At 63.0% G+C, this 57049-nt stretch carries 51 protein-coding genes, 1 tRNA gene and 2 pseudogenes (1 of these 54 cut by a window edge); 26 read left to right on the top strand and 28 right to left on the bottom strand.

What is annotated here, in order from left to right; genetic code table 11:
* Nucleotides 1-264: the 5' end (the start) of a type I methionyl aminopeptidase gene (gene map / locus ACTJGZ_RS04310; protein ID WP_441661715.1), read on the bottom strand. It extends 552 nt beyond the left edge of the window; the window shows 264 of its 816 coding nt (coding positions 1-264); it begins with the start codon at nucleotides 262-264; its stop codon lies beyond the left edge, outside the window.
* A gap of 420 nt (nucleotides 265-684) precedes the next feature.
* On the opposite strand from map, the gene bioB reads away from it, so the two are divergent.
* Together bioB and ACTJGZ_RS04300 are read left to right on the top strand one after the other, a co-directional pair.
* A complete protein-coding gene (bioB, locus tag ACTJGZ_RS04305) occupies nucleotides 685-1812 on the top strand; it encodes a biotin synthase BioB (protein WP_441661714.1) in 1128 nt (375 codons plus the stop codon).
* Nucleotides 1800-2657 carry an EamA family transporter gene (locus ACTJGZ_RS04300; RefSeq protein WP_441661713.1) on the top strand — a complete coding sequence of 286 codons (858 nt, stop codon included), beginning with the start codon at nucleotides 1800-1802 and terminating at the stop codon, nucleotides 2655-2657. Before bioB ends, ACTJGZ_RS04300 begins: the two co-directional genes overlap by 13 nt.
* On the opposite strand, the gene ACTJGZ_RS04295 is transcribed toward ACTJGZ_RS04300, so the two are convergent.
* From ACTJGZ_RS04295 to ACTJGZ_RS04280, 4 genes are all read right to left on the bottom strand, one after another.
* The gene (locus ACTJGZ_RS04295) at nucleotides 2595-4103 is read right to left on the bottom strand and encodes an MFS transporter (RefSeq protein WP_441661712.1); all 1509 of its coding nucleotides are present in this window, start codon (nucleotides 4101-4103) and stop codon (nucleotides 2595-2597) included. The two genes, ACTJGZ_RS04300 and ACTJGZ_RS04295, sit on opposite strands and share 63 nt — an antisense overlap.
* Before the next feature lie 363 nt (nucleotides 4104-4466).
* Entirely contained in the window at nucleotides 4467-4928 is a 462-nt protein-coding gene (locus ACTJGZ_RS04290) for a universal stress protein (protein WP_441661711.1), read from the bottom strand.
* A 163-nt stretch (nucleotides 4929-5091) separates the two neighbouring features.
* Entirely contained in the window at nucleotides 5092-5433 is a 342-nt protein-coding gene (locus tag ACTJGZ_RS04285) for a TIGR01244 family sulfur transferase (protein ID WP_441661710.1), read from the bottom strand.
* Between the two features lie 113 nt (nucleotides 5434-5546).
* On the bottom strand, nucleotides 5547-6995 hold the full coding sequence (locus tag ACTJGZ_RS04280; RefSeq protein ID WP_441661709.1) for an aminotransferase-like domain-containing protein: 1449 nt from the start codon (nucleotides 6993-6995) through the stop codon (nucleotides 5547-5549).
* Between the two features lie 180 nt (nucleotides 6996-7175).
* On the opposite strand from ACTJGZ_RS04280, the gene ACTJGZ_RS04275 reads away from it, so the two are divergent.
* Nucleotides 7176-7808: a LysE family translocator gene (locus ACTJGZ_RS04275; RefSeq protein WP_441661708.1), complete on the top strand. Its 633-nt coding sequence runs from the start codon at nucleotides 7176-7178 to the stop codon at nucleotides 7806-7808.
* Nucleotides 7809-7871: 63 nt separating this feature from the next.
* Here ACTJGZ_RS04275 and pdxY read toward each other — a convergent pair whose 3' ends face one another.
* Entirely contained in the window at nucleotides 7872-8711 is an 840-nt protein-coding gene (pdxY, locus tag ACTJGZ_RS04270) for a pyridoxal kinase (protein WP_441661707.1), read from the bottom strand.
* Between the two features lie 233 nt (nucleotides 8712-8944).
* Entirely contained in the window at nucleotides 8945-9535 is a 591-nt protein-coding gene (locus ACTJGZ_RS04265; RefSeq protein WP_441661706.1) for a YqaA family protein, read from the bottom strand.
* Nucleotides 9536-9642: 107 nt separating this feature from the next.
* Between ACTJGZ_RS04265 and ilvA the strand changes: the two genes are divergently transcribed.
* A complete protein-coding gene (gene ilvA / locus ACTJGZ_RS04260; protein WP_441661705.1) occupies nucleotides 9643-11151 on the top strand; it encodes a threonine ammonia-lyase, biosynthetic in 1509 nt (502 codons plus the stop codon).
* Between the two features lie 58 nt (nucleotides 11152-11209).
* Entirely contained in the window at nucleotides 11210-12451 is a 1242-nt protein-coding gene (locus tag ACTJGZ_RS04255) for a glycerate kinase type-2 family protein (RefSeq protein ID WP_441661704.1), read from the top strand.
* 26 nt (nucleotides 12452-12477) lie between these two features.
* Here ACTJGZ_RS04255 and ACTJGZ_RS04250 read toward each other — a convergent pair whose 3' ends face one another.
* The 3 genes from ACTJGZ_RS04250 to ACTJGZ_RS04240 all read right to left on the bottom strand — a co-directional run bounded on the left by ACTJGZ_RS04250 (nucleotide 12478) and on the right by ACTJGZ_RS04240 (nucleotide 17427).
* Nucleotides 12478-13848 (bottom strand): sigma-54-dependent transcriptional regulator, encoded by a 1371-nt coding sequence (locus ACTJGZ_RS04250; protein ID WP_441661703.1) that lies wholly within the window; start codon nucleotides 13846-13848, stop codon nucleotides 12478-12480.
* Nucleotides 13845-15971: a sensor histidine kinase gene (locus ACTJGZ_RS04245; RefSeq protein ID WP_441661702.1), complete on the bottom strand. Its 2127-nt coding sequence runs from the start codon at nucleotides 15969-15971 to the stop codon at nucleotides 13845-13847. Before ACTJGZ_RS04245 ends, ACTJGZ_RS04250 begins: the two co-directional genes overlap by 4 nt.
* A gap of 130 nt (nucleotides 15972-16101) precedes the next feature.
* Nucleotides 16102-17427, bottom strand: coding sequence for a dicarboxylate/amino acid:cation symporter (locus ACTJGZ_RS04240; protein WP_441661724.1), 1326 nt, complete (start codon nucleotides 17425-17427; stop codon nucleotides 16102-16104).
* A 509-nt stretch (nucleotides 17428-17936) separates the two neighbouring features.
* Here ACTJGZ_RS04240 and thiC point away from each other — a divergent pair.
* From thiC to ACTJGZ_RS04215, 5 genes are all read left to right on the top strand, one after another.
* The gene (thiC, locus tag ACTJGZ_RS04235; RefSeq protein ID WP_441661701.1) at nucleotides 17937-19853 is read left to right on the top strand and encodes a phosphomethylpyrimidine synthase ThiC; all 1917 of its coding nucleotides are present in this window, start codon (nucleotides 17937-17939) and stop codon (nucleotides 19851-19853) included.
* Between the two features lie 175 nt (nucleotides 19854-20028).
* Nucleotides 20029-20568 (top strand): YaeQ family protein, encoded by a 540-nt coding sequence (locus tag ACTJGZ_RS04230; protein WP_441661700.1) that lies wholly within the window; start codon nucleotides 20029-20031, stop codon nucleotides 20566-20568.
* A gap of 49 nt (nucleotides 20569-20617) precedes the next feature.
* Entirely contained in the window at nucleotides 20618-21421 is an 804-nt protein-coding gene (locus ACTJGZ_RS04225; RefSeq protein ID WP_441661699.1) for a thiazole synthase, read from the top strand.
* An 8-nt stretch (nucleotides 21422-21429) separates the two neighbouring features.
* The gene (gene thiD / locus ACTJGZ_RS04220; protein ID WP_441661698.1) at nucleotides 21430-22275 is read left to right on the top strand and encodes a bifunctional hydroxymethylpyrimidine kinase/phosphomethylpyrimidine kinase; all 846 of its coding nucleotides are present in this window, start codon (nucleotides 21430-21432) and stop codon (nucleotides 22273-22275) included.
* 123 nt (nucleotides 22276-22398) lie between these two features.
* Nucleotides 22399-23079 carry a protein-L-isoaspartate O-methyltransferase family protein gene (locus ACTJGZ_RS04215; RefSeq protein ID WP_441661697.1) on the top strand — a complete coding sequence of 227 codons (681 nt, stop codon included), beginning with the start codon at nucleotides 22399-22401 and terminating at the stop codon, nucleotides 23077-23079.
* 127 nt (nucleotides 23080-23206) lie between these two features.
* Here ACTJGZ_RS04215 and rfaE2 read toward each other — a convergent pair whose 3' ends face one another.
* The 5 genes from rfaE2 to ubiE form a co-directional block, all read right to left on the bottom strand.
* Entirely contained in the window at nucleotides 23207-23704 is a 498-nt protein-coding gene (rfaE2, locus tag ACTJGZ_RS04210) for a D-glycero-beta-D-manno-heptose 1-phosphate adenylyltransferase (protein ID WP_441661696.1), read from the bottom strand.
* A gap of 94 nt (nucleotides 23705-23798) precedes the next feature.
* A complete protein-coding gene (ubiB, locus tag ACTJGZ_RS04205) occupies nucleotides 23799-25352 on the bottom strand; it encodes a ubiquinone biosynthesis regulatory protein kinase UbiB (protein ID WP_441661695.1) in 1554 nt (517 codons plus the stop codon).
* Nucleotides 25349-25996, bottom strand: a complete 648-nt coding sequence (locus ACTJGZ_RS04200) for a ubiquinone biosynthesis accessory factor UbiJ (protein WP_441661694.1) — start codon at nucleotides 25994-25996, stop codon at nucleotides 25349-25351. Before ACTJGZ_RS04200 ends, ubiB begins: the two co-directional genes overlap by 4 nt.
* A 282-nt stretch (nucleotides 25997-26278) precedes the next feature.
* Nucleotides 26279-27265, bottom strand: coding sequence for a Tim44 domain-containing protein (locus ACTJGZ_RS04195; RefSeq protein ID WP_441661693.1), 987 nt, complete (start codon nucleotides 27263-27265; stop codon nucleotides 26279-26281).
* Nucleotides 27266-27686: 421 nt separating this feature from the next.
* The gene (ubiE, locus tag ACTJGZ_RS04190; protein WP_441661692.1) at nucleotides 27687-28484 is read right to left on the bottom strand and encodes a bifunctional demethylmenaquinone methyltransferase/2-methoxy-6-polyprenyl-1,4-benzoquinol methylase UbiE; all 798 of its coding nucleotides are present in this window, start codon (nucleotides 28482-28484) and stop codon (nucleotides 27687-27689) included.
* Nucleotides 28485-28798: 314 nt separating this feature from the next.
* Here ubiE and phoB point away from each other — a divergent pair, with 314 nt between their 5' ends.
* From phoB to serA, 3 genes are all read left to right on the top strand, one after another.
* Complete coding sequence (phoB, locus tag ACTJGZ_RS04185) at nucleotides 28799-29497, top strand: phosphate regulon transcriptional regulator PhoB (protein ID WP_441661691.1); 699 nt, start codon at nucleotides 28799-28801, stop codon at nucleotides 29495-29497.
* A gap of 73 nt (nucleotides 29498-29570) precedes the next feature.
* Nucleotides 29571-30872 (top strand): phosphate regulon sensor histidine kinase PhoR, encoded by a 1302-nt coding sequence (gene phoR, locus ACTJGZ_RS04180; RefSeq protein WP_441661723.1) that lies wholly within the window; start codon nucleotides 29571-29573, stop codon nucleotides 30870-30872.
* Nucleotides 30873-31078: 206 nt separating this feature from the next.
* Nucleotides 31079-32287, top strand: a complete 1209-nt coding sequence (gene serA / locus ACTJGZ_RS04175) for a phosphoglycerate dehydrogenase (RefSeq protein WP_441661690.1) — start codon at nucleotides 31079-31081, stop codon at nucleotides 32285-32287.
* Between the two features lie 112 nt (nucleotides 32288-32399).
* Here the strand turns inward: serA and ACTJGZ_RS04170 are convergent, their stop codons facing one another.
* Together ACTJGZ_RS04170 and ACTJGZ_RS04165 are read right to left on the bottom strand one after the other, a co-directional pair.
* The gene (locus ACTJGZ_RS04170; protein WP_441661689.1) at nucleotides 32400-33311 is read right to left on the bottom strand and encodes an HpcH/HpaI aldolase/citrate lyase family protein; all 912 of its coding nucleotides are present in this window, start codon (nucleotides 33309-33311) and stop codon (nucleotides 32400-32402) included.
* A gap of 41 nt (nucleotides 33312-33352) precedes the next feature.
* Entirely contained in the window at nucleotides 33353-34150 is a 798-nt protein-coding gene (locus ACTJGZ_RS04165) for a sulfite exporter TauE/SafE family protein (protein WP_441661688.1), read from the bottom strand.
* Between the two features lie 110 nt (nucleotides 34151-34260).
* Between ACTJGZ_RS04165 and ACTJGZ_RS04160 the strand changes: the two genes are divergently transcribed.
* Nucleotides 34261-36777 (top strand): ExeM/NucH family extracellular endonuclease, encoded by a 2517-nt coding sequence (locus ACTJGZ_RS04160; RefSeq protein WP_441661687.1) that lies wholly within the window; start codon nucleotides 34261-34263, stop codon nucleotides 36775-36777.
* A gap of 169 nt (nucleotides 36778-36946) precedes the next feature.
* On the opposite strand, the gene ACTJGZ_RS04155 is transcribed toward ACTJGZ_RS04160, so the two are convergent.
* Nucleotides 36947-37555, bottom strand: a complete 609-nt coding sequence (locus ACTJGZ_RS04155) for an arylesterase (RefSeq protein WP_441661686.1) — start codon at nucleotides 37553-37555, stop codon at nucleotides 36947-36949.
* Between ACTJGZ_RS04155 and ACTJGZ_RS04150 the strand changes: the two genes are divergently transcribed.
* Both ACTJGZ_RS04150 and ACTJGZ_RS04145 read left to right on the top strand, forming a co-directional pair.
* The gene (locus tag ACTJGZ_RS04150; RefSeq protein ID WP_441661685.1) at nucleotides 37554-38240 is read left to right on the top strand and encodes an ABC transporter ATP-binding protein; all 687 of its coding nucleotides are present in this window, start codon (nucleotides 37554-37556) and stop codon (nucleotides 38238-38240) included. The genes ACTJGZ_RS04155 and ACTJGZ_RS04150 overlap by 2 nt on opposite strands.
* A gap of 43 nt (nucleotides 38241-38283) precedes the next feature.
* On the top strand, nucleotides 38284-40767 hold the full coding sequence (locus tag ACTJGZ_RS04145) for an ABC transporter permease (RefSeq protein ID WP_441661684.1): 2484 nt from the start codon (nucleotides 38284-38286) through the stop codon (nucleotides 40765-40767).
* A gap of 150 nt (nucleotides 40768-40917) precedes the next feature.
* Here ACTJGZ_RS04145 and ACTJGZ_RS04140 read toward each other — a convergent pair whose 3' ends face one another.
* On the bottom strand, nucleotides 40918-42315 hold the full coding sequence (locus ACTJGZ_RS04140) for an aminotransferase-like domain-containing protein (protein WP_441661683.1): 1398 nt from the start codon (nucleotides 42313-42315) through the stop codon (nucleotides 40918-40920).
* 229 nt (nucleotides 42316-42544) lie between these two features.
* Here ACTJGZ_RS04140 and cyoA point away from each other — a divergent pair, with 229 nt between their 5' ends.
* From cyoA to ACTJGZ_RS04110, 6 genes are all read left to right on the top strand, one after another.
* Entirely contained in the window at nucleotides 42545-43513 is a 969-nt protein-coding gene (gene cyoA / locus ACTJGZ_RS04135) for a ubiquinol oxidase subunit II (RefSeq protein ID WP_441661682.1), read from the top strand.
* Nucleotides 43514-43525: 12 nt separating this feature from the next.
* Nucleotides 43526-45514, top strand: coding sequence for a cytochrome o ubiquinol oxidase subunit I (cyoB, locus tag ACTJGZ_RS04130; protein ID WP_441661681.1), 1989 nt, complete (start codon nucleotides 43526-43528; stop codon nucleotides 45512-45514).
* A gap of 2 nt (nucleotides 45515-45516) precedes the next feature.
* Nucleotides 45517-46164 carry a cytochrome o ubiquinol oxidase subunit III gene (cyoC, locus tag ACTJGZ_RS04125; protein ID WP_441661680.1) on the top strand — a complete coding sequence of 216 codons (648 nt, stop codon included), beginning with the start codon at nucleotides 45517-45519 and terminating at the stop codon, nucleotides 46162-46164.
* A gap of 2 nt (nucleotides 46165-46166) precedes the next feature.
* Entirely contained in the window at nucleotides 46167-46508 is a 342-nt protein-coding gene (gene cyoD / locus ACTJGZ_RS04120; protein WP_441661679.1) for a cytochrome o ubiquinol oxidase subunit IV, read from the top strand.
* A 13-nt stretch (nucleotides 46509-46521) separates the two neighbouring features.
* On the top strand, nucleotides 46522-47397 hold the full coding sequence (gene cyoE, locus ACTJGZ_RS04115; protein WP_441661678.1) for a heme o synthase: 876 nt from the start codon (nucleotides 46522-46524) through the stop codon (nucleotides 47395-47397).
* A gap of 179 nt (nucleotides 47398-47576) precedes the next feature.
* On the top strand, nucleotides 47577-48335 hold the full coding sequence (locus ACTJGZ_RS04110; protein ID WP_441661677.1) for a glucose 1-dehydrogenase: 759 nt from the start codon (nucleotides 47577-47579) through the stop codon (nucleotides 48333-48335).
* Between the two features lie 48 nt (nucleotides 48336-48383).
* Here ACTJGZ_RS04110 and ACTJGZ_RS04105 read toward each other — a convergent pair whose 3' ends face one another.
* A complete protein-coding gene (locus tag ACTJGZ_RS04105; RefSeq protein ID WP_441661676.1) occupies nucleotides 48384-49274 on the bottom strand; it encodes a hypothetical protein in 891 nt (296 codons plus the stop codon).
* A 1283-nt stretch (nucleotides 49275-50557) separates the two neighbouring features.
* Here ACTJGZ_RS04105 and ACTJGZ_RS04100 point away from each other — a divergent pair.
* The 4 genes from ACTJGZ_RS04100 to ACTJGZ_RS04085 all read left to right on the top strand — a co-directional run bounded on the left by ACTJGZ_RS04100 (nucleotide 50558) and on the right by ACTJGZ_RS04085 (nucleotide 53328).
* Nucleotides 50558-51016, top strand: a complete 459-nt coding sequence (locus ACTJGZ_RS04100) for a hypothetical protein (protein ID WP_441661675.1) — start codon at nucleotides 50558-50560, stop codon at nucleotides 51014-51016.
* Nucleotides 51017-51361: 345 nt separating this feature from the next.
* Nucleotides 51362-52534: a helix-turn-helix domain-containing protein gene (locus ACTJGZ_RS04095; protein ID WP_441661674.1), complete on the top strand. Its 1173-nt coding sequence runs from the start codon at nucleotides 51362-51364 to the stop codon at nucleotides 52532-52534.
* Between the two features lie 15 nt (nucleotides 52535-52549).
* On the top strand, nucleotides 52550-53029 hold the full coding sequence (locus tag ACTJGZ_RS04090) for a hypothetical protein (RefSeq protein WP_441661673.1): 480 nt from the start codon (nucleotides 52550-52552) through the stop codon (nucleotides 53027-53029).
* Nucleotides 53030-53109: 80 nt separating this feature from the next.
* Nucleotides 53110-53328: a hypothetical protein gene (locus ACTJGZ_RS04085; protein ID WP_441661672.1), complete on the top strand. Its 219-nt coding sequence runs from the start codon at nucleotides 53110-53112 to the stop codon at nucleotides 53326-53328.
* A gap of 117 nt (nucleotides 53329-53445) precedes the next feature.
* On the opposite strand, the gene ACTJGZ_RS04080 is transcribed toward ACTJGZ_RS04085, so the two are convergent.
* From ACTJGZ_RS04080 to ACTJGZ_RS04045, 8 genes and pseudogenes are all read right to left on the bottom strand, one after another.
* Complete coding sequence (locus ACTJGZ_RS04080) at nucleotides 53446-53670, bottom strand: hypothetical protein (protein WP_441661671.1); 225 nt, start codon at nucleotides 53668-53670, stop codon at nucleotides 53446-53448.
* 245 nt (nucleotides 53671-53915) lie between these two features.
* Nucleotides 53916-54188: a hypothetical protein gene (locus ACTJGZ_RS04075; RefSeq protein WP_441661670.1), complete on the bottom strand. Its 273-nt coding sequence runs from the start codon at nucleotides 54186-54188 to the stop codon at nucleotides 53916-53918.
* Complete coding sequence (locus ACTJGZ_RS04070) at nucleotides 54185-54802, bottom strand: DUF927 domain-containing protein (protein ID WP_441661669.1); 618 nt, start codon at nucleotides 54800-54802, stop codon at nucleotides 54185-54187. Before ACTJGZ_RS04070 ends, ACTJGZ_RS04075 begins: the two co-directional genes overlap by 4 nt.
* A gap of 2 nt (nucleotides 54803-54804) precedes the next feature.
* A pseudogene (locus ACTJGZ_RS04065) lies at nucleotides 54805-54906 on the bottom strand (Arm DNA-binding domain-containing protein); the annotation flags it as partial.
* Between the two features lie 152 nt (nucleotides 54907-55058).
* Nucleotides 55059-55133, bottom strand: a tRNA-Val gene (locus tag ACTJGZ_RS04060).
* A 130-nt stretch (nucleotides 55134-55263) separates the two neighbouring features.
* Complete coding sequence (gene dnaQ, locus ACTJGZ_RS04055) at nucleotides 55264-56007, bottom strand: DNA polymerase III subunit epsilon (protein ID WP_441661668.1); 744 nt, start codon at nucleotides 56005-56007, stop codon at nucleotides 55264-55266.
* Nucleotides 56008-56086: 79 nt separating this feature from the next.
* Nucleotides 56087-56602: a ribonuclease HI gene (gene rnhA / locus ACTJGZ_RS04050; RefSeq protein ID WP_441661667.1), complete on the bottom strand. Its 516-nt coding sequence runs from the start codon at nucleotides 56600-56602 to the stop codon at nucleotides 56087-56089.
* 5 nt (nucleotides 56603-56607) lie between these two features.
* Nucleotides 56608-57049: pseudogene (locus ACTJGZ_RS04045) on the bottom strand (hypothetical protein); the annotation flags it as partial.

Raw genomic sequence — 57049 nt, 5'->3', positions numbered from 1 at the left:
CTTCGTCGGCGTGGGAATACCGTGGCAGACCACATGATTGACCGAGGTGCAGGACGTCTTGGTATAGCCGTGATAGCCAATATTGGCCGGCGTCGCCTGCAGCTCATTGATGATGTATTCGCGGCAGATATCGTCCAGCTCTTCCGTGGACACACCCGGTTTGACATACGGCGTGATCATTTCCAGCACAGAAGCGGCCAGACGTCCGGAGATACGGAGCTTTTCAAGATCCGCTGCGGTATTAATGGTGATTTTCCTGCTCACAAGCCTGCTCCCTGAACCATGGCGCCCTGAATGGGTGTTGTTTCCTGCGCATGTGTGGCCCGGCGGAGCGTGGCGCCTGCGGCACGCAGACTGGCGTGCATAAGTTCATAAATGTTGACAATGCCCATGGCGGGATTATACGCCTCGCCCCCAGGACAATCCGCCGCGCCCGCCCGCGCCATCCTGCAATCGGGCATTCACCGGACGCATCAAACACCCCCAAACCAGCAAAAAGAAATAATTTGATACAAAATTAGCGCCCACGCAACCAGGAGAATATCGCAGAAGATAAAGGAAGATAATCCAAAAATCACCATAACACATAAAAACAACACGAAAATAACACTAAAAGCCGTCAAAATCCTTGCTTGAGATTTGCTTTCCCGTCCTCCTACGATCAGCCGATTACAGGAGTTCATCATGTCCCTTTCCCCGCATGCGCCTGCCTCGACCACGGCAATCCCCCTTCCTCTGACCCCGCGCCAGGCCGATGCGCTTGCGCCAGCGCGCGACTGGAGCCGGGAAGCCATCCTGGCCCTGTATGACCTGCCCTTCCCGGAACTGCTGTTCCGGGCCCAGGAAGCGCATCGCGAACACTTCGACCCGGCACGCATCGAGCTGGCCACGCTGCTATCCATCAAAACCGGCGGCTGCGCCGAAGACTGTGCCTACTGTCCCCAGTCGTCGCACTACGACACACCGGTGCAGGCGGACAAACTCATGGATGTCGATTCCATCCTGGATGCCGCGCAACGCGCCAAAGCATCCGGCGCCACGCGTTTTTGCATGGGCGCGGCCTGGAGCCGCCCTAAGCCGCGCCATATGGAGGCCTTGACCGGCATCGTGCGCGCCGTGCGCGGCCTGGGCCTGGAAACCTGCATGACGCTGGGCATGCTGGAAGCCGAACAGGCGCAGGAACTGAGTGAAGCCGGGCTGGATTACTACAACCACAACCTGGATACCGCGCCGGAATTCTATGGCCGCATCATTACCACCCGCACCTACCAGGACAGGCTGGACACCCTGCAGCATGTCCGCGAAGCGGGCATCAAGATTTGCTGCGGCGGCATCGTCGGCCTGGGCGAATCGCGCCGCGAACGCGCCGGGCTGATCGCCCAGCTGGCCAATATGTCGCCCTACCCGGAGTCAGTGCCCATCAATAACCTGGTTCAGGTTGCCGGTACCCCGCTGGCCGGCCTGGATACGCTGGACCCGTTCGAGTTCGTGCGCACCATCGCTGTCGCGCGCATTACCATGCCGCGCGCCCGCGTGCGGCTCTCGGCAGGCCGCGAGGAAATGCCCGAGGGCATCCAGGCGCTATGTTTCCTGGCGGGCGCCAATTCCATTTTCTATGGCGATATGCTGCTGACCACGCCCAACCCTCAGGCTGATGCCGACCGCAAGCTGCTGGAACGCCTGGGCATGCATACCGCCGCCCAGTTGCCCGGCGCCGTGCATGCCCAGGATGCCGACATGGCGGCTGCCGCAGCTGCGGCGTCAGCCAGCGCGCCCGCCGCCCGGGAATCCTGCCACGCATGTTCCCGCTGATACTGGCAATAGGCAGCAGCGTCGCCGTCACGCTGCTGCTCAAACAGTCGGCGCGGCGCGGCTGCGATCACGCCACCATGATTGCCGTGAACTACCTGCTGGCCACGCTGTTGTGCCTGATCTGGCTACCGCCCAGCCTGTCAGGCTGGCAGAACATGCACACGCCATGGTGGGTGCTGCTGGCGTTGGGGCTGGTGCTGCCTGCCGGTTTTCTGGTCATGGGCAGCGCCGTCAAACATGCGGGCGTTGTCCGCAGCGATGCGGCGCAGCGGCTGTCAGTCTGCCTGCCGCTGCTGGCGGCTTTCCTGTTTTTTGGCCAGACGCTTACGCCCGCCATCCTGGCAGGCATCGGGCTGGCCATGGCAGCCCTGCTCCTGCTGATGCAAGGCCCGCCGCAGGCGGCCTCAGCCGCCGCCCTGCCCGCCTCCAGGCGCAGCCGGGCCTTGCTGCTGGCCGTATGGTTTGCGTATGGCAGCGTGGACACCCTGTTCAAGCAGGTGGCGCGCCACCAGGATCACTTTGCCACTGTCCTGCTGATCTGTTTCGTGCTGGCTGCCATCGTGATGGCCCTGTTTCTGTGGCAACGCGGGCAACGCCTGGCGCCGCGCGACCTGGCCTGGGGCGTCGCCCTCGGGCTGCTGAATTTCAGCAATATCGTTTTTTATCTGCGCGCCCACCGCGCCTACCCGGATAACCCGGCCCTGGTATTCACCGCCATGAATATCGGTGTGATTGCCGCAGGCGCCCTGGCTGGCGCCTGCCTGTTCAAGGAACGCCCGGGCTTACGCGGCTGGGCCGGTGTCGGGCTTGCGATGGGCGCCATCGTCGCGCTCTGGCCCCGCTGAGCCTTCGGCTGGCGGCATCATCGCCGCGCCCCCGGCAATGGCCGTGACAGCGCCCGCGATATAAGGCTCTTCCGCCGCTGCCTCTGCCTGCGCTGCCGCCGCTTCCTCTGCTCCAGCCGCTTGCGCCGCATCCGCTGGCGGCTGCTGCGGCCCCGCCTGCTCGGTCACGGGCGTGTTATCCACGGCCACGGTTTCGATATACACGTCGTCCTCAGGCGTGCTGCGCGGATCCAGCGTGGTCGCCAGCGGCGAACCGTGGGAAATATCCGGCGTCGCCACAAACTGCACCGGCGCATCCCCCGCAGGCTGCATGCGGGTGACCCGGCGCGGGTTCATGATGAACACCAAGAGCACACTGCAAGCCGATACGAACACAAAGAACCAGGAAGGGCCGATCTTGTCCATCAGCACCCCGGCCAGCAGCGGCCCGATACAGGCCCCCAGCCCATAGACCATCAGCAGCACGGCGCTCAGCCCGACCCGCCGTTCCTGATCCACATGATCGTTGGCAAATGCAGTGCTGAGCGAATACAAGGTAAACATCAGAACACCGGCGAGACCGGCCAGCACCATCAGCGCCAGGGTCGGCAGATAGCTGCCCCACCACATCGGCACCACGATCAGCGTCAGCAATACCGAATTGACCCGGATCAGCGCGACCCGGTTGACCCTGTCGGACAGCCAGCCCATGGGCCATTGCGAGAGCACGCCTGCGGCCACGGCGATCGCGACAAAAATAGCGGCCTGCGCCGTATCCATCCCCTGCTTAGCTGCATAGACTGGCGCCAGACCGTAGAACGCGCCGGTCAGGTTGCCGGAGACCAGAATGGCCGCCAGCGCCTGCGGCACCTTGCGCACGAAATAAGGCACATCCAGCGGCGCGGGCAGTTGCGCAGCCGGGTGGGAACGGGCGGTCAGCGCAATCGGCACCAGGCAGACGGACAGGCAGATCGCCACAAAAGTGAGCGGCCGCAAATCAAGCACAGGATAAGCGCTCAAGGCCAATTGGCCCAGCACGGTGCCCAGGCCCGACACCAGCATATAGAAAGCGAACACCCGGCCGCGCTGATGGTTTTCCGTTTGTTCATTGAGCCAGCTTTCTATCGCCATGAACTGTGTGACCATCGCCAGCCCGGAGATCAGGCGGAACAGCAGCCACAACCAAAGCGAATCCCCCAGGCTCTGCGCCAGCACCATGACGGTCGCGATGGCCGCGCAAGCCACATAGGCGCGCACATGCCCCACCCGGATAATCAGTTTATGCCCCAGGCGGGCGCCCCCGACCAGGCCCAGATAGTAGGCTGCGATCAGCCCGCCCACCCAGATTTCACTGACGGACTGCGCCGTCAGGCGCAAGGCCATATAGGTATTGAACATGCCGGTGCCCAAGAGCATCAGCAAGGTGGCGGCGTATAGAGCGGAGAAGGATGTCAGGGTTGACAGCATGAATCGGCGCGCTCCTCAGGCGTGAGACGGGCCCTTGGGGCCCAGGCCAATGGCCGCCCGGACGGCGCCGCCAGCCGATAACGGCCTGCGCCTGGCGGTGGACGGCACAAGAATCGGGACGCCTGGCGACAGCAGCCCCGCCTTTATTCATTATGGCCCGAGTTCACGGCCTACCGCCACCCCTACCGCCACCCCTGCGCCCCATCCCCCGGCGCCTCTTGCGGCAGAAGCTTGCCGCTGAAATAAAAAAACTCCGGCGAACCGGAGTTTTTTTATGCCCGCCAATGTGCCTGTCAATGCGGCTGGCGGCCATGTCTGCCTTGCAGCCGGCGCACGCCAGACCTCATGGCAAGCACAGGAGGATCAGTCCTCGTCCTTCACGCGGTACACCAGCACCGCGGTCGAGGACAGCGACAGCACCTTGGAGGTCACGCTGCCCAGCAGCAGGCGCGACAGGCCGCTGCGGCCGTGGCTGCCGATGAAGATCAGATCTGCGCCCTGTTCCTTGGCGGCTTCGGCAATGCCTTCGGCCACATTGAAATGGGTCACGGACTTGAGCTGAACCGCCACGCCAGCAGCCTTGGCTGCCTCGCCGATTTGCTTCAGATACTTGTCGGCTTGCTCCGCGGCAGCCTTTTCGTAATTTTCATCAGTCAGGGCATACGCGGCGGCCATGCCGTCAAAACCAATCGTGGCCGCGAACGGCTGCGTCACATACAGGCCGAGGACTTCGGCGCCAACGGAACGGGCAAACGCGATGCCGGCATTGACGGCCTGGATGGACAGCGGGGAACCGTCAGTCGGGATCAGAATCTTTTTGAACATAACCCTACTCCTTGTTCTGTATTGATTGAAAGGTGCTACCCGGTTGCGCGAACCCGCGCAACGGAGAATCATACTGTTTCATGCTAGCGGAAAACCGGCGGGCATACGACTATTCCCATGCCGGAAACGCGATTTTGTTTGATTTTATTTGAGCCAGCGCAAATCAATTCCCGACCGCAGCACGATACAGCACGCTGCAACGCGTGCCGGTGCGGCAGTAGGCCAGCACGGGCGCGGGCAGTGTCTGCAGCAATTCGGCAAACCGGGCGACATCAGCCGCTGTCATCGCGCCGCTCACCACCGGCTGATAGACGCATTGCAGGCCTGCCGCGACAGCCGCTTCAGTGACGGCATCCGCCGTCGGCTGCGCCGGACCGGCTTCAAAATCCGGACGGTTGATAATGACACTGCGATAACCGGCTGCCGCCACCGCAGCCATATCTTCGGGCTGCAGCTGCGGAGCGACGGAGAAGCTATCGGACAAGGCATTGATCGGTACAGACATGCGGGAACTCCAAAAACAGGCAGGTGGAATCCCCCTGCGGCACAGTTAAAAGAAATGACATATTTAACCGCACAGTAGCATAGTCCTTGGCTTTCGGAAGTGACTTTCCCATCCTAGCCCCTGACGCTGGCCAGCGCCCGCGCCAGTCTGTCCCAGGCCTGTTCATCCTGCGCCAGGGAAATGGAAAAACGGATATGCGTGGATGGCTGCTGCGACGGCGAAAACAATGAACCAGGCGCCAGCAGCAGGCCTTGATCCGCCGCCGCCATGGCCAGACGCTCGGCATCCACCGAGCAATCCGTCCACAGGAACAGGCCGGCATCCGGCAAGGGGCCAGGGTCCAGGCCCAGCGCGCGCAGTCTTTCGTGGCACACCCGCCGCGCCGTATCGGTTTTCTCCCGGGCGCGCAGGACATGGCGCCGGTACTGCCCGCCCGCCAGAATGGCATACACCAGGCGTTCCCCCATTTCTGGCGAACTCAGCCCGCTGAGCATCTTCAGATCGCACAGCGCCGAGACATGCCCAGGCGCCGCCGCCAGATAACCCACCCGCAAACTGGCAGCCATCATTTTGGAAAAGCCGCCCACCAGAATAACCCGCTTAAGGCCATCCAGCGCCGCCAGCCGGATCGGCACGCCGCTGGACAAATCGCCATAGGTATCGTCTTCCACCACCATGAAGTCGTAGCGCTCGGCCAGGCGCAGGACTTCGTGCGCCACACGCGCCGTCATGCCGTTGCCGGTCGGGTTGTGAACCACGGAATTGCACAGAAAAAACCGTGGCCGGTGCCGCTGCGCCAATTCTTCCAGGCGTTCCAGATCCAAGCCGCGCGTGCTGCGCGGCACCCCGATGGGCCGTATCCCCAGGGCCGCCAGATTGGCAAAGCCCACAAACCAGGAAGGATCCTCAACCAGCACGGTATCGCCAGGCTGCGTGAGATAGCGCGCAACCAGGCTCAGCGCATGCGTCACGCCGCCCGTGGTCATCAGGTTGCCGGCGGGATTCAGTTCCACGCCATCCCGGCGCAGCAGGCGCGCCACCTGCTGGCGCAAAGGCAAATAGCCTTCCGGCACGCCGTAATTCAGCAAATAGCCAGTCGGCATGCGCGCCAGGCGGCGCATCGCGCCCGCCAGCATGTCTGTCTCCATCCAGGCCGGCGGCAGCATGCCGCTGCTGCCAGACAGGGCGCCATCGGGCGGCGCCTCCTGAAACATGCTGCGCAATAACCAGCTGATATCCAGCCCGGTACGCTCGGCCGGCGCCACCGGCGCCTGCGCCCATTCCCCAGCCGCTGCTGGCGCCTGCACATAGAACCCGGCGCCGCGGCGCGACTGGATCAGCCCCCGCGCCACCAGCAGCTCATAGGCTTCCACCACCGTAAAGCGGCTGATGGCCGCCATACCGGCCATATCGCGGATGGAGGGCAAACGCGCCCCCGTACGCAAACCGCGCTGTTCGATCTGTTCGGCCAGCTTATCGGCCAGTTGCTGCGCCAGCGGCACGCGGCTGTGCCGCACCAGCCGCCAGGAAAAAGCAGACGCCTCGGCGTGCTCAAGTGTCATGGTCATATCACCAGGCCAGTTCAGATAACTGTTTGAATAACTGTACAGGTACTGTACAGATATTACTGCGTAAAGTTTGTCTCACGCCGGATCCGCACTTGCGCAGACCGGCCAGCCGCTCTTTTCCGGCCCCGCCCAAAGCCTCCCAACACCGCGCAGACAGCCGCGCAGGATACCGATATGCATGCCCCTCTTCCCACTGACCTGATGGCACCGGCACTGGCCGGCTCGCTGGCATTATTCATGTTTGCCTCGTCCATCACGCCTGGCCCCAACAATGTCATGCTGGCGGCTTCCGGCCTGAACTTCGGCTTCCGCCGTTCCGTGCCCCATATGCTGGGCATCAGCCTGGGCATGATGAGCATGCTGATACTGGTCGGCGCCGGCATGGGCAGCCTGTTTCTGAACTTCCCGTGGATTTATACAGCCCTGCGTTATGCCGGGGCCGCCTACCTGCTCTATCTGGCCTGGCGCATCGCCACGGCTGGCGGCATGGAGCATACCAGCCAGCGCGGCCGCCCCATGACCCTCATGGAGGCCTTGCTGTTCCAATGGGTCAACCCCAAGGCCTGGATCATGGTCGTGGGCGCCATCGCGGCCTATGTGCCGCAACAGAATTTCTTCGTCAATCTGGCGGCGGCAACCCTGCTGTCCGGCCTCGTCAATTTGCCGTGCATCAGCGTATGGACGCTCTGCGGGACTGCCTTGCGGCGTGTGCTGACCGCACCGCTGGCGGTCCGCTGCTTCAATCTGGGCATGGCCTTGCTGCTGGTGCTATCGCTCTATCCCATCCTGACGTCATTGACGGTATAGGCTGCGGCATGGCTGCCCCGGCCCCCCTGGCCCGGCGGGCGGGGCGGGGGGGCCTGCGTCGCATCAATGCTGCCTGCGTGTCGCCGGAAAGCGGCGCGTCGGCAGCTGAATGGCCGGCATGGCCTGCGTCAGCGGCATTTCATGGGCATCCGTGGCTGCCGCCAGTTCGATGACCGCATAGACGCCGCTCACGGAGTCGGCCAAAGCGACTTCCAGCGCCGTCCCGCGCAATAGGGAAATCAGGAAACGCGCCGTCATGACGTCCCCGGTGCCGCTCAAGTCCACATCCAGGCGCGGGGTGCGCACCTGCCAGACATCATCGCCACGCCCGACGATATTCACGATACCGCCCTGCGTCTCGTCCGGGACGCTGCTGACCACAATAATGCGCTGGCGTTCGCCGCTCAGCGCGGCAATGCGCCCGGCCAGGGTGTCCTGCTCCGGCACCAGGCGCTGCAATTCGAACGTGTTGGGCGTCAGCACATCGGCCAGCGGCACCAGCTCGGCGGCAATCGCTTCGGCACAGGCCGCATCGACATACAGGCCTTTCTGGCTGTCGCCCATGACCGGATCACACACATACAGCAGGCCAGGATGGCGGCGCTTCAGCTCTGCCAGCCACTGCGCGACCTCATGCACAATGGCTGCGCTGCCCATCCAGCCTGTCAGCACAACGTCCAGCTGACGGGCTTCGACCCGTTTGGACAGCCCTTCGCACAGCGCGCGGACATCCTCCGCGCGCACCGGCATAGAGGTCAAATCGGGATAATGCGGCGTATTGGAAAGCAGCGTTGTCGGCACCGGATAGACCGTCAATCCGGCAGACTGAAGAACAGGCACGGCCGCGCTGTTGCCGGCATAGCCAAACACCAGTTGCGACTGTATGGAGACGACAGTTTTCATGGAAAGCAGCGTACGGAAGAGGCGCTAAAAGCAAAACGCTAAAAGCAAAAAGCGTGCCGCCAGTCAGGCCGCTGGGCCAGACACGAGCCGACGCACGCACTGTAACCAAGGGAAACATTCATCATACGCCTTTGCCGGGCCGCATGTTGAGTCCCCCGCCGGCATGACCCTGAACGCAGCGAAAAAACGACGCGGCAAACAGGCAAGCGGCCAACGCCCCCGCTGCCTGGGCATCACCATCCAGGCAATGCCTGACCCGAGACCCACAACAGAAACGCTGTCATCAGAACATAGCGCAAGAACTTCCCTATCGCCATATAAACCACACACGGCCAAAAGGAAAAGCGCAGCCAGCCGGCCGCCGCGCACAGCGGGTCGCCAACGGCTGGCAACCAGGACAAGAGCAGCGCGGGCGGCCCGATACGCCGCATCCAGTTGCGCGCCCGCAGCTCCCAGCGTCCGACCCGGCCCGGGGCCGATGGCTCATCCTGCCCGGCAGTCTCTGCCGCCAGCGCGGGCGAGCCTGGCGCCCCGCCCGCCGCCAGCCGTTTGCGGCGCCGCCAGCGCACCACGGCCTTGCGCGCCCCCAGGCCCATGGCGTAGGAAATCGCGCCGCCTATGGTATTGCCCAGCGTCGCCACCAGCACGGCGGGCCAGAACATGTGCGGCGTCAGGCTCAGATACCCGAAAACCACCGGTTCCGACCCTAGCGGCAGCAAGGTTGCCGACACCAGGCTGACAATGAAAATCGCGCTCAGCCCGACCTGCGGCAATGCGAACATCGCCAGCAGGCTGTTAATGGCGGACATCAGGGCGCTTTCCATCGGCGCAGTTTACAAGAACCACTGTCAACGCTTAGGAAGCCCTGTGCTACTCTGAACGGTTTCCTGTCTCTATTTTCTCAACGCACCCAGGCCGAGCGCCGACAATCATGAATACCGACTATCTGAAACGCATCCTGACATCCAAGGTCTATGACGTCGCGGTGGAAACGCCGCTGGAATACGCCCCGCTGATTTCAGAGCGAATTCAGAACAAGGTCTGGTTCAAGCGCGAAGACATGCAGGAAGTCTTTAGCTTCAAGCTGCGCGGCGCCTACAACAAGATTGCCAATCTGTCCCCGGCCGCGCTGGCGCGCGGCGTGATCGCGGCCTCTGCCGGCAATCACGCCCAGGGCGTTGCTTTGTCCGCGCGCAAGCTGGGCTGTCGCGCCGTCATTGTCATGCCAGTGACGACACCGCGCATCAAGGTAGATGCCGTCCTGGCGCATGGCGCGGAAGTGGTCCTGGCAGGCGAGAGCTATTCCGATGCCTACCAGCATGCGCTGAGCCTGGAAAAAGAACAGAAGCTCACCTTCGTGCACCCCTTCGATGACCCGGATGTCATCGCCGGCCAGGGCACGGTGGCCATGGAAATCCTGCACCAGCACCCCGGCCCGATCGAGGCAGTCTTCGTTGCCATCGGCGGCGGCGGCCTGGTGTCCGGCGTGGGTTCCTACATCAAGGCGCTGCGCCCGGAAATCAAGGTCATCGGCGTGCAAACCGTCGATTCCGATGCCATGCTGCGCAGCGTGCAGGCAGGCAAACGCATCACGCTGACGGACGTCGGCCTGTTTTCCGATGGCACGGCCGTCAAACAGGTCGGCCAGGAAACGTTCCGCATCGCTCGCGAAGTCGTCGATGAATTCATCGTCGTCGATACCGACGAAATCTGCGCCGCGCTGAAAGACGTCTTCACCGAAACCCGCAGCGTGCTCGAACCCGCCGGTGCCATGGCGCTGGCGGCGGCCAAGAAATATGCCGCCGAACGCAAGCTGAAGAACAAGACGCTCATCACGATTGCCTGTGGCGCGAATATGAATTTCGACCGCATGCGCTTCGTGGCCGAACGCACGGCCATCGGCGAACAGCGCGAAGCCCTGTTTGCCGTCAGCATGCCCGAACAGCGCGGCAGTTTCCGCCGCTTCTGTGAGCTGCTGGGCGACCGTGCCGTGACCGAGTTCAAGTACCGCATGGAAGACAGCGACCGCGCCCATGTCTTTGTCGGCCTGCAAGTCAGTTCGCCCGCCGAAGCGGAAAAACTGGCCGTCAATCTGCGCAAGCACGACTTCGACATTCTCGACCTGACGCAAAATGAACTGGCCAAAACCCATTTGCGGCATATGGTGGGCGGCAAATCGGCCCAAGCCACCGATGAACTGCTGTACCGCTTCGACTTCCCTGAGCGCCCCGGCGCCCTGATGCGCTTTCTGGCGGCCATGCAGCCGGATTGGAATATCAGTCTGTTCCACTATCGCAACCAGGGCGGTGATGCGGCCAGCGTGCTGATCGGGATTCAGGTGCCCAGCGCAGACCGCAAGGCCTTCCGTGAATTCCTGAAGGCGCTGGATTATCCGCACGCCAACGAAACGGACAATCCGGCCTACCGCTTGTTCCTGTAACCCCTGCCGCTGTCCGGCCCGGCGGCCGGACAGCGCTGGCCTTCTGCGAGCCACCGCCATGCCCCGTTCCGACTCCCGCATCAACGAACTGCTGCGCGAATGGTTCGGCGCAGCGGTTGCGGCCGCCGACCCGGCCCTTTGCCTGCCGCCCTATATTGCCGCCTTGCGCGCCCAGGCCTGGGACGGCCCGCTGGAAGGCGTGGTGGTCACGCGCTACGGCCATGCCGTTCCGTGCCGCCAGATCGAAATTATCGAAGCCGCCCACCCTGTGCCCGACAGCTCGGGCGCCGCCGCCGCGCAGCGCGTGCTCGACTGCGTGGCCGGACTCGGCCCTGACGACCTCGTCATCGGCCTGTTCTCCGGCGGCGGCTCCGCCCTGCTGGCCGCACCGCTGCCCGGTGTTTCTCTTGCAGACAAGCAGGCGCTGAACCGCGCTTTGCTGGCCAGCGGCGCATCCATTTCGGAAATGAATTGCGTGCGCCGCCATCTGTCCGCCATCAAAGGCGGCCGGCTGGCCGCAGCCTGCTATCCGGCGCGGGTCGTCAATCTGCTGATTTCCGATGTGCCGGGCGATGACCCCGCCGATATCGCCTCCGGGCCGACAGTGCCCGATGCCAGCAGCCGCGCGCAAGCGCTGGCGGTGTTGCAACGCTATGGCATCGACCTGCCCGACGCGCTGAAACAGGTACTCATGTCGCCGGCGGCAGAAACCCACAAACCCGGCGACCCGGCCCTGCCGGACATCGTCACGCATCTGATTGCGACCCCGCGGCTGGCGCTGCAAGCCGCCGCGCAGGCGGCGCAGGCAGCAGGTATTCCAGCCTGGATACTGGGCGACGCCATCGAGGGTGAGGCGCGTGAAGTCGCGCGCGTCATGGCCGGCATGGCGCTGTCATGCCGCCATCATGGCGACCCCTTCCCGGCGCCTTGCGTGCTGCTGTCCGGCGGTGAAACGACAGTGACCCTGCGCGGTCAGGGGCGCGGCGGACGCAATGTGGAGTTTCTGCTGGCCTTGGCGCTGGCGCTGCGCGGCACCCCCGGCATTCATGCACTGGCCGCCGATACCGATGGCGTGGACGGCCAGGAGCCGGTCGCGGGCGCCTGCATCACCCCCGATACGCTGGCACGCGCCCGCACCATGGGGCTGGACCCGGTTGCCAGCCTGGCCGGCAACGACGCGCACCATTTCTTCGAATGCCTGGGCGACGGCGTCATTACCGGCCCCACCCTGACCAACGTCAATGATTTCCGCGCCGTGCTGATCCTGCCGGAAACGCCCGGCACCGGCACGCCGCGCTAGGGTTGGGCGCAGGCCGCCCGTTCTATTCAGGACAGGCTCAAGCCGTATTTGCGCAGTTTGTCGTGCAAGGTGGTCTTGGGCACCTGCAATGCCGCGCTGGCGCGCGTCAGGCTGTTGTCATAGCGGCGCAAGGCTTCGATGATCAAAGCCCGTTCAAAATCCGCCACCGCCTGTGCCAGCGGCCGTTCCTGCGCCCCGCCATCCTCTGCCCCGGCGGCGTCGGAGAATGGCGGAAAACCCGCCGCAATCCCCAGCACGCAGCGTTCTGCCGCATTGCGCAATTCACGGACATTGCCCGGCCAGTGATACGCCATCATGCTGCGCAGGCGGCCTGCCTCTTGCATCAACGGTTCACGCCCATGGCGGCTGGCTGCCTGCAAGGCGAAATGCTCGAATAGTATGCCGATATCCTCCCGCCGCTCGCGCAACGGCGGCAGAGGCAGCGTCGCCACGCTCAAGCGGTAATACAGGTCGGCACGGAAACCGCCGCTCTCTGCCAGCGCCAGCAAATCCACTTTGGTCGCGGCAATGACGCGGCAATCGACCATCACCGGCGTATTGGACCCCAGGCGCTCCAGCGTGCGTTCCTGCAAAACACGCAGCAGCTTGACCTGCATGGACATCGGCATGCTTTCGATTTCATCCAGGAACAGCGTGCCACCGCTGGCATGTTCGATACGCCCGATACGGCGCCGGCCTGCGCCGGTAAAAGCGCCAGCTTCATGGCCGAAGATTTCACTCTCGAACAGATGCTCAGGCAAACCGCCGCAATTGATGGCGACAAAATTGCCCTGGCGCCGCGCGCTGGCCTCATGCAGGCAACGCGCCACCAACTCCTTGCCGGTCCCGGTTTCGCCGTGGATCAGCACATCGGCCTCACTGTTGCCCAGCTCGCCGACCAGCCGCCGCACGCGCCGCATGGGTTCGGAATCGCCCAGAATGCGCGCCTCTATCGTGTCGCGGTTCTGCAGCGACGCCCGCAAGGCGCGCACCTCCAGCGTCAGGCGCCTATGCTCCTGCGCCCGCCGTACCAATTCGACCAGGTAATCCGGGGCAAAGGGTTTTTCAATGAAATCGTGCGCGCCGTCTTTCATGGCCTGCACCGCCAGCGCCACATCGCCATGTCCAGTCATCAGGATGACAGGCAATTCGGCATCCTGCCCCTGCAATTGGCGCAGCAGCGCCATGCCATCCATACCCGGCAAACGCATATCGGTGACGACCAGGCCCGGCGCGGCGCCAGCCTCCAGACGCCGCAAGGCCTGTTCGGCGCTCGCGACCGCTTCGACGGCAATATCAGCCAGCTGCAGCGTCTGCACACAGCCCAGACGGACATTTTCATCGTCCTCGACCAGCAGCACGCTCAGTGCTGCCTCCGCCGCGGCAGCGCTTTTCATGTTGCATTTTCCTTTGCCGGGGCCGATGGGGCCGATGGGGCCGATGGCGCCGCAGGCAGATCCACGACGAACAAAGCGCCGCCAGATGCTGCCGCCGCAGCACTCAGACTGCCGCCGAAATCACGCACGATACCGGCCGATATCGCCAGCCCCAGCCCCAGTCCGCGCCCCGCTTCCTTGGTCGTGAAAAAGGGTTCGAACAAATGCGTCAGCACCTCTTCGGGCAGGCCCGGCCCGTTATCCGCCACCTCGATGCGCACCCGGCCGCCATCGCGCTTGGCGCTGATACGCACAGCAGGCGCCGCCAGCCCTTCAACGGCATCCAAGGCATTGCCAATCAAGTTGACCAGGACTTGTTCCAGCCGGTTGGCATCGCACAATGCGACCACACCGCCAGCAATCACCATGCGCATACCAGCCCCGACCTGGCGCAAACGCGGCTCCAGCAAAAAGAGCGCATTGTCTATCGTGCGGCGGACATCGACCGGCTGCGGCGCGCCATCGGATTTGCGCGCGAACAGCTTGAGCCGGCTGGTCAAGCCGCCCATGGTATCGACCAGCGTACCGATGCGCTCAAGATTGCCCCGGGCTGCGTCCAGATCCCCGCGCTCCATGAAACGCCCGGCATTGCCCGACAGCGTGCGCAGCGCCGCCAGCGGCTGGCTCAGCTCATGCGCCAATTCTGCCGACAGCTGGCCGATCACCGCCATCTTGCCTGCGTGCACCAGCTCATCCTGGGCCGCGCGCAGATGCAGGGTGCGTTCCTCAACTTTGCGTTCCAGCTCGTCATGCGCCCGTTGCAGGGCTTCGCGCGCTTGCAGGCGCTCACGCAAATACGCGCGGCGCTGCTGCCAAAGCAGCAACAGAATGCACAGCAAGGCCGTGGCCGCTGCCGCCAATGCGGCGCGTGTCCAGGCCATCCAGGCCAGTTGCCCCGCCGGTGAAAAAACCGTCAAGGTCCAGCCGGTTTCGCCCAGCGGCTGCGCCTGCGCCAGATACACTGGCCCCGGGTCAGGCGCACCCGCTGCTGGCGGCAAGCGGACCAATTGCGCGCCCTCAGGCAAAACAGCCTCTTGCTCAAGCCCCAAGGGCGCCAGCGGCTGCTCGAAATACTGCAGGGACGTGCGCAAACGGGCGCGTTCGCCGTCCGTCAGATCCTGCATGGCGGCAAACTTCCAGGCTGGTGAAGAGGTCAGGATGACAATGCCATTGGCATCGGTCACCAGCACGGGCACATCGACGCTGCGCCAGGACTGCTCCAACTGCTCCAGCCCGATCTTGACCACCGCCACCCCTGCCACCTGGCCCGCTTCATAAAGCGGAGACGATAGGTAATAACCGGGATCGCCGCGCGTCGTGCCGACACCGAAAAAGCGCCCGGCCCGTCCTGCTGCCGCTTCGCGGAAATAGTTGCGATAGGATAAATCTTCACCCAGGAAACTATCAGGCGCCTGCCAGTTGCTGCTTGCCAGGACCTTGCCCTGTTTATCCAGCACATAGATCACCCGCGTCCCGGCCAGCTGATTCAAACTCTCCAGGAAACGGTTGACCGACAGGCTCACGTCCCCGCTGTCCCGCGCTGCTGCGGGACCAGCAGCGCCATCGGCCAGAGCATCTGCCAGAGCATCGGCCTGAACATCGGCCAGAGCATCTGTCAGAACATCGGTCTGAACCTCAGCCTCTGCAGCGGCATCGGCAGCAACATCAGCATCAGTATCGGCATCGACAGCAACATCGACATCCGCATCAGTATCGGTATAGGTATCGACAGCAACCTCGGCATCAGCGGCAAGAGGCTCCGGCCGCTCTGGCACGGGCGGCGCCGGCCTATCCGCCCCAGGGGCAGAGGAACGGCCAGGCAGGCCAGACACCGGCGGCGGCGGGGCCAGCAGCAAGCCGACGTCACGCTCCAGCGCCAAGGTGGCGGGCAAAAATGCATATTTGTCGATTTGCCGCTCCAGGCTGGCGGCATACAGGGCCACGCGGCCCTGGCCAGCGTGCTGGAGGGCATCCAGATCTACGCTCAGGCTATGGCGATAACCGGCCCAGCCCGCCAGCGCAGACAGCAGCGCGATCCCTGGCAATAACAGCCCCAATTTGCGGAAAAAACGGGAGACGGGCATCAGGTCGATCCAGAATGGAAACGCTCGAAACATCATAGCAGAGCCACTCGCCGCGCACGCCCCCGCCCGTCTGGCGCATAGGCTCTGCCTGAGCCGCGGCGCCCAGACGCCCGCCCTCCGGGAAGCCGCATCAGGCGGCTCGTTCTGGGTCCGGGACCATGCCTGCCGCCGGCGCGGCAGCCGCCAGATCCGCCGCCTCGTCTTCCAGGCCATCGGCCTGCGCCTCATCCGGCCCGCCCAGCCCGTTTTCCCACTTGGCCACCACGGCCGTGGCAATGGTGTTACCCAGCACGTTGGTCGCGCTGCGCCCCATGTCCAGGAAGTGATCTATCCCCAGAATCAAGAGAATGCCCGCCTCCGGCAAACCGAACATGGGCAGCACGGCCGCCACCACCACCAGGGAAGCGCGCGGCACGCCGGCAATCCCCTTGCTCGACACCATCAGCACCAGCAGCATCAGAAATTGCTGCTGCAGCGACAGCGGAATATCGTAGGCCTGTGAAATGAAAAGCGCGACAAAAGTCGTGTAGATCATCGAGCCATCCAGGTTGAAGGAATAGCCCAGCGGCAGCACAAAACCGATCAGGCGCTTGCGCACGCCGAACGCTTCCAGCTTTTCCATCACCAGCGGATAGGCCGCCTCGCTGGATGCAGTCGAAAAGCCCAGCAGCATAGGCTCGCGCACCGCTCGCACCAGGCGGAAAACATCGCGCCCCAGCACCATGAAACCTGCGCTGATCAGCACAATCCAGAGCGCGACCAGCGCAATGGCAAAGCACAGCATGAAGCGGCCATAGACCAGCAGAATACCCAGGCCTTCCGTGGTGATGATATTGGCCACTGCGCCAAACACACCCAGGGGCGCAAAGCGCATGACGTAATTGGTGACGCGCAGCATCACCGGCACCAGGCCTTCAATGGATTGCGCCAGCACCAGCGAGGTGCGGTCACGCAAATGCCCCAGCGCCAGGCCGAAAAAGACGGCGAACACCAGAATTTGCAGAATTTCATTGTTGGCCATGGCCTCGACGAAATTGCGCGGCACCACATGCAGCAGAAAATCATGCAGGTTCAAGGCGCCAGTGCTCAGGCCTGAACTGGCATGCGCATCGGGCAAAGGCACGCCAACGTTCGCGCCCGGCTGCAGCAGATTGGCAAACAGCAGCCCCAGCAGCAGGGAAATAAAAGAGGCCATCATGAACCAGCCTACCGCTTTGCCGCCGATGCGCCCCACCGCCCGGCCATCGCCCATGCTGGCCAGACCGGCCACCAGCGTCGCGAAAATCAGCGGGGCAATGATCATTTTGATCATCCGCATGAACAGTTCGGTCAGCATGGAGAAATAAGCGGCAATGGCCTTGGCCTGTGCCGGGCCGTCTGCCAGCAAGTGACAGGCATAGCCCACACCGATCCCCACCACCAGGGCAATCAGTATCCACTGGGTCAGCCGGTTCATCTTCGGTTTCTTGCCCGGCGCAGCGCCGGCATCATGCTGGGCACTGCTGGGGTCGGCTGCATGCGGTTGTGCAGTGGGGTTTGCGCTATAGCGTGTCGTCATTGTTTTCTCTCCACCTGTAAATACCGGCCGTGACCGGACACAGATACCAAGCAAGCGCCGTGCCAGCTTTCCGCCTGGCGGGAAAAAAGCCAAGCCTTTGAAAAAAATGCGTTTCTCTTGCACCGGCCACACACGGAATTCGGATATCCGAACAAACCCCGGAAGAAACCGTCCGGCAATCCGAACAGCGCGGCCCGCAGCCGCCGGGTTTCCCTCGCCAGCGTCCTGCGCTTATACTGCCAGCCACGCAGGGGTACATTCCGCCGCCCTCCCTGGGCAGGATTGTTGAGAGAGTCCCTTCGTACCAGTACGGATAATGCCGATGCTGGGAGCGTATGCCGGGCTTTCTTTGGCCGTCGGTATCCTTCCTTATCGGCTCCACGAACCTTTCTTCATGGAGCTTCACCTTGAATCAAAAAGCCAACTTCCTGGCCGCCACGGCCCAGGTCGATGCGGCTGCCATCGCGCCGCTGCCCCAATCCCGCAAGATTTACCAGACAGGTTCACGGCCCGACATCCGTGTCCCTTTCCGGGAAATCACCCAGGAGCGCACACCGACACTTTTCGGCGGAGAGGAGAACCCGCCGCTGACGGTGTATGACACCAGCGGCCCCTACACCGACCCGGACGCTCAGATCGACATCCGCCAGGGCCTGCCCGCCCTGCGGGCCGGCTGGATTGCCGAACGCGGTGATACCGAACAGCTCGACGGGCCTGGCAGCGTCTATGGCCAGGAACGCCTGCGCGACCCCAAGCTGGCCGAGATGCGCTTCGGCCTGCAGCGCCCGCCGCGGCGCGCGCTGGCCGGTGCCAATGTCACGCAGATGCACTATGCGCGGCGCGGCATCGTCACACCGGAAATGGAATTCGCGGCCATCCGCGAAAACCTGCGGCGTGAGCAAACCATCGAAACGCTGCGCGCCAGCGGCCCGGAAGGCGAAAAAATGGCGCGCCGCCTGCTGCGCCAGCACCCCGGCCAAAGTTTCGGCGCCAGCATTCCGGGCAGCATCACGCCGGAATTCGTGCGTGACGAAATCGCCAGGGGCCGCGCCATTTTGCCGGCCAACATCAATCACCCCGAAATTGAACCGATGCTGATCGGCCGCAACTTCCTGGTGAAGATCAACGCCAATATCGGCAACTCGGCCGTGAGTTCCGGCATCAGCGAAGAAGTCGAGAAAATGACCTGGGCGATCCGCTGGGGCGCGGACACCGTCATGGATCTCTCCACCGGCAAGAACATCCATGAAACGCGCGAATGGATCGTCCGCAATTCCCCTGTCCCCATCGGCACCGTGCCCATTTACCAGGCGCTGGAAAAGGTCAATGGCAAGGCCGAAGACCTGACCTGGGAAATCTTCCGCGATACGCTGATCGAACAGGCCGAACAGGGCGTGGACTACTTCACCATCCACGCTGGCGTGCGCCTGCCGTTCATCCCCATGACGGCCGACCGCATGACGGGCATCGTGTCGCGCGGCGGTTCCATCATGGCCAAATGGTGTCTGGCCCACCACCGGGAAAGCTTCCTCTACACGCACTTCGAGGATATCTGCGACATCATGAAGGCGTACGACGTCAGCTTCTCGCTGGGCGACGGCCTGCGCCCCGGCTCGGCCTACGATGCCAACGATGAAGCCCAGTTCGCGGAGCTGAAGACCTTGGGCGAACTGACGCAAATCGCCTGGAAGCACGACGTCCAGGTGATGATCGAAGGCCCGGGCCACGTGCCCATGCAGATGATCCGCGAAAACATGGAACTGCAGCTGGAGCACTGTCATGAGGCGCCGTTCTACACCCTGGGGCCGCTGACCACGGATATCGCGCCGGGCTACGACCACATCACCTCGGGCATAGGCGCGGCGCTGATCGGCTGGTACGGCACGGCCATGCTGTGCTATGTCACCCCCAAGGAACACCTGGGCCTGCCCAACAAGAAGGACGTCAAGGACGGCATCATCACTTACAAGATTGCCGCCCATGCCGCCGATCTGGCCAAGGGGCACCCTGGCGCGGCCATCCGCGACAATGCCCTGTCCAAGGCGCGCTTCGAGTTTCGCTGGGAAGACCAGTTCAACCTCGGGCTGGATCCTGACACGGCACGCGAATTCCACGACGAAACCCTGCCCAAGGACTCCATGAAGGTCGCGCACTTCTGCTCCATGTGCGGGCCGCACTTCTGCAGCATGAAAATCACCCAGGACGTGCGTGAATACGCACAGCGCCAGGGGCTGGAAGCGGGCAAGGAAGCGCTGGCGGCCGGCATGCAGGAGAAGGCGGTCGAATTCCGCGCGCGCGGCGCGGAAATCTATCAAACCGTCTGACGGACACGCCTGGGCTACCCGGATGCCGGCCTTGCCGCACCCTGCCCGGGCCATGCTTGCTGCATTGCAGCGAGCATGGCCCGGCACCTGTGCCTACAATGCCTGTTTCACCGCAAGGCGTACCGCCAGGCACGCGCCGGTTTCTCCGGTTCCCCTTTTCCACGCTGCATTCCCCATGGCCCTGCCCGCAATCATTTACAAAACCGATCTCAACGTCGCTGACAACGACCGCGCCTACTACGGCAGCCACTCACTGACATTGGCCCGGCACCCGTCCGAAACCGATGAGCGCCTGATGGTCAGGCTGCTGGCCTATGCGCTGAATGCCGATGCTGACGAAAACCTGCGTTTCACCCGCGGCCTGAGCGAAGCCGATGAACCGGAACTCTGGCGCCTGGACCTGACCGGTTCGGTACAAACCTGGATCGAAGTCGGCACGCCGGACGAACGCCGGATCCTCAAGGCCTGCGGCCGCGCCGACGAAGTTATCGTCTATGCCTATGGCCGCAACGCGCCGCTCTGGTGGAGCGGTGTGCGCAACAAGCTGCGCAAAGCCGAAGGCAAGCTGCGCGTTTACCTGCTGCCCGCCGACGCCACCGCCACGCTGGCTGACCTGGCGCGCCGCAGTATGTCCCTCAACATTAATATTCAGGATAGTGCTGCCTGGGTATCCGCCGAAGCCGGCGAAGCCACGGTGGACATCACCCCCGCCTGAGGCCTGGCGCTCCTGCCCCTTTCAACGACCCCACATACCCCTGACGATCATGAGCGAACAACAAGATATCCTGCGCATCGGCGACCGCGAATTCAGCTCCCGCCTGCTGGTGGGCACAGGAAAGTACGCCGACTTCCAGCAAACCCGCGAGGCCATCGACGCCAGCGGAGCGCAGATCGTGACGCTGGCGATCCGCCGCATCAACATCGGCCAGGATCCCTCCGCCCCTAACCTGCTGGACTACCTGCCGCCCTCGCAATTCACGCTGCTGCCCAATACCGCCGGCTGTTATACCGCCGACGACGCGGTGCGCACCCTGCGCCTGGCGCGTGAACTGCTCGACGGCCATGACCTGGTCAAGCTCGAAGTGCTGGGAGATGCCCAGAATCTCTTCCCCAATATGCCTGAAACCCTGAAGGCCGCCGAGACCCTGGTCAAGGACGGCTTCAAGGTCATGGTTTACTGCGCGGACGACCCCATCCAGGCCCGCATGCTGGAAGACATCGGCTGCGTGGCCATCATGCCGCTGGCCTCGCTGATCGGTTCCGGCATGGGGATTCTGAACCCCTGGAACCTGCGTCTCATCATCGACCAGTCGCGCGTTCCCGTCATTGTTGACGCGGGCGTGGGCACGGCCTCGGATGCGACGGTGGCGATGGAACTGGGCTGCGACGCCGTCTTGATGAATACCGCCATTGCTGGCGCCCGCGAACCGGTGCGCATGGCGCGCGCCATGCGCCTGGCCGTGGAAGCCGGCCGCGACGCCTATCTGGCTGGCCGCATGCCGCGCAAGTTCTACAGCGCCGACCCGAGCTCGCCCACGGAAGGCCTGCTGACCCCGACCCGTAAATGAGGTAGAACATGATCCGTACCGCCCCGCCAGCACGCCAGCCCGGCTCTGCCCCGCACGCCCTGACCATTGCTGGCGTCGATCCTTCCGGCGGCGCCGGCGTGCTGGCCGACGTCAAGGCCATGAGCGCGCTGGGCGCCTATGGCTGCGGCGTCATCGCGGCCCTCACCGCGCAAAACACGCAAGGCGTCACCGGCATTCTGCCGGTCGATCCGGCGTTTGTCGGCCAGCAAATCGACACGCTGTTCGATGATGTCCGCATCGACGCCGCCAAAATCGGCATGCTGGGCCAGCGCCGCGTCACGGAAATCGTCGCGGAAAAGCTGGCCGCGCGCCCGGTGCCGCATCTGGTGCTCGACCCCGTCATGGTCGCCAAGAGCGGCGACATGCTGCTGGAAACCGATGCCGTAGGCGCGCTGCGTGAAGCCTTGCTGCCGCTGGCGACCATCATTACCCCGAACCTGCCGGAAGCCGGCGTGCTGCTGGAACAAAGCGCCGTCGAAAACGTGCGGGATATGCGCCGCGTGGCCGAAAAGCTGCGCAGGCTGATGGATACCAGCAGCCACCGCTGGGTACTGCTCAAGGGCGGCCATCTGCCCGGGGACGACACCATTGACCTGCTGCACGATGGCGACGTGATGATAGAACTGCCGGGACGGCGCATCGGCACGCGCAACACCCACGGCACGGGCTGCACGCTATCCGCCGCACTGGCTGCGCTGCTGCCGCAAACGGCGGATGTCCCCGATGCCGCACGCCGCGCCAAGGCCTACCTGATGACGGCGCTGGAACAAGCCGACCGCCTCAATATCGGCAACGGCCAGGGGCCGGTACACCACTTCCACGCCTGGTGGTAACCCAGCGGCACCATGCCTGCCCTCCCCATTGGCCCATCCCAACCGGTACAATCGGGAGGTCTTTTACATTCCCCGCATTGGCGCGGCCTCCTTCGCGCCGCCTGCATTGGACGCAATCACGCTATGAACGCTGCAAACCTGCCTGCCCTCGAGCAAGCTCGCTTCAACATGATCGAACAGCAGATCCGTCCCTGGGTGCCGCTGGACGCAACGCTGTCGGACGCGCTCTACGCGCTGCGCCGTGAACAGTTCGTGCCCGCCGCCCAGCGCGCGCTGGCCTTCTCCGACCTGGAAATCCCGCTGGTCATTGACGGCATCGACAGCAATCAGGTCATGCTGGCGCCCAAGATCGAGGCGCGCCTGGCCCTGGCGCTGGATCTCAAACCCAGCGACTGTATTCTCGAGATCGGCACCGGCTCCGGCTTCCAGGCCGCACTGCTGGGCCGTCTCGGCCAACAGGTGCTGTCCGTGGAAATCGACCCGCGCCTGGCGGCCTTCGCGCAGCAGAACCTGCAGCAGAATCAGGTTGGCAACGTCAAAGTCGAAACCGGCGATGGCCGCTCCGGCTGGGGCTCCACCGAATACGACGCCATCCTGCTGACGGGCTCCGTGCCTGTCGTGCCGGACGCGCTGAAATATCAGCTGCGTATCGGCGGCCGCCTGGTCGCTATCGTCGGCCAGCACCCGGTCATGACAGCCTGTCGCATCACGCGCACCACGGCAGCCACCTTCGAAACCGAACCGCTGTTCGAAACCATCATCAAGCCGCTGCGCGGCGCGACAGTGTCCAAGTTCAAGTTCTGAATGTGACACGGGCTGCCGGGCGCCCGCCCGGGCGCCCCTGACCGCCCAGCAAAAAAGCCACCCCGCGACATAAGCAGGGTGGCTTTTTCATGCCCATTTTCACGCCGTGCCGCCACGACCATGACGGTCAGCTATGCTTGGCCGCCGCCATGATTTTCCGTACCAGCTGGGTGGTAGAGCGGTCATGCGCGAACGGAATCGCCACGGCCTTACCGCCCCAGCTGCGTACCGCTGCCGTTTCGGGCAGCACTTCCATATCGTAATCGCCGCCCTTGACGATGATATCGGGCCGCAGCGCCTCGATCAGCGCCTGGGGAGTCTGTTCCCCGAAACAGGTCACGGCATCCACACTGGCCAGCGCCGCGAGCATGGCCATGCGGTCTTCCTGGCTGTTCAAAGGCCGTTCATCCCCTTTGCCCAGCCCACGCACTGATGCATCGCTATTGACCGCCACCAGTAGCGTCGCGCCCAACTGCGCGGCTTCGTCCAGATAGCTCACATGCCCCCGGTGCAGGATATCGAACACGCCATTGGTGAACACCAGCGGCCGGGGCAGGCGCCCCTGGCGCGCCGCCTCTATGCAGGCGTCGCGAGTCCAGATTTTCGTTTCAAAACGGATGGTCATGTGTCATTCCTGTTGGGCCTGCCGCGGCACGCTGCGGCAGCCGGCAAAACGGCTCAAGGAGGCCAGCGGGAGGCTGGCGGGGGTCAGCGGCGGCTCAGCGAGTCAGGGCCCAAAGCCCCACCGCCAGCGCGACGGCCAGCACCCCGATCAGCACGGCCAGCAAGCGATTGCCGGTTTCCCTGGCCTTGCGCAGGCGCTGGGTTTCTTCCAGCAAAGCGGGCATGCGGTCGGGCCGCGCCAGGTTTTCATGCACCAGGCGCGGCAATTCCGGCAGCGTCTGCGCCCAGCGCCCTGCTTCCTGCTGCAATTTTTCCTTCAGGCCGCGCCAGCCCATGCGGCGGTGCATCCAGCGTTCCAGGTAAGGCTTGGCCGTTTTCCAGAGATCCAGGCCAGGATCCAGCTCGCGCCCCATGCCTTCGACATTGAGCAGGGTTTTCTGCAACAGCACAAGCTGCGGCTGCACTTCCATATTGAAGCGGCGCGAGGTCTGAAACAGGCGCAACAGCACCTGACCCAGTGAAATTTCCGCCAGCGGGCGGTCAAAGTGCGGTTCGCACACGGCGCGCACAGCCCCTTCCAGCTCTTCTTCGCGGGTATCGGCGGGAACCCAGCCTGACTCGATATGAAGCTTGGCAACCTGGCGGTAGTCGCGCTGGAAAAACGCCAGGAAATTGAGCGCCAGGTAATTTTTGTCGAAATCCGACAGTGAACCGACAATGCCGAAATCCAGCGCAATATAGCGGCCCAGCGTCTCCGGCTGATCGGACACATAGATGTTGCCCGGATGCATGTCGGCATGGAAAAAGCCGTCATCAAAGACCTGGGCAAAAAAGATTTCCACGCCGGTACGCGCCAGCGTCGGCAAATCCACGCCCGCCGCCCGCAAGGCTTCGACCTTGCTCACCTGGATACCGCGCATCCGTTCCATCGTGAACACGGTGGACGAGGTGTAGTCCCAGAAGACTTCCGGCACGATCAACTGGCTGGCCCGCACGCTATCGACCGAGAAATTACGGCGCAACTGGCTGCAATTGGACGCCTCGCGCAGCAGATCCAGTTCGTCATGCAGGTATTTATCGAACTCGCCCACCACCTCACGCGCCTTCAGGCGGCGCGCATCCCCCGAGACGCGTTCCAGCAGGGTAGCCAGGCGGCGCATCAGGCCCAGATCCTGGTCGATGATTTTACGCATGCCCGGACGCAACACTTTCACTGCCACTTCCCTGCCATTGTGCAGGACGGCAAAGTGCACCTGTGCCACCGAGGCCGACGCCACCGGCGTCATTTCAAATTCCGCGAACAGCTGCGTCGGCGGCGCTCCCAGCGCTTTTTCTATGGACGCCACCGCCAATTCGGACGGGAAAGGCGGCACTTTATCCTGCAAACGCGCCAATTCTTCGGCGAAGTCGGGGGCGATCAGATCCCGCCGGGTCGAAAGCACTTGCCCGAACTTGACGAAAATCGGCCCCAGCGCCTCCAGCGCCAAGCGCAGGCGCACCGCCCTGGGCTGGCTCGGCGGACGCCCGAAACGCACGCAGCGCAAGGCAATGCGCGCCCAGCGGAATTGCAGGCCGGACAGCACGATTTCATCCAGGCGGTAACGCAGGCAAACAAACAGAATACGCCAGAGGCGAAACATCGAATTCACAGACTGCCCCTCCGGCCAGCGCTAGATTCCAGGCGGGCCAAACGGCGCAGCAGGGCATCCGCCCGGGCGGCGGCGCCGTCGATCTGCTGCTCCACCTGCATGCGGTCCAGCTGCCACTGCCGCCATTGCGAAGCGCCCAGCACCGTCCCGGTTTCCTCGGACAGATACTCGGCCGTATTGCCTGCCAGACGCTGCATGAAATCACGCAGGCCGCGCCGCAACTGGCGGGCACCCGCGACCAGGCGCACCGCAGGCACGTCACCGATCCAGCGGGACAGCGCATCCTCCGCATCCCAGCGCAGGCCGCGCGCCAGTTCGGCCAAGGTCTGCGCCAGGCCGGCTTCGCCTGATATATGCATGATTTCCGCCAGCGGCGGCTGGCTCACGCCAGGACGCGGCAGCGCCAGCCGTTCCAGCGGTAAGGTCAGGATGACCTCGGACGCAGCGCCATCCTCATCTTCGAGAAACTCCAGGCAGGCATCTGGCGCCACCAGAAACACGGCGCGCATTCCCCCTGCAACCAGGGTGATCCGTTTGCCGCTGTGGCGCGCCAATTTTTCTCGGGCCCAGGGTTCCTGCGCTGTCAGCGCGTTGAACGCCCTGACAGCCAGTTCGACAGGATGAGGCAAGAATGCTGGCAACATGAAGGCAATCCTGGGCTTGCCGCCCGAATGAGTCGTGAGGGTCTTGATTACAGCAAGCAGTTTAACGGCTTTGGCCATCCTGCACATGCCGGAACCAGCAGACCCGCGCCGCAGACCTGCGTCAGCCCATGACAGCGCAGCAAAAAGCCCTGGCGGGGAAACTCCCCGCCAGGGCTTGAGAAGCATCGCGCCACACGCCTATCAAAGCGGGTGGTCTGATCCCGGCAGCTCACGCCCTGCCCGCCCTGCCTGGCGGCAGGAGGCAAGACGGCCGACAGACAATTACTGGGCGACGTTCATTTGCTGAATGCCTGCCAGCATCCAGCCGCCCTCTTCGCTCTTGAACAGGTTCCAGACCTCTTCAAAACGGAACGCTTCGGCGCCGGCTTCCTCACGCAGCATGCCCGAGAAGCGCACGCTGGCCAGGTGGCCGCCAGACACTTGTTCCACGCCCAGCAGCTCGGCATTGAGTAGCACCACCGTGGTCACGCCGCCGGCGTTGGCCGTAATCTGCGAACGCAGCTCCGCCAGCAGGTCGTCCGTCAGATATTCGCGCAGGGACTCGACATCGCCGCTGTCCCAAAGCTTCTGAATCGCGACAAACTGAGCCTTGGCGTTCTGCAGGAAGGCATGCGTATCGAAATCCGCCGGAATGAACCAGCTGGGATCCACCGGCGCTGCCGCCGCGGCGGGCGCAACGCTGGACGCAGCAGCGGCCACAGGAGCCGCGGCAGGCGCCGCTGCCGGTTGCGCGGATTCACGCCACATCGGGGCTGCCTGTTGATTGCCCCGGCCACCGGCACCCGCGCCCTGCATGGCGGGACGCGCACCGGCACCAGCACCCGCGCCGCGCAGACGGCGCACGATGAACATAATGGCGAACACGACCACGCCGATCAACAGCGCGCTGGAGAGGAATTCAAGCAGGGCGCCGGACAGGCCCATGCTGGACAGCAGGGCTGCCAGACCCAAACCGGCGGCAATGCCGGCGATCGGGCCCAGGAAGCGCGACATGCCGCTGCGCGTGGCCGCGCCTGCGGCAGCGCCCGCCGCGGCCGGAGCCGCAGCCGAACGCGCCGTATTGGCGCCGGTATTGGCTGCCGGCGGCGTGACCGCCTGGCGTTGCTGCATGACATTGCTGGACTGACGGCCAAAGCTGCCGCCGCCACCCATGCGGCGTGCGTCGGCGTCAAAGGACGTGCCCAGCATGGCAACGCCGGTCAGGGCGATGACTGCAGCAGCACAGAATTTCGTAAAACGTCGAGACATGGACAATTTCCCCGTATTGGCCCGCCGCACCTAGTGCGGCCGACTGTAGAACACCCCCACGCTGCGTCTGGCCAGCATGGCCCAGAATGGGCGCACGCGCCTGCGAGCGATATGGCGGAACCCTGCTGGGCCGGTTGCGGATACTGTGATGCAAGCGCGGGCTGCATCTGCCAACAACGGTTCCACCCCCCGTTTGCTGGGGGACATGGACAAAGCTTACTAGAAGCTTAATATTTTTGCCAGAGCTGTAATCAGCGGGCCAATTCACAACACCCTGCCCGGCTTCAGGCACCAGACGGTGCCGCCCTGAAGGCCCAGCGTAAGCGAAGCCGGGCGGCCCGGCAAGACAGGGCGGAAAAACTCGTGTTACTGCGTTACAGCCAAGCCGGAACTGGCGGCAGGCGCGCACAGGCGCCAGCGCTCAATCTTCCAGGCGCACGCCTTCGTGCAGCGCTGCAATGCCGGCGGTCAGATTGAAATAGCGCACCCGCGACAGGCCCACGTCACGCATCATCTGCGCCAGGGTTTCCTGGTCCGGGTGCATGCGGATGGATTCCGCCAGATAGCGGTAGCTTTCCTCGTCCTTGGCAATCACCTTGCCCAGGCGCGGCAGCACATTGAAGGAATACCAGTCATAGGCCGGTTCCAGCGGCTTGGCAATGCGCGAAAATTCCAGCACCAGCAGCTTGCCGCCCGGCTTGAGCACGCGACGCATTTCGGCCAGCGCGGCATCCTTGTGCGTCATGTTGCGCAGGCCGAAGGCCACGCTGACACGATCAAAGTAAGCATCGGGGAACGGCAGTTTCTCGGCGTCGCAGACGGCGACAGGCAGCACCAGGCCGCTATCCATCATGCGGTCGCGGCCGACCGACAGCATGGAGTCATTGATATCCGTCAGCCAGACTTCGCCCTGCGGGCCGGCGCGGCGCGCAAAAGCGCGGGCCAGATCCCCGGTGCCGCCCGCGATATCCAGCACTTTCATGCCGGGACGGATCGCGGCGCGGCCAACCGTGAAGATCTTCCAGACACGGTGCAGGCCCCCGGACATCATGTCATTCATGACGTCATAGCGCTTGGCTACCGAATGGAACACACCGGCGACCCGGCGCGCCTTGTCATGCTCGGCGACGGTCTCGAAGCCGAAGTGCGTGGTCGGATCCACGGCGCCGGGGGCCGTGCCAGCGTCCGTTGGGGCGGGGGAAATCTGTTTTTCGCTCATGCCGATATCGTAGCCGATTCCATGACGGCAGGAAGTATTTGCATGACGCAATTCGCGCCCGCTGGCGACGATTTTCGCTTCCCGGCGCATGAGGGATACACACTGAGGAGGCATGCTTGAGAGACGGACCAAGGATGTGCACCAAGGGCGCGCACTGAGTGTGCGCGGCGGATGCGTGCTCCGGCGGCGCGGGCGGACAGACCAGCGCAACATCGCCTGGCGGATCCCGCGCGCAGTCACAGACCTGAAACATTGCCGCCATATTATGGCAATGTCCCCGCCATACGGCGCCTTTTCCTTACTGCCTGATTGCCATGTCCAGCACTATTCTCGTGGTTGAAGATGAACCTGCCATCCAGGAGCTTATCGCCGTCAATCTGTCCTTTGCCGGACACAAGGTGCTGCGCGCGTTCAATGTTGAACAAGCGCATACCCTGATCCGCGCCGAGCTGCCCGACCTGATTCTGCTCGACTGGATGCTGCCCGGCGCGTCCGGCCTGAGCATGGCGCGTGCCCTGCGTGCCGACGAACGCACCCGCAGCGTCCCCATCATCATGCTGACCGCCAAAGGCTCCGAGCAGGACAAGGTGGATGGCCTGGAAGCGGGCGCCGACGACTACATCACCAAGCCCTTCTCGCCCAAGGAGCTCATGGCGCGCATCAAGGCGGTCTTGCGCCGCCGCGCGCCCCAGCTCACCGATGACGTCATCGACGTCGCCGGCCTGCGCCTGGACCCTGTGACCCACCGCCTGACCGGCAACGGCAAGGCGCTGCACATCGGCCCCACGGAATTCCGCCTGCTGCACTTTTTCATGACCCACCCCGAGCGCGTTTTTTCCCGCGCCCAGCTGCTCGACCAGGTTTGGGGCGATCACGTGTTCGTCGAAGAGCGTACGGTGGATGTGCATATCCGCCGCCTGCGCAAAGCGCTTGAGCCTTCCAGCCACGACGCCCACGTGGAAACCGTGCGCGGCAGCGGCTACCGCTTCACCAATCAGATCACCAGCCACTAAAAGCCGGGCCTGAGCCGGCAAACGCACTGCCGCCGCGCCATGGCGCGGCGGCAGTGCGACAATGGACGCCACTATGATCTGGATACGCACGCTTGCCACCCTGCTTGCCTGGGCTGCGGTCGCTGCACTGGTGCATTGGCGCCTGGGCGGCAACAGCGGCATGCTGGTGTTCGCCTGCGGCGCCGGTTTGCAGACGTTCCGCCTGGCGCGCCAGATCCAGCGTTTTTCGCAATGGCTCAAAACCCCGGAAAGCGCGCCGCCCTACGCCCTGGGCGTGCTCGACGAAAGCGCGGCCATGCTGTACCGCTACCAGCGCCGCCGCATTCGTGAGTTCGAGGAAAACCAGCGCATGCTGCAAGGCATGATTGCCGCTGCGCAAGCCCTGCCCGACGGCGCCGTCACCCTCAATGAAAGCCTGCACATCGAATGGTGCAACCGCATGGCGCGCCGCCACCTGGGCCTGAGGCTGCCCGCCGACCAGGGCCAATACCTGCTCAATTTGCTGCGCGAACCTGAATTCGTTGCCTACGCACAACAGGAAGAATGGCCGGAACCGATTCTGGTGCGCCTGGCGCGTGAAGGCCAGGAACGTCTGATGATGATGCAGCTGGCCGCTTATGCCAGCGATCAGCGCCTGCTGATCACGCGTGACGTCACGCAGATCGAAAAGCTCGAAACCACGCGGCGCGACTTCGTGGCCAACGTTTCGCATGAGTTGCGCACCCCCCTGACCGTACTGAGCGGTTTTCTGGAAACATTGCAGGATCTGCCCGCCGACGCCATCACGCCCGAGCAGCGGGATTACTACCTGTCCCTGATGCACGAGCAGGCCCAGCGCATGCAAACCATCGTGGCCGACCTGCTGACTCTGTCCACGCTGGAATCCTCGCCCTCTGCCGACCCGCAGGAAGTCTCGGCCACCGACTTGATCGACGCCGCCCGCCTGCAGGCCGAAGGGCTGTCCGCAGGCCGCCACGCCTTTTCATGGCAGATTGACGAGAACCTGGCGCTGCTGGGCGCTGAAACCGAGCTCAGTTCGGCTTTCAGCAATCTCCTGACCAATGCGGTGCGCTACACCCCGGATCACGGCAGCATCCATGTCTCCTGGCACCGCCTGCCCGACGGCGGCGCCCAGTACAGTGTCCGGGATTCCGGCATCGGCATCGCCGCCGCCCATATCCCGCGCCTGACCGAACGCTTTTACCGCGTGGACCGCGGCCGCTCGCGCGCCGTCGGCGGCACCGGCCTGGGGCTGGCGATCACCAAACATATCGCCATGCGGCACGATGCCGAACTCCGCATTGAAAGCAAACCTGGCCAAGGCAGCACTTTCTCGCTCGTATTTCCGCCCGACCGCACCCTCGTCAACACCTGAGCCGACAGGAAAACAACACCGCGCGCCGCCTGGCAACCCCCTCGTGCCCCTGTTGCAACAAGGCGTCCGGTAACAAACCCGCCCCCGCCAGCCCCTACCAGCATCAGGGGAAGCCCTTATGCGCCCGGCAAAGCGATTACAATGGATCGCTTCCCGACGCGCCCAGCCGACGCGCCGCCACTTCCTCAATTAGGCTCTTGTCTGTCATGGCAAATATCGTTCTCTTCGAAAACATCCATCCCAGCGCCCGCGAAGTGTTCAAGCAGGCCGGCCTGACCAACATCGTTTCGCATGCCATCGCGCTTCCGCCCGATGAACTGCGTGCGGCCCTGAAGACTGCCGACGTCGTCGGCATTCGTTCCCGCACCAACCTCGATGCAGGCCTGCTCAACGAGTTCCCCAACATCCGCGTGATCGGCTGTTTCTGCATCGGCACCAACCAGGTCGCCCTGGATGTGGCAGCCCAGCGCGGCATTCCGGTCTTCAACGCGCCCTTCTCCAACACCCGCTCGGTCGCCGAGATGGTACTGGCTGAGGCCATCCTGCTGCTGCGCCGCATTCCCGAAAAGAATGAGCGCGTGCATGGCGGCCATTGGGACAAGACCGCGACCGGCGCCTTCGAAGCCCGCGGCAAGACGCTGGGTATCGTCGGTTACGGCAACATCGGTTCGCAGGTCAGCACGCTGGCCGAAAGCCTGGGCATGCGCGTCATTTACCATGACATCGAAGCCAAGCTGCCGCTGGGCAACGCCCGCGCCGCCCTGTCGCTGGATCAGCTGATGGAAGAAGCTGATGTCGTGACCCTGCACGTTCCTGGCGGTTCGCACACGGCCAACATCATCAATGCCGAACGCCTGGCGCGCGCCAAGAAGGGCGCCATCATCATCAACGCCTCGCGCGGCACGGTGGTGGATATCGGCGCGCTGCGCGATGCCATCGTGAGCGGCCATATTGCCGGCGCCGCCCTGGACGTGTTCCCCACGGAACCCAAGGGCCCGAACGAGCCGCTGCAAAGCCCGCTGGTTGGCCTGCCCAACGTGATCCTGACGCCCCATATCGGCGGCAGCACCCAGGAATCCCAGGAAAACATCGGCCGCGAAGTGGCAGAAAAGCTGGTGCGTTACTGGCTGAGCGGCACCACCAAGGGCGCCGTGAACTTCCCTGAGCTGCCCTATCTGGAAGCCAATGGCGAAACGCGTGTTCTGCATATCCACCGCAATGCGCCGGGCGCCATCAGCGCGCTCAACAATGCGCTGGCGGAAAAGGGCTTGAACATCGTCAGCCAGACGCTGCAAACCAAGGGCCAGCTGGGCTATGTCGTTACCGACGTTGACGGCCCGGTGGGCGACGATGTGCTGGAGCTGCTGCGCAGCCATCCCGCTACCATCCGTGTCGAGCGCGTCGCTACTCACTAAGTGACGCCCTGACAAAAATCCCCGCCAGGTGCTAGGCCTGGCGGGGATTTTGTATGGCTGGGCGCTTCCTGACCGTGTGCTTCCTGTCCGTGCGTATCCTGTCTGGGCGTTCTCAGCCGCGCTCGCGCTCCGCGATCTGCTCGGCGCGTGCCAGCAGCCCTTCCGCGGCATCCACATGCAAACGCTCTACGAGCACGCCATCCACCACCACCACGCCCAGGCCCTGTGCCTGCGCCTGGGCCCAGGCCGCCACGCGTTTACGTGCCGCCGCCACATCCGCGCCAGAGGGGCTGAACGCGGCATTGGCAGCCGCCAGCTGCCGGGGATGAATCAGTGTTTTGCCGTCAAAGCCCAGCGCCCGCCCCTGGCGGCATACGTGCGCCAGCCCGTCGTCATCTTCCAGATCGCCATGCACCCCATCCAGCGCCGCGCAACCCCAGGCCCGCGCTGCCAGCACGATTTGCGACAAGGCAAAGAGCAAAGGCTGACGGTCCGTGCCTGGCTGCGCATCCAGCGCCTTGGCCAGATCCGATGTCCCGGCCACCAGCGCGGCCACGCCCTGTTCCGCAATGGCGTCGGCGCGCAGTATCCCCAGCGGGGTTTCCAGCATGGCCCATAGCGGCAAATCCGCCCGGCAGCCTGCTGCCTGCATCGCCCGGCGCGCCTGCTGCACGGCAGCGGCACTTTCCACTTTGGGCAACAGCATGCCGTCGATATCCTGCCCCGCCAGCCATGCCAGGTCGTCTTGCCCCCAAGGGGTCGCCAAGGCATTGATGCGCACGATGCGTTCACGGTAGCCATAGCCCTGCGGCTGGGCCAGCGCGGCGCCTATGCGTTGGCGCGCCATGGCCTTGGTCTCCGGCGCGACCGCGTCTTCCAGATCGAAGATCAAGGTATCCGCCGCCAACGAGCGGGCCTTTTCCAGCGCCCGCTCGTTGGCGCCGGAGATATACAGCACCGAGCGCCGCGGCCGAAGCCCTGCCGCGTCAATGGCGTCGTGATGAAGAGACGGTTCCTGCTGCATGGCTGCTGCTCCCTGATTCTGCCCGTGTTCCATTCACTGATTTACAGGATGAAGTTCAAGCCCACGCACAGCAACAGCACGGCAAACAGTTTTTTCAGCATGACGGGCGACAGCTTGTGCGCCAGCTTCACCCCGATACCGGCGGAGAACATGCTGGTCACGGCAATGCCGACCAACGCGGGCAGATAAATGAAACCGAAACTATGCGGCGGCCGGTTGGCTTCGCCCCAGCCGAAATAAATGAAGGACAAGGCGCCGAAAATGGCGATGGGCATGCCGCAGGCTGCCGACGTGCCGACGGCCTTCTGCATGGGCAAACGACGCCATGACAAGAGCGGTACGGTCAAAGAACCTCCGCCGATACCGAAAAGTGCGGATGCGCACCCCACCACCGTACCGCTAAGCCCCAACCACAACTTGCTGGGCTGTCGAAAAGGTTCGCCAGCGGCATTTTTGGTCCCCAGGCCAAAATACAACTGAACCGACATGCAGATCGCAAACACCCCGATGACCAATTGCAAATCGGCCCCTGGCAGCAGCGATGCCACACGCCCGCCCAAAATTGCCCCCACCAGCAAACCCACTGTCATCCAGCGCACCAGATACCAATTGATCGCGCCGCGCTTCTGGTGCCCGGCAATGGAGTTGATGGACGTAAACACAATGGTGGCCAGCGATGTGCCTACCGCCATATGGGTCAGGACGTTGGGATCCAGCCCCTGGGCCGTAAAGCTATACACCAGCACCGGGACGATAATCAGGCCGCCGCCGATACCGAACAGTCCCGCCAGCACGCCGGAAAATACCCCCAGCACCAGATAAAGCAAAAAAGTCAGCATAATCAACGCATTCCAGATAAGGGCCAGGCGGCAGCCAGGCGGTGGATTTCCAGGCGCGGCGCCCGCTGCCCGGGATACATGCCTGCATGTTAACGCCATGCGGCGGCCCCATGCTGACGCGATTTAACGTCCTTGTCACCCATGGCGTTTACTTTGCGGGTTCCCCGAATGCCATGGAACCCGCCATCATGACCCGCCACAGACGTCTTGCCCCTTGCCATGCCGCCCTGCTGACCGCTTTTATGGCCGCGCCCGTCTCCGCTGATGTGATCTTCAGCGAATATGTCGAAGGCACATCCAATAACAAGGCGCTGGAGTTGTACAACACCGGCAGCAGCGCTGTGGACCTGGCCCAGTATGAAGTCCATGTGTATGCCAACGGGGCCAAGACGGTGTCATCCACCTTCAAGCCCTCGGGCAGCCTGGCCCCCGGCGCCACCTACGTCATCGCCCATTCGCATATGGCCGATGCCCTGGGCAGCCGCATCAACCTGCTTGCCGGCCTGAACTACAACGGCGACGATGCCGTGACACTAAGCCGTCAAGGCGCCATTGTTGACCGCATCGGCCAGGTCGGTTTCCGCCCCTCGGAAGCCTGGGTAGGCGCCAGCGGCGCTTCGACCAAAGACAATACCTTGCGCCGCAAGGCTGCCATTCAGACCGGTGATGACGCGGCGGATACGCCCTTCGATGTCGATCAGCAATGGGATGCCTTTCCGGTCGATAGTTTCGACGGCCTGGGCGCCCACCCCGGCCTGGCCATCGGCGGCACGGTAGAGGCCCGCTGCGGCGCCCCCGCCACCGCCATCGCGGATCTGCAAGGCCGCGCCGACGGCGCCTCCCTGGAAAACGTCCATGTGGAAGCCATCGTCACGGCAAGCTATACCTACACCAACGGTTTTTCCGGCTTCTTTGTTCAGACTGCCGATGCCGAACGGCTGCGCCGTCCCGGCGTGTCCGAGGGGCTGTTCGTCTATGCCCCAGGGAAGACGGCCACGGCCGGCCAGCGCGTGCACCTGGTGGGCAAAGTGGAAGAGAAATACAACCAGACCCAGCTGACCCTGGCCAGCGATGTCGCCGTCTGTGCCTCTGGCCTGTCCGTGCAGGCCGAACCGCTGGCCCTGCCCCTGCCTGAAGGCAGCGACCATGCCCAGTATGCCGGCATGCTGGTCGAGCTGGCGCCCGGCCTGACCGTCAATAATGTCTATGAGCTAGGCCGCTATGGCAGCATTCTGCTGGGCAATGGCCTGTTGCAGACCCCCACGCATGCCGTTGCCCCCGGTCAGGCCGCCCAGGCACTGCTGGCCGCCAACACACGCAACAGCATCATCCTGGATGACGGCTACAACCATCAGAACCCTGCCTCAGTCCCCTATCCGGCGCCGGAGCTATCAGCAGCCAACACCCTGCGCCGCGGCTATACCACGACCACGCCGGTGCGCGGGGTGGTGGAAAACCGCTACAGTGCCTGGCGCATTCAACCGCTGCCCGGCGCGGCCGCCCCTGGCTTCGACCCTGCGGGCAACCCGCGCCCGGATGCCCCGGTCCGCGCCAGCGGCACCGATGTCCGCGTGGCCTCTTTCAATGTGCTGAACTACTTCAACGGCGACGGCAAGGGCGGCGGTTTCCCCACGTCTCGCGGCGCGAAAAGCGCAGCCGAACTGCAACGCCAGGAAGACAAAATCGTTGCGGCGCTCAAGCAGCTCGATGCCGACATCATCGGCCTGATGGAAATCGAGAACAACGGCTATGACGCCAACAGCGCCATCCATCAGCTGACGCGCCGCATGGGCAGCAACTGGAGCTATATCCAGCCCGCCAGCGAGCGCCTGGGGTCCGACGAGATCACTGTCGCGATGATGTACCGCAATGACAGCGTCCGCGAAACCGGCAAGGTTGCCACGCTGGACATCGACAACAAGAACCGCATGCCGCTGGCCCAGACCTTCGAATCGGTACGCGGCGGCTTGCCGGTCACGGTCGCGGTGAACCATTTCAAATCCAAGGGTTGTGACAAGGCCGCGGAGGGCGATGCCGACCAGAACGATGGCCAAAGCTGCTGGAATCCGACCCGGATCAAAGCCGCCCAGGCCCTGAACAACTGGCTCGCCGCCAGTCCGACGGGCGTCGAAACGGCGGGCCGCCTGATTATCGGTGACCTGAACAGCTACGCCAAGGAAGACCCCATCGCCGCGCTCGCCAACGCCGGTTACGCCGATCTGCTGGCCCGCGACGGCGCGGGCGCCGAATACAGCTATGTGTTCAATGGCATGTCAGGCTATCTGGACCACGCACTGGCCGACCCCGCCCTGGCGGCCAAGACCTTGAAAGCGCAAGTCTGGCATATCAATGCCGATGAGCCGCCAGCCCTGCAATACTCCTTGCAGTACAAAAGCGCGCAGCAACAGGAATCGTTCTATGCCGCCGACCCCTACAGCTCATCCGATCACGATCCGGTCGTGATTGATATGGCATTGTCCAAGCAGGATGACACCGGCGGCGAAGAATCCGGCACGCCCGAGCCTGGCGGCGATGACGACAGCAGCAGCGGCGGCGGCGCCATGGGCCTGGGCCTGCTCGCCGCCCTCGCCTGGATGCGGCGCCGCCGCGCCGCAGCGATTGTTTGAGACAAGCTGCCTGCGGGTAGTGGTCTGCGGGTAATGAGCTGCAAGCAATGAGCTGCGAGTAATGGCCTGCGGGTAGCTGCCTGAAAATGGCAGCCGCCCCGCCTGATGCCGGGCTGCCCTGCCCGGCATCAGCCCGGATCTGTCCGGATCTGTCCGAATCAGCCCGGCCTTAGGGCAGCAGCTCGCGCAACGCCGGCCAGACATTTTCCAGAATGCGCGGCTGTGCCGCTGCCACCGGATGCAAGCCGTCGCTTTGCATCAAAGCAGGCTCCAGCGCCACCCCTTCCAGCAAGAACGGCACCAGCCCGGTCTGGTAACGCTGCGCCAGCCCGGCGTACAACTGGCGCAAGCCGTCTCTGTAACGCGGCCCATAATTGACGGGCAATTCAATGCCGGCCAGCAAAACTTCGGCCCCGGCATCGCGCGCATCTTCTATCATGTCGGCCAGATTATCTTCCAGCACGGCCAGGGGCTGGCCGCGCAGGCCATCATTGGCGCCCAGTTCCAGCACCAGGATCTCCGGGCGGTACTCTTCCAGCAAAGCGGGCAAGGCGGCCTTGCCGTTGGCGCTGGTCGCTCCGCTGACACTGGCGTTGACGACCTTCCAGGTCGGCGCCTCGGTGGCCAGCCGCTGCGCCAGCAGATTCACCCAGCCCTGATCCGACGGAATATTATGTGCGGCGGATAGAGAGTCCCCCAGCACCAGAATGACGGGATCGGCCGCCTGCGCAAATGGCGCGGCAACCCACAGGCACAGCAAGCAAAGGAAACGACGCATGAGCGGTTCATCCCAGGTACAGGTACTTTTGGAAAGCCTGCATGTTAGCAAGTCAGTAGCAGGCCCCGCTGGCAGACTGGATATCCTGGAGGATATCTCCCTGCGCATCCGCGCCGGCGAAAGCGCGGCAATCATCGGCGCTTCCGGTTCCGGCAAGACGACCTTGCTGGGACTGCTGGCAGGGCTGGATGTTCCCAGCAGCGGCAGCATACGCCTCGATGGCCATGCCCTGGAAACCCTGGATGAAGAAGCGCGCGCCGGACTGCGCCGGCGCCTGGTCGGCTTTGTTTTTCAATCCTTCCACCTATTGCCTGCCCTCAGCGCCGAAGAAAACGTCATGCTGCCGCTAGAACTGGAGGGCGCGCCCCGCGCCCGTGAACGGGCCCAGGCCGCGCTCGACGCTGTCGGCCTGTCGCACCGCCGCAGCCATTACCCGGCGCAACTGTCCGGCGGAGAACAGCAACGCGTTGCCATCGCCCGCGCCTTCGTCAATGAACCCCGCATTCTGTTTGCTGATGAACCCACTGGTAACCTGGATGCCCGCACCGGCAGTACTGTGAGCGATCTGCTGTTCCGTCTCAACCAGGAACATGGCACGACACTGGTGCTGGTCACGCACGATCTGACGCTGGCGCAACGCTGCCAGCAGTCGCTGCATATCACTGCAGGCCGCCTGGACACATGAACACCGCCCTGGTTCCGCCCTTTCCCGCCGCCCACCGACATCCATGAATATCCTCCCCCTGGCTTTACGCACCGTCCGGCGCGAATGGCGTCTCACGGAACTGCGCACCCTGGCGCTGGCGCTGGTGTTGTCCATCGTTGCGCTGGGCGTGGTTGCCACGCTGGCGCTGCGCGTCGAACACAGTATTACCGCGGGTTCGGCCGAACTGCTGGGCGGTGACAGCGGCATCAATGCGCCCAGCCCCATTCCGGCGGACTATGAAAAGCAGGCCCGCACCCTGGGGCTGGCCACGGCGCAAACCATCCGTTTTCCCAGCATGGCCTTCACCCGGGAGCAGGCCCAGTTGCTGAACCTGGCGGCCGTCTCGCCGGACTGGCCGTTGCGCGGCGAGATCACGCTGCGCCATGCCGATGGCAGCAGCCGCAGCGCCGCTGCCCCCCAGCCGGGCGAAATCTACCTGGATGCCCGCGCCCTGGCCGCGCTGGACGTAGCCGTAGGCGCCAGCGTGCAAATCGGCGACACCACGCTGCGCGTCGCGGGTGAACTGCTGCGCCAGCCCGACGGCGGCAACGTTTTCGCGATGGCGCCCGCCGCCCTGGCCCCGCTGGCTGATATCGAAGGCGCCGGCCTGCTGGGGCCGGGCAGCCGCGCGCGCTACAGCCTGCTGCTGGCTGGCGCCCCGGATGCCGTCCAGGACTGGAAAGCCTGGGCGGGCGCGCAGGCCTTGCCGGACAACGCCAAGCTGATCGAACTGGAAGACGCGCAGCAAAATCTGGGCGCGGCCTTCGAGCGCGCCAATGCCTTTCTGCGCCTGTGCGCGCTGCTGGCGGCCTTGCTGGCCGGTGTGGCCATCGCCCTGGCCGCGCAGCGCTATGCCCAGCGCAAAACTGATGAAGTGGCCCTGCTGCGCGCGCTGGGCACCCCGCGCGCCGATGTCCTGAAACTCCTGGCCGGCACGCTGGCGGCCTTGGCCTTGCCCGCCGCGCTGCTGGGCATTGCCCTGACGCAAGGCTTATCCCTGCTGGCCTGGCAAGCGGCAGGCCAATTGTTCAGCGGCGCCTTGCCCACCCTGCAACCGGTGCTGCCCTCGCTGGCTGCCGCCGCCATGGGCCTGGCCATTCTGGCGGGTTTCGCCCTGCCGCCGCTGGCGCGGCTGGCAGAGGTTCCGCCCGCCGCCGTGTTCCGCCGCAGTGTCACGCCACGCGTGCGCCGTTTCGACCTGTTCTACCTGCTGCCGCTGGTCACTGCGCTGGGCCTGATCTGGATGCAGGCGGGCAGTGCCAGGCTCGCACTGATTCTGGCGGCCAGCCTGGCGGTCGTGGCCCTGGCGGCGGCGTTGCTGGCGCTGCTGGCCCTCTGGCTGGCCCGGCGGCTGGCCGCCGGTATCCATCCGGCCTTGCGCCTGGGGCTGGCCTCCCTGGCCCGCCGCCGCTTCACCAGCGCCATCCAGGCAGTCGCCTTGAGCCTGGGCCTGTGCGCGCTGCTGATTCTGGCTGTCACCGCCCCGGCGCTCCTGCAGGAATGGCGGGCGGAACTCCCTGAGGAAACCCCGAACTGGTTTGCCCTGAATATCCTGGAAGAGCAAGTCCCCGATTACCGCGCCGCCCTGGCGCAGGTCGATGCCAGCCATATCGCCATGCTGCCGCTGGCCGTGGGCAAACTGACGGCCGTCAACGGCGAACCGGCAGAGCGCTTTTACCAGACCCCTGAAATGCGTGAACGCGCCGCCGAGCAACTGCGTTTTTCCTGGAGCGCCACGCTGCCTTCGGCCAATCGGCTGGTGGCCGGATCCTGGCTGGCGCCCGGCGCCACCGCCGCCGGCCTGTCGGTCGAAAAAGGCTGGATGGAACGCTTTGGCCTGAAGCTGGGCGACAGCCTGACCCTGGAAAGCGGAGGCCGCAGTGTGACGGCCACCATCGACAGCGTGCGCGAAGTCGATTGGAGCTCATTCCGCGTCAATTTCTTCCTGCTGCTCGACCCCAGCCACGCTGCCGGCATGCCTCATACCTGGATCGCCAGCTATTACCTGCCGCCTGCGCAGAACACCCACCTGGCGGACATGGCGAGGCAATTCCCCAACGTCAGCATGCTGGACGTCAATGACCTGCTGGAACGCGTGCGCAGCATCATCGAACGCGTCAGCAGCGCCGTGGGCTGGGTGCTTTCCTTCAGCCTGCTGGCTGGCGCCCTGGTACTGGCCGCTGCGCTGGCGGCCAGCGCCCAGCAACGCCGCCATGAAGCCGCGCTGCTGCGCACCCTGGGCGCCCAGCGCCGCCAGTTGCGTCTGGCGGCCTTGTGCGAATTCCTGGTGCTCGGGCTGATTGCCGCCCTGACAGCCACCCTGGGCGCCGCCGGCGCAGGCAGCTGGCTGGGGCAGGCCGTCTTCCGCATGGCCCATGTCCCGCTGCCCTGGACGCAACTGGTCTGCACCGCCTTATTGGCCGCCCTGGTGATTACTTTGCTGGGCCTGGCTGGCACACGGCGCATTCTGAATACGCCGCCCATGGCGCTGCTGCGCGCCGCCTGATTGCAAGCCAGCAGCCCGCGCCGCTGTGATCCCCCCAGCGATCATTAGTGCGCTTGGTGTTCTTAGTGCGCTTGGAACCCTTGGGGCGCCTGTCGCCCGCCGAGCCTCAAGGCGTCCAGGCTGCCGCCATGGGCAGCCTGTGCTGGCCGACTAAACCACGACCGCCGGCAGCGCCGGGCGCTGCTGCGCCAGCAGCTCGGCCAACACACGCAAGGCCCGCTCCAGGCGGCGCCGGTCTGGCACGGCTCCCAGGGAAATACGGATGGCCTTGGGCGCCATGCCATCCACCGTGAAAAACTCAGAAGTGCAAATGCCCAGGCCATGAGCGCTGGCAGCCGTCAGCAAGCCGTTCAGGCTCCATTGCGCGGGCACGGCTTGCCAGATATGAAAACCGTGCGGCCCCTCACGGTGCGCAAAAGGCAGCACGGCTTGCGCCATGTCGTAGCGTATATGCGCCTCGCCAGCGACGGCGTCGCGAAACTCCGCCGCCATCCCGCTGCGTATCCACTGCGTCGCCAGGGCACCCATCAGCGGCGCCCCCATCAGCGTCAAGGCCCGCATGGCCAACGCGAAACCATCTTGCGCTGCCGCGTCGGGCAAAATGACAAACGCCGTGCGCAAACCCGGTGTCAACGATTTCGATAAGGTCGCGACATAGCTCACGATGTCCGGCGCGATACGCGCCAGCGCCGGCGGCCCGTCCGGCGCCAGAAAACTGTAGGGGTCATCCTCGATGACATGCACGCGATGGGCGCGCGCCACCGCCAGCAGTTCCTGGCGGCGGGCCAACGGCATGGTCAGCGCCGTCGGGTTCTGAATCGTCGGGTTCAGATACAGCACGCGCACTTGCTGCGTCCGGCACACGCGCTCCAATTCATCGGGCAGCATGCCCGCGCCGTCCACGGCCACGGCGACCATGCGCCGGCCGCTCTGGCGCACGGCCTGCATCAGCCCGGGGTAGCACAAGACCTCGGCAGCCACGGCGTCGCCCGGCGCGCTGTGCGCCAGCACCAGGCCCGCCAGGGCCACTTGCGCCCCCGGCACGACCGCAATGCGCGCCGGATCCACCTGGCCTAGCTCGCTGCCCACCCAGGCCGCCGCCGCCTCGCGGTCGGCCAGGCTGCCTGCCCCCCAGTGATAAGTCATCAAGGTATCGACATCGGCGCGCGCCAGCACATCGTTCATACCTTGGCGCAGCATGTATTCCAGCTTGCCGCCGGGCGGCGGCGGCGGAATATTCATACTGAGATCTGCAACCCGCCCATCATCGGCAGGCCCATGCGACACGAACGAGCCCTGGCCGACCCTGGCGTCCAGCAGTCCCCGGCGGCGCGCCTCGGCATAGGCACGCGTCACCGTGGTCAGGTCCAGCCCCAATTGGCGCGCCAATTGCCGCTGCGGCGGCAGCCTGTCGCCAGGCCGCAAGCGGCCTTCATCCAGCGCATTGCCGATGGCATCGGCAATCTGCAAATAACGCGGCCCGCCGCCATCAACCAGCGTCCCCAGCCAGGCAGGCGCAGTCATCGACGTATCGCTTTTGTCATTCATGCGAATCGTATGGTGATTGTTTGTGATATATTCCGATCCTGCAGAATATTGTATGCATACATTATATGTGCAAATACATACAAATCTCGCAAGCCCCGCCCGGCCCGGTCCTGCAGCCTGCCCCCATCATAGAGCATGTCACGCCAGGACACGCCCACGCGGCGTACGCGTCCTGGCTTCTGCCTGCGACTCCTCATCCGGCGTCCCCGCCCATGTCCAAGAAATGACGATGAAACCGTTGAAAATACGACACCTATGCATGCTTCCAGCCTTGCTGGCGCTGGCCGGCCTGTCTGGCTGTGACTGGGAGCTGATCAACTCCAAAGGCCAGGTCGGCGTGGAAGAACGCAATCTGATCTTCACGGCCGTCGGCCTCATGCTGATTGTTGTGCTTCCCGCCATTATTCTCAGCCTGGTCTTCGCGTGGAAATACCGCGCGGCAGCCAAGGCGCGCTATGCCCCCGAATGGGCCCATTCCACGGCGGTCGAGGTCGTCGTGTGGGGTTTTCCTGTCATTATTGTCTGCATACTTTCAGTCATTGTATGGAAAAGTACCCATAAGCTGGATCCGTACAGACCCTTGGAATCGGAAGTGCCACATGTCACCGTGCAAGCCATTTCCGCCGACTGGAAATGGATTTTCATTTACCCGGAACAAGGGGTGGCCACCGTCAATGAGCTATACATCCCGGCCAATACCCCCATCGCGTTCGACATTACCTCCAACAGCTCGATGAATACCTTTTTCATCCCGCAGCTGGGAGGCCAGATCTACGCCATGGCCGGCATGCGCACCAAGCTGCACCTGATTGCTGACGAGCCGGGCAACTACCGCGGTTTCTCGGGCAACTACAGCGGCAACGGTTTTTCCGATATGTACTTCACGGCCCATGCCTTGCCGCCCGCACAGTTCGAACAGTGGGTGGAACGCACCCGCGCCGGCAGCGGCAACTTTGATTTCGAGCGTTTCCAGGAAGTCGCCAAGCGCCCTGAGAACCCGCCCTATCGCTACCCGATTCAGCAGTACGCCAGCGTCGAGCCGCAACTGTTCGACCGCATCATCGGCCAGTTCGTCGATATGAGCCACCATGACGCCGCGCCCGCTGGCGGCCATGACCAGGCCCAGGACGGCGCTTCCCGCCACGATAGCCTCCAGGGCGGACATGCCGCCCCGGAAACGCACCCGAATGCCCTGTAACCGAGACCGGACATGTTAGGAAAACTCAGCCTGGCGGATATACCGCTACACGAACCCATCGTCGTCATCACCCTGATCGCCATCCTGATTGGCGGCCTGGCGGTGGTCGGCGGCATTACTTACCTGCGCAAGTGGGGCTATCTCTGGTCTGAATGGATCACGTCCGTCGATCATAAGAAGATCGGCATCATGTATATCTTCGTGGCGCTGATCATGCTGGTGCGCGGCTTTGCCGACGCCATCATGATGCGCGCCCAGCTGGCCGTCGCCAACGGCGGCAGCGAAGGCTTTCTGCATCCCGATCACTACGACCAGATCTTCACCGCCCACGGCGTGATCATGATCTTCTTCGTGGCCACGCCATTTGTCGTGGGCCTGATGAATATCGTCGTGCCGCTGCAAATTGGCGCGCGCGACATGGCCTACCCCTTCCTCAACGCATTCAGCTTCTGGCTGTTCGTGGTGGGCGTGGTCCTGGTCATGCTGTCTCTGGGCATAGGCGAATTCGCCATGACCGGCTGGGTCGCCTATCCACCGTTGTCCGGCATCGAGCTCAGTCCGGGCGTGGGGGTGGATTACTACATCTGGGCGCTACAGGCATCCGGTCTGGGCACTCTGCTCACCGGGGTCAACCTGTTCGTGACCATCATCAAGATGCGCGCCCCCGGCATGACGCTGATGAAAATGCCCGTGTTCACTTGGACCGTGCTCGTCACCTGCGTCATCATCATCGCCTCCTTCCCCATTCTGACCGGAACGCTGGCCATGCTGACGCTGGACCGCTATCTGGACACCCACTACTTCACCAATGATCTTGGCGGCAACGCCATGATGTATGCCAACCTGGTATGGGCCTGGGGCCACCCCGAAGTCTATATCCTGGTGCTGCCCGCTTTCGGTGTGTTTTCCGAAGTCACGGCCACCTTTGCGCGCAAGAAGCTGTTCGGCTACAAGTCCATGGTCGGCGCGACGGTCGCCATCGGCGTGCTGTCGTTCATCGTCTGGCTGCACCACTTCTTTACCATGGGTTCCGGCGCCAACGTCAATGCCTTCTTCGGCATCATGACCATGATTATTGCCGTCCCCACCGGGGTGAAGATTTTCACCTGGCTCTTCACGATGTACCGCGGCCGCCTGGAATTCACCACCCCCATGCTGTGGACCATCGGCTTTCTGGTTACCTTCGCCATCGGCGGCATGACCGGCGTGCTGCTGGCCATCCCCGGCGCCGACTTCCTGCTGCACAACAGCCTGTTCCTGATTGCCCACTTCCACAACACCATCATCGGCGGCGCCCTGTTCGGCTATTTCGCCGGCTACGTGTACTGGTTCCCCAAGGTGTTCGGCTTCAAGCTCAATGAACGCCTGGGCCGCTACTCCTTCTGGTGCTGGATCATCGGTTTCTATCTGGCCTTCATGCCGCTCTACATGCTGGGCTTCATGGGCATGACGCGCCGCCTGAACCACTATGACAACCCCGCCTGGGTGCCGTATCTGTATGTGGCCTTCGTGGGCGCGTGCTTCGTGGCGCTGGGCATCTTCTTCATGGTGCTGCAACTGGTGGTCAGCATCCGCGACCGCAACAAGAACCGCGACCTGACGGGCGACCCCTGGAATGCGCGCACGCTGGAATGGGCAACCGCCTCGCCGCCGCCGTTCTATAACTTCGCCGTCACGCCGCATGCCGATACGCTGGACGCCTTCCATGAAGCCAAGAAACATGGCGGCATCGCACGCCCGGCGCGCTACGAACCTATCCACATGCCGCGCAACAGCGGTCTGCCCTTCATCATGTCCGCCTTTGTGCTGGCGCTGTGCTTCGCCCTGATCTGGCATATCTGGTGGATGGCCATTGCCGGGCTGGCAGGCACGATCCTCACCTTCATCTGGCGCACCTACGACAAGGACACGGATTACTACGTGCCCGTCAAGGAAATCGAGCGCATCGAAAACGCTCACTACCAAGCTGCCCAATCCCAAGTCCAAGCGAGCCAGGCCTGACCATGTCCACTCATACCTTGAACCCAAGTTCCGGCGCGCGCGCCACGCCGCACGCCAACCACGGCCATAGCCATGACCACCACGGGCACGAAGCGCACGGCAACAACACTGTCTTCGGCCTGTGGATCTACCTCATGTCCGACGTCGTGCTGTTCGGCAGCCTGTTCGCCACCTATGTGGTGCTCATGAATGCCTATGCCGGGGGCCCCACCGGCCAGGAAATCTTCAACCTGAAGTTTGTCCTGGGCGAAACCTTCGTGCTGCTGTTCTCCAGCATTACCTTCGGCTATGCCTCGCTGGCCATTCACCGTGGTGACAAGACCAACGCGCTGCGCTGGCTGTGCGTCACCTTCGTGCTGGGCGCGCTCTTCATCGCCATGGAAATCTATGAATTCCAGCATCTGGCCAGCATAGGCGCCGGCCCCAGCCGCAGCGCCTTCCTCGGCGCCTTCTACGGCCTGGTCGGCACGCACGGCCTGCACGTTACCGCCGGCCTGATCTGGCTGGCCGTGCTGATCCACCAAACCTCGATGGATGGCCTGACGCCACGCAACCAGACCCGCCTGGCCTGCCTGGGCCTGTTCTGGCACTTCCTGGATCTGGTCTGGATTTGCGTCTTCACTGTTGTCTATCTGACGGGAGCCCTGTAATCATGTCCCAACACGGCCACACTGATACCGATAGCGCTGGCGCCAGCTACGGCACGCTGCGCTCGTACAACACCGGCTTCATCCTGGCGGTCATCCTGACGCTGATTCCGTTCGCGCTGGTGATGTACCCCACCGGTCTGGAACGTTCCACCACCTTGCTGCTGATTTTCGGTTTCGCCATCGTACAGACCATCGTGCAACTGGTGTACTTCCTGCACATGAACCGCGAATCGGAAGGCGGCTGGAATCTCTCCAGCTTTGTCTTCACCATTGTCATCCTGCTGATTGTGGTCGGTCTTTCGCTCTGGATTATCTGGAGCATGAACGATCACATGATGATGTAAGGCAAGACCGGTTGTGCGCATCTTCAGGCAATACCTGCTGCTGACCAAGCCCGGCATTATTGCTGGCAACCTGGTCAGCTTCGCCGGCGGATTCTTCCTCGGGTCTGCCGGCCACGCGAGCGCCGGCACCCTGTTGGCCGCCGCCGCCGGCGTGGCCCTGGTCATTGCCTCGGGCTGCGTCTTCAACAATTACATCGACCGCGATATCGACGCCGCCATGGCGCGCACGCGCCAGCGCGGGCTGGTCACAGGGCAAGTCGCCCCCCGCCATGCCCTGTGGTACGGAACGCTGCTGGGCGTGGCAGGCCTGCTGCTGCTCCAGGCCTGGGGCGGCGGCATGCTCGCTGCATGGCTAGGCCTGCTGGGCTTTGCCGTCTATGTCGGCGCCTACAGCCTTTATGGCAAACGCCATACCGTGCATGGCACGCTGATAGGCAGCGTGTCCGGCGCCATGCCGCCGGTGATCGGTTACTGCGCTGCCAGCGGCCGTTTCGACCTGGGCGCGCTGGTGCTGCTGGTCATGTTCTGCCTGTGGCAAATGCCGCACTCCTACGCCATCGCCATCTTCCGCGCACGGGACTACCAGGCTGCCCGCTTGCCTGTCCTGCCGCTGCAATACGGCCTGGCATCTGCCCGGGTGCAAATCATCGGCTATACCGCCGCTTTTGCCGCCTGCAGCCTGCTCTTGCCGCTCGTCAGCGCGGCAAGCTGGCTCTATCTGCTCACGGCCCTGTCTGGCGGCCTCTATTGGCTCAAGCTCACGCTGACAGCCTGCGATCCGGCCAATCCCGGCCCCTGGGCCCGCAAGCTCTTCCTGTTTTCCATCCTGCTGGTTGTGTTGCTGAGCGCCGCCATGGGCTTGGACGGCCTGCTGCAAACACTCCGCTGAATCAGTTCCCGCCCTGCCGCAAGCGTGACTGGCCCGGCCTGAACCGTGGCTGGCCATTAGCATGCAGAAAGGCTTTCCCCCTCGATGGCATAAATGGAATACCATTCCAGACAGCAGGGGAAATCAGCGGATACGCTGCTGGCTACCCCTGTATTGCCAACACAGGAGACATCAGCGCTATGGCACATCCGGCACAAGCTCTTTTCGATTTGAACGGTCAGGTCGCCGTCGTCACCGGCGGCGGTTCCGGTCTGGGCGCAGCAGCGGCGCGCGCCTTGCGCAGCGCCGGCGCCACCGTCATTATTCTTGGACGGCGCGAAGATGTGCTACAGGAACAGGCGGTCCGTCTGGGCGCGCAAGCGATGCGTTGCGACACCCGCGAACGCGAGCAAGTCAGCGCCGTCATGCAGGCCGTCGCCGCCCAGCATGGCCGCCTGGATATCCTCGTGAACGCGGCAGGCATTCACCGCAAATGCCCATCACTGGATTTCCCCGATGAAGAATGGATTGCGGTGCATGCCGTCAACACCCATGGCAGCTTCATCTGCGCCACCGAAGCGCTGCGCCATATGCGCGCGGCCGGACGCGGCAAGATCATCAATTTCTGCTCATACGGCAGCGCCAACGGCTTGCCCGAGAGCGTCGCCTATTCTTCAAGCAAAGGCGGTCTGCGGCAAATGACCAAAAGCCTGGCCATCGAATTCGCCCCGGCTGGCATTCAGGTCAATGCCATTGAGCCGGGCTGGTTCAAAACGGAAATGACGTCGGCCATGTTCAGTGACCCGGCCTGGCTGGAGCGCACGCAACGCCGTATTCCCGCTGGCCGCCCCGGCAATCCTGAGGACCTGGACGGCACCGTGATTTTCCTGGCGTCGCGTGCCTCCGACTATGTCACTGGCATCGCTTTGCCCGTGGACGGCGGAGCCCAGGCCGTCTGAGCTCCGTCACGGGCAGGCCCAGCGCCGGCTGACCGGCGCTGGCCGCGCTCAGCGATCCCTGGCCCTGCCGCCCACCGTCGCGGCCAGGCTGGCAACAAATGCCCCCAGCAACAGCGCGGCAAACAGCCAAAGCGCAAACGTCGCAGCGGCTTTACGCGCCGCATCGGCGGCCTTCCGGGCCGTTTGCTCGGCTTCGTCCAGCGCCTGCTGCGCACGGGCGCTCACTTGCTGGATACGTTGCTCGGCGACCGGCGCTTCCACCCCGGTGTACTGTGCCACGCGCTGGGTCAGGTATTCCTTATCTTCCTGATCCAGCTTGCCCTGGGTGATGCCGCGCACGAAAATCCTGCCGATTTCCCGGCGCTCCTCGCCAGTGCCGGTACGCAAGGAGGAATCGGCCGGGCGCAGCAGGGTGTCGGTAAAGTCATCCAATACCTGCTTGCCGCCGCCCTGGCCAGCCACAGAGCCCACCACCGTGGCGCCGCCCTCCAGCAAGGATGCCCCTGCCTTGGCAGCGCCGCTGCCTGCGGACATCAGGGCCGAGCCCAGCACAATGGCGCCAATGACCGCGCTGAGCGCCCAGACCAGAAACCCATGCGCCGTATCGCGGAAATAAATTTCATCGCGGTCCGCATCCGTCCACTTCGTTCTCAGCCGGCCTGCCACATAGCCCGCGATGCCATAAGCAATCACCTGCGTGACGAAAAGCCACACAATGGTGCTGACCGCAATCACTGATGCCGACGCGCCTTCATCCTGCCACGGCGATACGGCCAAAAAGCCCAGCCCGCTGCCGCCAGTCATCAGCGCCGCGGACAAAGCCGCCGCAATGACCGCACCGGCAATCACAGCGCCCCAGGACACGGCGGAATGCGCGGACTCACCGCCATGCCGGGCCACGGCCAGCGTATTTACACTACTGCTTTGGGTTGTCTGCATGAGAGATCCTTTTCGATGTCGATAGCGCGCTGCACGCGCTGCGAACTCGTACCGAGGCAGCCTGGCAGCGATGCCGGGCCGCGACGGTCTGATGGGAAATGCCTCATTGGGCCTCGCCGGGGAATGGCGCAGGCCGGCGATTTATGCCTGGATCGCTACGCGAGGCACAAACGTCAATGCCAGAACAAGGCCAACAGGATGATGACGGGGATAGGTACGCCCAGAAACCACAAGAGAATAGCCCGCATAACAACTCCTTGGGTTGAGTGAAACCGGCACGGGAAGAAAGGTGCGGCGCCGAAGGCATGCCGCTGTGCCGGCCAGGTACGACACTTTCAGGATACGGAGCAATGACGCCGAAAACGTATCCTTTCTTCTCAGAATGAGAATCATGTAACCCAAGACGGGTATTCAGTAACACTCTGGAGCGGCATCAAATGCCGTCCCTGCCCAGGCTGAAATGTGTTTCCGGCGCGCTTTCGCAGAAGATGCCGGGCTTACCTCCCTTCACGTCCTGACATAAAAAAACGCAGAAATATAAAAAACTGCTGATGCCATGCAGGCGCACAGCACCGGCCCGCAAGCCACGAAGAAAAGGCAGGGGACTTCGCCTGTCATCCGGCCATGCGTTCGGCTGACTCAGACCCATCCGCTTTAACCCCCCTCCCCTGAAAATGTGCCGCCATAAATTCCTGACTGGGCGGGCGGTCTCGGCGGAATCATGCTGAACTTTTACCCCCTCCCCATCCCTCCACCTGCATCGGACTACCGAAAATCGACCAGGGAATCATCAGAAAAACCGGGGACACCGGGGACAACTATTGATAACTCACGGAGAGCAAGCACATATGCGGGTTTCCGTGTCCCCGGATGCACCGGGGACAACAGACAAAAGTCCGGGGATGCCGGGAACAAACACCGGGGACACCTGGATATATCAACAGGTAATTAGCATCATGGCGGCATACTTTGCGTATTGGCAGCGCAAAATAAATCCTTCCCTGCCGCCCCCCGCAGCACCGTCTAACCCTTGTGGATAACTATCAACTGCCGCACAGGCGTTATCTGCTCAATAAATGAACAAATAAGACTCGCCCTGGAAGCCGCACTAGACCTCACGCATAGGGCATAGGCTCAGAGTTACTCACAGGGGGCGGGAAACGGAAGAGCACATAGGAGAATTATGTTAATTATGCGGATATTATCATTAATTGATTAGCATAATAAACAAAACCGGCTATCATGCCATCATTGACTCCCACCTGCAACCACACCCTCCCGCCATGCACATCCCCCCGCCAGAAGAACACCAGCAAGCCCTGCAAGCCATCGGCTGGACAAAGAATGACTTCTGCCTGGCGGCAGGCGTGCATATCGGCACCATCAATCGTTGGCACCGTGGTGATGGGCTGATACCGTCGTGGGTAAAGCCGTTCATGGGCCTGGCCGCAGACATGGCACAGGTTTCCAGCCCCAGCCAGGTGCTGGACTACATCGAGCGCACCACCCCACCCCATCTGTCCCCGGAAGCCTTTGAAGATGCCATCAAAGCGATAGGATGGAAGAAGGTGGACTTCTGCCGCATCGTGGGCACCAACGCAGGCACTGTGTCACGCTGGACGTCAGGCGAGATAGAGATACCAGCATGGGTACGCCACTTCCTTACCTTGCCGCTGTACGTCGCCATGCTCAGGTCGCGGCACATGCTTCCGCCATCGCGCACGCCTGCTCAGGATGCGTGATCACCCCGAAGTCCACGCATATTTGTCGCTCGCCCTCAAAACCGAGTGCAATACGCAGCAGCCCCTCTATGCTCGATGCACTATGTAGTCCCACGCCAAGGCCGCTGACAGCAAACGGCCCTGTGCACGTTTCAATGGCATACCCCTGACACTACATCTGTCACAAGGCCATATTGCATGCCAACTGTTATCACCAGCTGCACAACAACAGGTTTTGAAAACCACCACCCGTACGAACTAAACCGTAGCTGTAAGTTCGCAGGCACTCCTTACAAAGCAACCCAACCCTTACAAAAAACGACCAGTTTGCGTTTTTGCGCAAACTGACGTATTGTGCAAATCATCATGAATAGCTCCACCCCTTCCTCCTCCGACTTCCGCACCCCCGGCCAGTTCATCGACGCCCTGCTCACCGCAAGGGGCTGGACTAAACGTGTACTAGCCGTAATCCTTGGTGTGGACGACAGTAGCGTAAACCGCCTTGTCGCAGACAAGCGTCCGGTAGACGCAACAATGGCAATCTCGTTGGAAGAAATTTTCAATGTACCGGCGAAAGAATTTCTTGATTTGCAACAATCCTACGACCTTGCAATAGCGAGGATCTCAGCACGTCCAGACCCAGGCCGTGCAACTCGCGCTCAGCTTTTTGGCGGACTGCCGGTTGCAGAAATGATAAAACGCGGATGGCTTGATGCAGAAAACTCTAGGGACATCCCAAAAGTAGAGGCAGCACTCGCAAAATTCTTCAAAGAAGAATCCATTGAGAATATCGAGGTACTGCCACACGCAGCAAAGAAAACCAACACCAAAGAAGAGCCAACACCAATCCAACTGGCTTGGCTTTATAGGGTCAAAGAAATTGCAAGTGAAATGCTTGTACCCAGGTACACGCCACTTTTAGGACGCCAAGCTGTTGGTAAGCTGTCCGCTCTACTGTCTGCCGCTGAAGAAGCACGAAAAGTCCCACGAATTCTTGCTGAAAGCGGCATTCGATTTGTCATCGTTGAATCCCTCACCTCCGCAAAAATCGACGGCGTGTGTATGTGGCTGGACAAATACTCCCCTGTTATTGGAATGAGTTTACGCCACGATCGTATCGACAATTTTTGGTTCGTGCTACGCCATGAACTTGAGCACGTACTTTGCGGCCACGGCTTGCACGAGCGTCCCCAAGACAACATTGTCATGCTGGACACCGAACTTGACGGTGAACGCGCTGGCACGGGCTCGACCATCAACGAGGAAGAGCGGGTTGCCAATGCAGCAGCCGCTGAGTTTTGCGTACCTCAAAAAAAGATGGATGCTTTCATCGCACGCAAAGCCCCGTTCTTTGCTGAGCGTGATCTTCTTGGGTTTGCAAACACGCTAGGGATACACCCAGGATTGATAGCAGGACAGTTGCAACATAGAACTGGGCGCTATGACCGCTTCCGTGCTCATCTGCAAAAAGTACGATCAATTGTTGCCCCTAGCGCCATCGTTGATGGCTGGGGTGACGTAGCACCTGTTGGCATCTAAAAGGAGAACGCCAAATTGAACAAGCATCAGGAAATGCAACGCCTTATCCGTCTCTACAAAGAAGAAACGGGCGAGACAGAAGTAAACATGCGCAAAGTGGCAATCTTTGCCAACAATCGTGGCTGGCCACTACCTAAGCCAAGAGACCCTCTCGACCTGCTTGCCAAAGAGTTTACGCAGGCTGCTAGGCAAGAAGTTCGGAGAGACCCTAAAACGGGAAAACCATATCGCGCAAACCATGCCCTTCCAACTACACAGGGCGGTGAACAATTTACGCTATGGATTGATATTGACGAGGCCACCCGCCCGCAAATGTTGAAATCCCTAATTAATCGACGCGAGCAGATGGTTGGCGACGGACTGCAATTATCGCTAGACGCTGATCATTGGAACAGCATTCACCCCGAAGAAAGTCCCATCCAAATTCCTTTGGACTTCACTGACGACGTTAATTGGCGGAAGAATGCTCCCGATGAAGATAGCAAAGCTGCATGAAAGGAAAAAGGCTTCGAAGCGTTGGAGCGCGTCGAAGCCCTTGGGAAAACGCCACGCTCAAAACCCCATGAGCGCGCGTCTTGACTACTGGTACGGGAATACCATCGTATGTCGGCCAACAACGGGCTGTCAACGTCAAGTTTTTGGTTGGGGGCCTGATCGCGGAGGCTACTATGCACCCGAACGAAGGCGAACAAGTCATCTACAGGATGACTATTACCGTCAAGGGGAAAGTGATCCGCCGCCCCAACGGTAAACCGTTCCGCATCGTGTTGCGCACCAAAAAAACCGTTCCGTAGGAACGGCACCCGTTGATGGGACCGCCCTTGTATTCATTACGATACAAGGGCGTTTTCCTTGCCTCCCCACTCATAACACCAGCCATTGCAGTAAACGGCTGCGTATACAAGAGACTGCTATTCGCCATCGAAAATAGCAGGCAGAACGCAGTAAACCGCCGTAGGCCCAACACCCGGCACCCGCTCCCGCCTGGTGTACTTGAAGGTCTTACCCTGGCCCTCCGTGCGCAGGTAGCCGCGTGCATGCAGTAGCCGCACCACCGTCAACGGATCAAAGCCCTTGCACACCTCTGCCCGGAAGGTCTCGGCAAAGACCATGTATTCGCAGCTCGCCGACTCCACCTGCACCACCACGCGCCGTCAGCCAGGCATCAAAGCAAGTCCGTACCCCAGCCTCTGCCGCGCCCCCCATCCCACCCGGCAATTCCCGCCTCCGTCGCCAGCTCGCCGCCCACCGCCACCAAGGCGAAACGGGACGCCACACGCTCCACCTGGCCAGACGCACCAACTGGCACCCAGTCTTTCACCAAACGGCTTGCCCAGGCCCGCACCAGCCCCGGTAGATCGTCAGCACGCGCCACCAGCCATTAAATGAAGACCCGGCCAGCCGTCCCATAAGTCCGTCGCGTCACTGCCTTGATATGCTCGGCCAACGCCCGCGCATCAGGAAGGCCGTGCAAGGTGTCGAACAGGCCCAGGCCCGCCCCCGCATCAGCGGGAATATCCGGCAAGCGCACCTCCTGGCCAGCATGTGCCCGCTTGCCCACCTCTTGCATGTGGTCGGCCAGGCTCAACTCACCCGACGACAGGAACAGCAGCCGCCAGCGCAATTGGCCCCGTGGCGTGGCAGTACGGCTCATGCGTGCCTTGCCCTGCTCATTGGCAAGCATGTAGGCGCATTCGCCCGAAGATGAAAGCCTCCCGACTCCATCGACGCATGGCGCAGCAGCGGCCCCGCAAAGGCGCAGCTCGCTGCAAACACCAGGCGAGAGTTACCGGCACACAGCGCCCCCACCTGGTCGCGCCACTCTTCGGCGCTGCCTGCTTCCTGGAACGTGTTGGGTAAGGCCGTAGGCGACTGGAAAACGACACGCTGCCCCTTGTCGCCAAATGACCGTTTTGGCAGCACAAAGGCGTTGCCATGCCAGCCTATCCGGTCGGCACTGATTGCACGCTCTGCCACGCTCCTGGCCTGCTGCTGAATGTAGCTGGCCAGGCGCTGACGCGACGCTGGCGTAGGATGCACGTCCAGACCCTGGTTGCTCAGTAGCTTGGCCAACTCCGCCCCATCGCCATGTAGCAACTCTGCAGGCATGGCCCACCGCTTTTCATTCCCGTCACGGTCGGCAAATTCCAGTAGATAGCCCCAATCCTGAGCGTCAGTGCTGCGCGTATGGGCGCGGATATACCAGGGGGCGCACATCCATTGTGGTGCCAAGTCGTTACCCTTGTTATCCGTGCCGTAGAAGAACACGCCCCGGCCTGGTTGACCAACAGGTATAAGCCCCCGCCATCTGCAAGTTTGCGTGGCTTGTCGGCAGCTTTGGCATTGCGGCAGGCGGTATCTGATAGCGGCATGACAGTATCTCTGTGACAGTACGAGCGGGATACCGTCAAAAGTACCGTCAGCATGGGCGGTATTCAAAGCACACATCCGCACGTATTGCACAAATAAAAACCCGCATAGCCTTACGCTGTGCGGGTTTCGTGTACGTCTATGTACATCAATTTGGTGGGCGGTACAGGGTTCGAACCTGTGACCCCTGCCGTGTGAAGGCAGTGCTCTACCACTGAGCTAACCGCCCAGAATCTCTTCGCAATGTGAAGAGAACGAAATAATAGCATTGCAAATGCAGAAGCAGCAAGTTTTTCTTACTTCGCCATGAAACTGCTGCCCTAAGCAGGGCGCAGCCCTGGCCTGGCTACAGCCAGCGTTCAGGATTGAGCCGCGTCAGGCTGCGGCTCATAGCGGCGCCAGACGCACTCGCCCTTGACCGCCTTATCCAGCGCCGCCAGATATTCCGCATGCGCCTGCAAATCATCGGCGCCTGCCGGCAAGACCGCCAGCCGGGACGGGTCGAAATCCTCATTGCCCGTCCGGAACTGCATGGCATTGCCGCCGGAAGGGTTCTCGGCCGCGTCGGCATCGCCCAGCAGTGACTCCTGGCCACGCGTCATGGCCAGCCAGACTTCGGCCAGCAAACGCGTATCCAGCAAGGCGCCGTGCAAGGTACGGTGCGCATTGGAAATGCCGTAGCGATCGCATAATGCATCCAGCGAATTGCGCTTGCCCGGATGCATTTCACGTGCAACCATCAGGCTGTCCGTTACCTTGGCGCAGTAGTCCTGCACCTTGCCCAGCCCGGCGCGCTGCAATTCGGAATCGAGAAACTTGATATCGAAAGCCGCGTTATGGATCAGCAGCTCGCCGCCGCGGATGAATTCGACAAAGTCCCGCGCCACTTCTTCGAAGCGCGGGTAATCGGCCAGGAACTCCGTGGTCAGGCCGTGCACGGCCAAAGCTTCCGGGTCACTATTGCGGTCGGGGTTGAGATATTGATGGTAGTGGTTGTCCGTCACCATCCGGTTATCCACTTCCACCGCGCCGATTTCTACGATGCGATGCCCTTGCGCCGGCTCCAGGCCGGTGGTTTCGGTATCCAGTACGATCAGCCGCATACGGGCAAGACTCCAAAAAGAAACAGGCAGGGCACTGCCGGAAAGCCATCAGTGTAAAACATGGCGCCTCACGAACGCCTCAGGCCCCGGACTGGGCCGTGCCGGCCTCGGCTGCCAGCGCTGCCGCGCCACGCACCATTTCCACACCTTGATTGGCCAATTCGTCAGCGCGTTCATTGCCAGGGTTGCCTGCGTGCCCTTTCACCCAGTGCCAGCTCACCTCATGGCGGCCGACTTCGCTATCAAGCTGCTGCCACAGATCGGCATTCTTGACCGGTTTTTTGTCGGCGGTACGCCAATCCCGGCGCTTCCAGTTGGGCATCCATTCTGTGATGCCTTTCATCACATACTGCGAATCTATGTGCAAGACGACCCGGCAGGATTCACGCAAGGCCTGCAAGGCCTGAATCACGGCCATCATTTCCATACGGTTATTGGTCGTTGCCGCCTCACCGCCGCAGAGGCACTTTTCATGGCGGCCATAGCGCAGCAGCGCGCCCCAGCCCCCAACACCCGGGTTGCCTTTGCAGGCGCCATCTGTCCAGATTTCCACTTGCTTGGCCGTTGCGGCCGGCGCGGGAGTATTTCCTGCCATGGGTATCACCAATTATCCTTGTCCTCAGGCAGCTCACGGGCCAGCACCGGCTGGCTCACCGCGTTCTGCTCCATGCTGGCAACGCCAGCCACGCGCGCGCCGCGCGGCATGCGGCGCCGTTTTTTCTTCCAGGGCTTGCCGATCAGCCGTGCGCCTTGCACACGCTTGATGGCCGAGACGGCATACACCGCGCCGCAAAACGGCCACCAGCGTTCGCCCGCCTTCTCCATGAACTGCCAGCGCTGCAGCCAGGTCTGCGTGCGGCACGGCGGCGCATAGCAGCCATAATGACCGCGCTCGGCCTCGAAGCCCAGCAGTTTGAACCAATCCCGCAAACGCGCCAGCGACACCTGGGCCGCCTGCGCATGCGGCAGCCAGGGGTCAATGCCTGGTACCGATTCCCTCAAGCCCCAAAGGCTCCATGGGTTAAAACCCGAAATGACCACC

This window comes from Kerstersia sp., assembly GCF_052103615.1.
Taxonomy (GTDB): Bacteria; Pseudomonadota; Gammaproteobacteria; order Burkholderiales; family Burkholderiaceae_B; genus Kerstersia.
The sequence above is the reverse complement of the archived record's forward strand: the minus strand, read 5'-3'. Positions and strand labels throughout refer to the sequence as shown.

Excerpts from the sequence above, each read along its gene's own strand:
- bioB (WP_441661714.1), top strand. The coding sequence starts at position 685 with ATGTCCCTTTCCCCGCATGCGCCTGCCTCGACCACGGCAATCCCCCTT.
- ACTJGZ_RS04300 (WP_441661713.1), top strand. The coding sequence starts at position 1,800 with ATGTTCCCGCTGATACTGGCAATAGGCAGCAGCGTCGCCGTCACGCTG.
- ACTJGZ_RS04295 (WP_441661712.1), bottom strand. The coding sequence starts at position 4,103 with ATGCTGTCAACCCTGACATCCTTCTCCGCTCTATACGCCGCCACCTTG.
- ACTJGZ_RS04290 (WP_441661711.1), bottom strand. The coding sequence starts at position 4,928 with ATGTTCAAAAAGATTCTGATCCCGACTGACGGTTCCCCGCTGTCCATC.
- ACTJGZ_RS04285 (WP_441661710.1), bottom strand. The coding sequence starts at position 5,433 with ATGTCTGTACCGATCAATGCCTTGTCCGATAGCTTCTCCGTCGCTCCG.
- ACTJGZ_RS04280 (WP_441661709.1), bottom strand. The coding sequence starts at position 6,995 with ATGACACTTGAGCACGCCGAGGCGTCTGCTTTTTCCTGGCGGCTGGTG.
- ACTJGZ_RS04275 (WP_441661708.1), top strand. The coding sequence starts at position 7,176 with ATGCATGCCCCTCTTCCCACTGACCTGATGGCACCGGCACTGGCCGGC.
- pdxY (WP_441661707.1), bottom strand. The coding sequence starts at position 8,711 with ATGAAAACTGTCGTCTCCATACAGTCGCAACTGGTGTTTGGCTATGCC.
- ACTJGZ_RS04265 (WP_441661706.1), bottom strand. The coding sequence starts at position 9,535 with ATGGAAAGCGCCCTGATGTCCGCCATTAACAGCCTGCTGGCGATGTTC.
- ilvA (WP_441661705.1), top strand. The coding sequence starts at position 9,643 with ATGAATACCGACTATCTGAAACGCATCCTGACATCCAAGGTCTATGAC.
- ACTJGZ_RS04255 (WP_441661704.1), top strand. The coding sequence starts at position 11,210 with ATGCCCCGTTCCGACTCCCGCATCAACGAACTGCTGCGCGAATGGTTC.
- ACTJGZ_RS04250 (WP_441661703.1), bottom strand. The coding sequence starts at position 13,848 with ATGAAAAGCGCTGCCGCGGCGGAGGCAGCACTGAGCGTGCTGCTGGTC.
- ACTJGZ_RS04245 (WP_441661702.1), bottom strand. The coding sequence starts at position 15,971 with ATGCCCGTCTCCCGTTTTTTCCGCAAATTGGGGCTGTTATTGCCAGGG.
- ACTJGZ_RS04240 (WP_441661724.1), bottom strand. The coding sequence starts at position 17,427 with ATGAACCGGCTGACCCAGTGGATACTGATTGCCCTGGTGGTGGGGATC.
- ACTJGZ_RS04230 (WP_441661700.1), top strand. The coding sequence starts at position 20,029 with ATGGCCCTGCCCGCAATCATTTACAAAACCGATCTCAACGTCGCTGAC.
- ACTJGZ_RS04225 (WP_441661699.1), top strand. The coding sequence starts at position 20,618 with ATGAGCGAACAACAAGATATCCTGCGCATCGGCGACCGCGAATTCAGC.
- thiD (WP_441661698.1), top strand. The coding sequence starts at position 21,430 with ATGATCCGTACCGCCCCGCCAGCACGCCAGCCCGGCTCTGCCCCGCAC.
- ACTJGZ_RS04215 (WP_441661697.1), top strand. The coding sequence starts at position 22,399 with ATGAACGCTGCAAACCTGCCTGCCCTCGAGCAAGCTCGCTTCAACATG.
- rfaE2 (WP_441661696.1), bottom strand. The coding sequence starts at position 23,704 with ATGACCATCCGTTTTGAAACGAAAATCTGGACTCGCGACGCCTGCATA.
- ACTJGZ_RS04200 (WP_441661694.1), bottom strand. The coding sequence starts at position 25,996 with ATGTTGCCAGCATTCTTGCCTCATCCTGTCGAACTGGCTGTCAGGGCG.
- ACTJGZ_RS04195 (WP_441661693.1), bottom strand. The coding sequence starts at position 27,265 with ATGTCTCGACGTTTTACGAAATTCTGTGCTGCTGCAGTCATCGCCCTG.
- ubiE (WP_441661692.1), bottom strand. The coding sequence starts at position 28,484 with ATGAGCGAAAAACAGATTTCCCCCGCCCCAACGGACGCTGGCACGGCC.
- phoB (WP_441661691.1), top strand. The coding sequence starts at position 28,799 with ATGTCCAGCACTATTCTCGTGGTTGAAGATGAACCTGCCATCCAGGAG.
- phoR (WP_441661723.1), top strand. The coding sequence starts at position 29,571 with ATGATCTGGATACGCACGCTTGCCACCCTGCTTGCCTGGGCTGCGGTC.
- serA (WP_441661690.1), top strand. The coding sequence starts at position 31,079 with ATGGCAAATATCGTTCTCTTCGAAAACATCCATCCCAGCGCCCGCGAA.
- ACTJGZ_RS04170 (WP_441661689.1), bottom strand. The coding sequence starts at position 33,311 with ATGCAGCAGGAACCGTCTCTTCATCACGACGCCATTGACGCGGCAGGG.
- ACTJGZ_RS04165 (WP_441661688.1), bottom strand. The coding sequence starts at position 34,150 with ATGCTGACTTTTTTGCTTTATCTGGTGCTGGGGGTATTTTCCGGCGTG.
- ACTJGZ_RS04160 (WP_441661687.1), top strand. The coding sequence starts at position 34,261 with ATGCTGACGCGATTTAACGTCCTTGTCACCCATGGCGTTTACTTTGCG.
- ACTJGZ_RS04150 (WP_441661685.1), top strand. The coding sequence starts at position 37,554 with ATGAGCGGTTCATCCCAGGTACAGGTACTTTTGGAAAGCCTGCATGTT.
- ACTJGZ_RS04155 (WP_441661686.1), bottom strand. The coding sequence starts at position 37,555 with ATGCGTCGTTTCCTTTGCTTGCTGTGCCTGTGGGTTGCCGCGCCATTT.
- ACTJGZ_RS04145 (WP_441661684.1), top strand. The coding sequence starts at position 38,284 with ATGAATATCCTCCCCCTGGCTTTACGCACCGTCCGGCGCGAATGGCGT.
- ACTJGZ_RS04140 (WP_441661683.1), bottom strand. The coding sequence starts at position 42,315 with ATGAATGACAAAAGCGATACGTCGATGACTGCGCCTGCCTGGCTGGGG.
- cyoA (WP_441661682.1), top strand. The coding sequence starts at position 42,545 with ATGAAACCGTTGAAAATACGACACCTATGCATGCTTCCAGCCTTGCTG.
- cyoB (WP_441661681.1), top strand. The coding sequence starts at position 43,526 with ATGTTAGGAAAACTCAGCCTGGCGGATATACCGCTACACGAACCCATC.
- cyoC (WP_441661680.1), top strand. The coding sequence starts at position 45,517 with ATGTCCACTCATACCTTGAACCCAAGTTCCGGCGCGCGCGCCACGCCG.
- cyoD (WP_441661679.1), top strand. The coding sequence starts at position 46,167 with ATGTCCCAACACGGCCACACTGATACCGATAGCGCTGGCGCCAGCTAC.
- ACTJGZ_RS04110 (WP_441661677.1), top strand. The coding sequence starts at position 47,577 with ATGGCACATCCGGCACAAGCTCTTTTCGATTTGAACGGTCAGGTCGCC.
- ACTJGZ_RS04105 (WP_441661676.1), bottom strand. The coding sequence starts at position 49,274 with ATGCAGACAACCCAAAGCAGTAGTGTAAATACGCTGGCCGTGGCCCGG.
- ACTJGZ_RS04100 (WP_441661675.1), top strand. The coding sequence starts at position 50,558 with ATGCACATCCCCCCGCCAGAAGAACACCAGCAAGCCCTGCAAGCCATC.
- ACTJGZ_RS04095 (WP_441661674.1), top strand. The coding sequence starts at position 51,362 with ATGAATAGCTCCACCCCTTCCTCCTCCGACTTCCGCACCCCCGGCCAG.
- ACTJGZ_RS04075 (WP_441661670.1), bottom strand. The coding sequence starts at position 54,188 with ATGAGCCGTACTGCCACGCCACGGGGCCAATTGCGCTGGCGGCTGCTG.
- dnaQ (WP_441661668.1), bottom strand. The coding sequence starts at position 56,007 with ATGCGGCTGATCGTACTGGATACCGAAACCACCGGCCTGGAGCCGGCG.
- rnhA (WP_441661667.1), bottom strand. The coding sequence starts at position 56,602 with ATGGCAGGAAATACTCCCGCGCCGGCCGCAACGGCCAAGCAAGTGGAA.